The organism is Clostridium sartagoforme AAU1 (genome assembly GCF_000401215.1).
GTDB classification, from domain to species: Bacteria; Bacillota; Clostridia; order Clostridiales; family Clostridiaceae; genus Clostridium; species Clostridium sartagoforme.
In genome coordinates this window covers 1-49081 of the sequence record NZ_ASRV01000225.1, presented here as the reverse complement: position 1 = coordinate 49081, position 49081 = coordinate 1, and the positions used below count along the sequence as shown (strand labels likewise).

Annotated in this window: 50 protein-coding genes, 1 pseudogene and 1 other annotated feature; of the genes and pseudogenes, 35 read left to right on the top strand and 16 right to left on the bottom strand. The window is 27.2% G+C overall.

Annotated elements, in window-relative coordinates:
* Positions 1-1039 (top strand): helicase-related protein (locus A500_RS17845; RefSeq protein ID WP_016208973.1); only part of this gene is annotated, 1039 nt, incomplete at its 5' end.
* Between the two features lie 406 nt (positions 1040-1445).
* Here the strand turns inward: A500_RS17845 and guaC are convergent.
* The 3 genes from guaC to A500_RS17830 form a co-directional block, all read right to left on the bottom strand.
* Positions 1446-2429 (bottom strand): GMP reductase, encoded by a 984-nt coding sequence (gene guaC / locus A500_RS17840; protein ID WP_016208972.1) that lies wholly within the window; start codon positions 2427-2429, stop codon positions 1446-1448.
* A gap of 245 nt (positions 2430-2674) precedes the next feature.
* Positions 2675-3253, bottom strand: a complete 579-nt coding sequence (locus A500_RS17835; protein WP_016208971.1) for a hypothetical protein — start codon at positions 3251-3253, stop codon at positions 2675-2677.
* A 66-nt stretch (positions 3254-3319) separates the two neighbouring features.
* Positions 3320-3871 carry a TetR/AcrR family transcriptional regulator gene (locus tag A500_RS17830; RefSeq protein WP_016208970.1) on the bottom strand — a complete coding sequence of 184 codons (552 nt, stop codon included), beginning with the start codon at positions 3869-3871 and terminating at the stop codon, positions 3320-3322.
* Between the two features lie 211 nt (positions 3872-4082).
* On the opposite strand from A500_RS17830, the gene A500_RS17825 reads away from it, so the two are divergent.
* From A500_RS17825 to A500_RS17785, 9 genes are all read left to right on the top strand, one after another.
* Complete coding sequence (locus A500_RS17825; protein ID WP_016208969.1) at positions 4083-4784, top strand: ABC transporter ATP-binding protein; 702 nt, start codon at positions 4083-4085, stop codon at positions 4782-4784.
* Positions 4785-4793: 9 nt separating this feature from the next.
* Positions 4794-8195: an FtsX-like permease family protein gene (locus A500_RS17820; RefSeq protein WP_016208968.1), complete on the top strand. Its 3402-nt coding sequence runs from the start codon at positions 4794-4796 to the stop codon at positions 8193-8195.
* A gap of 94 nt (positions 8196-8289) precedes the next feature.
* Positions 8290-8850: a hypothetical protein gene (locus A500_RS17815; protein ID WP_040437135.1), complete on the top strand. Its 561-nt coding sequence runs from the start codon at positions 8290-8292 to the stop codon at positions 8848-8850.
* A 170-nt stretch (positions 8851-9020) separates the two neighbouring features.
* Positions 9021-9608, top strand: coding sequence for an ECF transporter S component (locus tag A500_RS17810; RefSeq protein ID WP_016208966.1), 588 nt, complete (start codon positions 9021-9023; stop codon positions 9606-9608).
* 114 nt (positions 9609-9722) lie between these two features.
* Positions 9723-10259, top strand: a complete 537-nt coding sequence (locus A500_RS17805; protein WP_016208965.1) for a UBA domain-containing protein — start codon at positions 9723-9725, stop codon at positions 10257-10259.
* Positions 10260-10672: 413 nt separating this feature from the next.
* Positions 10673-10987: a hypothetical protein gene (locus tag A500_RS17800; RefSeq protein WP_016208964.1), complete on the top strand. Its 315-nt coding sequence runs from the start codon at positions 10673-10675 to the stop codon at positions 10985-10987.
* Between the two features lie 645 nt (positions 10988-11632).
* Positions 11633-12172, top strand: a complete 540-nt coding sequence (locus A500_RS17795; protein WP_016208963.1) for a UBA domain-containing protein — start codon at positions 11633-11635, stop codon at positions 12170-12172.
* Positions 12165-12845, top strand: a complete 681-nt coding sequence (locus tag A500_RS17790; protein ID WP_016208962.1) for a response regulator transcription factor — start codon at positions 12165-12167, stop codon at positions 12843-12845. Before A500_RS17795 ends, A500_RS17790 begins: the two co-directional genes overlap by 8 nt.
* Entirely contained in the window at positions 12838-14091 is a 1254-nt protein-coding gene (locus A500_RS17785) for a sensor histidine kinase (protein ID WP_016208961.1), read from the top strand. Before A500_RS17790 ends, A500_RS17785 begins: the two co-directional genes overlap by 8 nt.
* Before the next feature lie 88 nt (positions 14092-14179).
* Here A500_RS17785 and asnB read toward each other — a convergent pair whose 3' ends face one another.
* Entirely contained in the window at positions 14180-15769 is a 1590-nt protein-coding gene (gene asnB, locus A500_RS17780; RefSeq protein ID WP_016208960.1) for an asparagine synthase B, read from the bottom strand.
* Between the two features lie 53 nt (positions 15770-15822).
* Positions 15823-16081: a binding site (T-box leader), on the bottom strand.
* Between the two features lie 198 nt (positions 16082-16279).
* Between asnB and A500_RS17775 the strand changes: the two genes are divergently transcribed.
* On the top strand, positions 16280-17239 hold the full coding sequence (locus A500_RS17775; protein ID WP_016208959.1) for a tRNA dihydrouridine synthase: 960 nt from the start codon (positions 16280-16282) through the stop codon (positions 17237-17239).
* Between the two features lie 152 nt (positions 17240-17391).
* Here the strand turns inward: A500_RS17775 and spoVAE are convergent, their stop codons facing one another.
* From spoVAE to A500_RS17750, 5 genes and pseudogenes are all read right to left on the bottom strand, one after another.
* Complete coding sequence (gene spoVAE / locus A500_RS17770; protein ID WP_016208958.1) at positions 17392-17745, bottom strand: stage V sporulation protein AE; 354 nt, start codon at positions 17743-17745, stop codon at positions 17392-17394.
* A 21-nt stretch (positions 17746-17766) separates the two neighbouring features.
* Complete coding sequence (gene spoVAD, locus A500_RS17765; protein WP_016208957.1) at positions 17767-18768, bottom strand: stage V sporulation protein AD; 1002 nt, start codon at positions 18766-18768, stop codon at positions 17767-17769.
* A complete protein-coding gene (gene spoVAC, locus A500_RS17760; protein WP_016208956.1) occupies positions 18769-19248 on the bottom strand; it encodes a stage V sporulation protein AC in 480 nt (159 codons plus the stop codon).
* A gap of 12 nt (positions 19249-19260) precedes the next feature.
* Positions 19261-20120 (bottom strand): annotated as a pseudogene (locus tag A500_RS17755) (DUF421 domain-containing protein).
* Between the two features lie 11 nt (positions 20121-20131).
* A complete protein-coding gene (locus tag A500_RS17750; RefSeq protein ID WP_016208954.1) occupies positions 20132-20338 on the bottom strand; it encodes a DUF1657 domain-containing protein in 207 nt (68 codons plus the stop codon).
* Positions 20339-20568: 230 nt separating this feature from the next.
* On the opposite strand from A500_RS17750, the gene A500_RS17745 reads away from it, so the two are divergent.
* Both A500_RS17745 and A500_RS17740 read left to right on the top strand, forming a co-directional pair.
* Positions 20569-20772, top strand: a complete 204-nt coding sequence (locus A500_RS17745) for a DUF1657 domain-containing protein (RefSeq protein WP_016208953.1) — start codon at positions 20569-20571, stop codon at positions 20770-20772.
* Positions 20773-20995: 223 nt separating this feature from the next.
* Positions 20996-21892 (top strand): Cof-type HAD-IIB family hydrolase, encoded by an 897-nt coding sequence (locus tag A500_RS17740; RefSeq protein ID WP_016208952.1) that lies wholly within the window; start codon positions 20996-20998, stop codon positions 21890-21892.
* A gap of 45 nt (positions 21893-21937) precedes the next feature.
* Here A500_RS17740 and A500_RS17735 read toward each other — a convergent pair whose 3' ends face one another.
* Positions 21938-22459 (bottom strand): excisionase family DNA-binding protein, encoded by a 522-nt coding sequence (locus A500_RS17735; RefSeq protein WP_016208951.1) that lies wholly within the window; start codon positions 22457-22459, stop codon positions 21938-21940.
* A gap of 323 nt (positions 22460-22782) precedes the next feature.
* On the opposite strand from A500_RS17735, the gene modA reads away from it, so the two are divergent.
* The 4 genes from modA (at position 22783) to A500_RS17715 (ending at position 27245) form a co-directional block, all read left to right on the top strand.
* Positions 22783-23550, top strand: a complete 768-nt coding sequence (gene modA / locus A500_RS17730; protein WP_016208950.1) for a molybdate ABC transporter substrate-binding protein — start codon at positions 22783-22785, stop codon at positions 23548-23550.
* Between the two features lie 9 nt (positions 23551-23559).
* Positions 23560-24231: a molybdate ABC transporter permease subunit gene (gene modB, locus A500_RS17725; RefSeq protein WP_016208949.1), complete on the top strand. Its 672-nt coding sequence runs from the start codon at positions 23560-23562 to the stop codon at positions 24229-24231.
* An 11-nt stretch (positions 24232-24242) separates the two neighbouring features.
* Positions 24243-25298 carry a sulfate/molybdate ABC transporter ATP-binding protein gene (locus A500_RS17720; RefSeq protein ID WP_016208948.1) on the top strand — a complete coding sequence of 352 codons (1056 nt, stop codon included), beginning with the start codon at positions 24243-24245 and terminating at the stop codon, positions 25296-25298.
* 147 nt (positions 25299-25445) lie between these two features.
* Positions 25446-27245: a WG repeat-containing protein gene (locus tag A500_RS17715; RefSeq protein WP_016208947.1), complete on the top strand. Its 1800-nt coding sequence runs from the start codon at positions 25446-25448 to the stop codon at positions 27243-27245.
* Positions 27246-27290: 45 nt separating this feature from the next.
* Here the strand turns inward: A500_RS17715 and A500_RS17710 are convergent, their stop codons facing one another.
* Positions 27291-28091 carry a CAP domain-containing protein gene (locus A500_RS17710; protein WP_016208946.1) on the bottom strand — a complete coding sequence of 267 codons (801 nt, stop codon included), beginning with the start codon at positions 28089-28091 and terminating at the stop codon, positions 27291-27293.
* A gap of 663 nt (positions 28092-28754) precedes the next feature.
* On the opposite strand from A500_RS17710, the gene A500_RS17705 reads away from it, so the two are divergent.
* Both A500_RS17705 and A500_RS17700 read left to right on the top strand, forming a co-directional pair.
* A complete protein-coding gene (locus tag A500_RS17705; RefSeq protein ID WP_016208945.1) occupies positions 28755-29807 on the top strand; it encodes an inorganic phosphate transporter in 1053 nt (350 codons plus the stop codon).
* 114 nt (positions 29808-29921) lie between these two features.
* Positions 29922-30545 carry a DUF47 domain-containing protein gene (locus A500_RS17700; protein WP_016208944.1) on the top strand — a complete coding sequence of 208 codons (624 nt, stop codon included), beginning with the start codon at positions 29922-29924 and terminating at the stop codon, positions 30543-30545.
* Positions 30546-30683: 138 nt separating this feature from the next.
* Here A500_RS17700 and A500_RS19765 read toward each other — a convergent pair whose 3' ends face one another.
* On the bottom strand, positions 30684-31628 hold the full coding sequence (locus A500_RS19765; RefSeq protein WP_051993196.1) for a hypothetical protein: 945 nt from the start codon (positions 31626-31628) through the stop codon (positions 30684-30686).
* A gap of 234 nt (positions 31629-31862) precedes the next feature.
* Between A500_RS19765 and A500_RS17690 the strand changes: the two genes are divergently transcribed.
* Positions 31863-32066 (top strand): heavy-metal-associated domain-containing protein, encoded by a 204-nt coding sequence (locus A500_RS17690; RefSeq protein ID WP_016208943.1) that lies wholly within the window; start codon positions 31863-31865, stop codon positions 32064-32066.
* 80 nt (positions 32067-32146) lie between these two features.
* Here A500_RS17690 and A500_RS17685 read toward each other — a convergent pair whose 3' ends face one another.
* Positions 32147-33022 (bottom strand): LysR family transcriptional regulator, encoded by an 876-nt coding sequence (locus A500_RS17685; protein WP_016208942.1) that lies wholly within the window; start codon positions 33020-33022, stop codon positions 32147-32149.
* 216 nt (positions 33023-33238) lie between these two features.
* On the opposite strand from A500_RS17685, the gene A500_RS17680 reads away from it, so the two are divergent.
* The 4 genes from A500_RS17680 (at position 33239) to rpsD (ending at position 36722) form a co-directional block, all read left to right on the top strand.
* Positions 33239-34060, top strand: coding sequence for a nitroreductase family protein (locus A500_RS17680; RefSeq protein ID WP_016208941.1), 822 nt, complete (start codon positions 33239-33241; stop codon positions 34058-34060).
* Positions 34061-34116: 56 nt separating this feature from the next.
* Positions 34117-34803 (top strand): DsbA family oxidoreductase, encoded by a 687-nt coding sequence (locus tag A500_RS17675; RefSeq protein ID WP_016208940.1) that lies wholly within the window; start codon positions 34117-34119, stop codon positions 34801-34803.
* 121 nt (positions 34804-34924) lie between these two features.
* Positions 34925-35908 (top strand): hypothetical protein, encoded by a 984-nt coding sequence (locus A500_RS17670; RefSeq protein WP_016208939.1) that lies wholly within the window; start codon positions 34925-34927, stop codon positions 35906-35908.
* 220 nt (positions 35909-36128) lie between these two features.
* Positions 36129-36722 (top strand): 30S ribosomal protein S4, encoded by a 594-nt coding sequence (gene rpsD, locus A500_RS17665; RefSeq protein WP_016208938.1) that lies wholly within the window; start codon positions 36129-36131, stop codon positions 36720-36722.
* A 124-nt stretch (positions 36723-36846) separates the two neighbouring features.
* Here the strand turns inward: rpsD and A500_RS17660 are convergent, their stop codons facing one another.
* Positions 36847-37395 (bottom strand): 50S ribosomal protein L25, encoded by a 549-nt coding sequence (locus A500_RS17660; protein WP_016208937.1) that lies wholly within the window; start codon positions 37393-37395, stop codon positions 36847-36849.
* Between the two features lie 517 nt (positions 37396-37912).
* On the opposite strand from A500_RS17660, the gene A500_RS17655 reads away from it, so the two are divergent.
* The 4 genes from A500_RS17655 (at position 37913) to ltrA (ending at position 41882) form a co-directional block, all read left to right on the top strand.
* Complete coding sequence (locus tag A500_RS17655; RefSeq protein ID WP_016208936.1) at positions 37913-38764, top strand: DegV family protein; 852 nt, start codon at positions 37913-37915, stop codon at positions 38762-38764.
* Between the two features lie 21 nt (positions 38765-38785).
* On the top strand, positions 38786-39322 hold the full coding sequence (locus A500_RS17650; protein ID WP_016208935.1) for a DUF1836 domain-containing protein: 537 nt from the start codon (positions 38786-38788) through the stop codon (positions 39320-39322).
* A gap of 124 nt (positions 39323-39446) precedes the next feature.
* Complete coding sequence (locus tag A500_RS17645; protein WP_016208934.1) at positions 39447-39827, top strand: SHOCT domain-containing protein; 381 nt, start codon at positions 39447-39449, stop codon at positions 39825-39827.
* A gap of 639 nt (positions 39828-40466) precedes the next feature.
* Positions 40467-41882 carry a group II intron reverse transcriptase/maturase gene (ltrA, locus tag A500_RS17640; RefSeq protein ID WP_016208933.1) on the top strand — a complete coding sequence of 472 codons (1416 nt, stop codon included), beginning with the start codon at positions 40467-40469 and terminating at the stop codon, positions 41880-41882.
* Between the two features lie 100 nt (positions 41883-41982).
* On the opposite strand, the gene A500_RS17635 is transcribed toward ltrA, so the two are convergent.
* On the bottom strand, positions 41983-42495 hold the full coding sequence (locus tag A500_RS17635) for a ferritin (protein ID WP_016208932.1): 513 nt from the start codon (positions 42493-42495) through the stop codon (positions 41983-41985).
* A gap of 218 nt (positions 42496-42713) precedes the next feature.
* Here A500_RS17635 and A500_RS17630 point away from each other — a divergent pair, with 218 nt between their 5' ends.
* The 7 genes from A500_RS17630 (at position 42714) to A500_RS17600 (ending at position 48165) form a co-directional block, all read left to right on the top strand.
* Positions 42714-43196, top strand: a complete 483-nt coding sequence (locus A500_RS17630; protein WP_016208931.1) for a DUF6323 family protein — start codon at positions 42714-42716, stop codon at positions 43194-43196.
* A complete protein-coding gene (locus A500_RS17625) occupies positions 43196-44542 on the top strand; it encodes a DUF6179 domain-containing protein (protein WP_016208930.1) in 1347 nt (448 codons plus the stop codon). Before A500_RS17630 ends, A500_RS17625 begins: the two co-directional genes overlap by 1 nt.
* Positions 44543-44704: 162 nt before the next feature.
* Positions 44705-45421, top strand: coding sequence for a gamma-glutamyl-gamma-aminobutyrate hydrolase family protein (locus tag A500_RS17620; RefSeq protein ID WP_016208929.1), 717 nt, complete (start codon positions 44705-44707; stop codon positions 45419-45421).
* A gap of 245 nt (positions 45422-45666) precedes the next feature.
* The gene (locus A500_RS17615) at positions 45667-46173 is read left to right on the top strand and encodes a GNAT family N-acetyltransferase (RefSeq protein ID WP_016208928.1); all 507 of its coding nucleotides are present in this window, start codon (positions 45667-45669) and stop codon (positions 46171-46173) included.
* Between the two features lie 199 nt (positions 46174-46372).
* Positions 46373-46912, top strand: a complete 540-nt coding sequence (locus tag A500_RS17610) for a bifunctional transcriptional activator/DNA repair enzyme AdaA (RefSeq protein ID WP_016208927.1) — start codon at positions 46373-46375, stop codon at positions 46910-46912.
* A 39-nt stretch (positions 46913-46951) separates the two neighbouring features.
* Positions 46952-47425, top strand: a complete 474-nt coding sequence (locus A500_RS17605; protein WP_016208926.1) for a methylated-DNA--[protein]-cysteine S-methyltransferase — start codon at positions 46952-46954, stop codon at positions 47423-47425.
* Between the two features lie 53 nt (positions 47426-47478).
* The gene (locus tag A500_RS17600) at positions 47479-48165 is read left to right on the top strand and encodes a DNA alkylation repair protein (protein ID WP_040437130.1); all 687 of its coding nucleotides are present in this window, start codon (positions 47479-47481) and stop codon (positions 48163-48165) included.
* Between the two features lie 34 nt (positions 48166-48199).
* On the opposite strand, the gene A500_RS17595 is transcribed toward A500_RS17600, so the two are convergent.
* Entirely contained in the window at positions 48200-49000 is an 801-nt protein-coding gene (locus tag A500_RS17595; RefSeq protein WP_016208924.1) for a choline kinase family protein, read from the bottom strand.
* Between the last annotated feature and the right edge of the window lie 81 nt (positions 49001-49081).

The window sequence follows — 49081 nt, the reverse complement described above, 5'->3', positions numbered from 1 at the left end:
GGAAAAATCAGTTTTTACAATTGTTATGACGGGTACTCCTATACCAAACTCATATGTAGATTTACATAATATGCTGCATATTCTATATAACGATGAGTATAAAGAATTTTTTGGATTTACAACTAGAATGTTAAAAAACTTATCAGAAAGTGAACGGAAATTGGTTAATAATAAAATTCAGCCATTTTTTTGTAGAACAACTAAGCAACAATTGTTAGTACCTTCAGTTAACGAAGATGAGTTAATAAAAGTTGAAACAACAGCAGAAGAAGTAGAATTATTTAAAATTATTAAATCAAAATACAGAAGTAATAAACTAGCATTATTTATAAGATTATTACAATTAGAATCTAATCCTAACATGCTTTTGAAATCGGTTGATTTAACAGCCTTTAAAGATATATTAGAAGAGACTGATGATATAGATAATGTAGATTTTGTAGATTATTCAGATGATGTTAAGAATCTAGTAAAAAATATTAAAATAACTACCAAAATGAAATCATGTATTAACTTAATAGAGACTTTAGTTCAAGAAGGTAAAATCATAATAGCATGGTGTATCTTTATTGATTCTATTAAACAAATTGAGCAATTATTGATTGATAAAGGCATTAGAGTAAAATGTATTTATGGTGAAATTGAATTAAGTGAAAGATTAGAGATTATTCAATCATTTAAAAATAAAGAATTTGATGTATTAGTCACTAATCCACATACACTTGCAGAATCAGTATCATTACATTCAGTATGTCATGATGCTGTATACTTTGAATATAGCTACAATTTAGTCCATTTATTACAATCAAAAGATAGAATTCATAGATTAGGACTACCTGATGGTCAGTACACACAATACTATTATTTGCAAAGTAATTACAGTTTTGATGGAAATGAATTTTCTATTGATAAACAAATATATGAAAGACTTATGGAAAAGGAACAGATAATGTTAGATGCCATTGAGAATAATGAACTAGAAGAAGTAACAAGCTCTGAAGAAGATTTAGAATTGATTTTTGATAAATTAATGTACTGAACTAAATTAAATATAAGAATTTTATTATAATTATGCTATGAATTTAGGAAAAGAAAAAGATAGTTATTAAAATTTATTAATGACTATTTTTACTTTAATACATGGAAATATAAGCTATAAATTATTCATGAATATTGATGAATGTGAACTAAATGAAAGAGTATTGGAACAATATATACAAAACCATGACTAATAATAAGCCAACCTACGACCTAGATATAAATATATCTTAGGGAAAAGTAAAGAAACCATAATAATTGATTTGAGATGTGGCTCAGGGAGGAATCTAATAAAAAGTTAGCAGAGGTTTTAGAATCTATGGGTAGAATACCTTTTAAGAGCTAAGAATAAAAAAATAAATCTACTACTAGTTAAATATTAGTAGTAGATTTATTTTAAAATATTTCTAATACACTCTATCACCATTAAAAATTGAATTTTTAACAACTACATAATCAACAGTTCTGATTGCATCTAGTTTTTTGCCTCCAGCATAGGAAATAGATGATTGAAGGTCTTGTTGCATTTCTATTAAAGTATCTTTTAGGGAGCCTTTATAGTCCACAAACATTTTCTTTCCTTCAACATTTTTTCTTTCACCCTTTTGGAATTCAGAAGCAGAACCAAAGTATTCCTTATAAAGCTTTCCATCTCTTTCAATAGTTTCACCTGGAGATTCTTCATGCCCTGCAAACAGTGAGCCTATCATAACCATAGAAGCACCAAATCTAATTGACTTAGCTATATCTCCATGAGTACGGATACCTCCATCTGCAATAATTGGCTTACTTGCAGCCTTTGCACACCAGCGAAGTGCAGCTAATTGCCAACCTCCTGTTCCAAAGCCTGTTTTAATTTTAGTGATACATACCTTTCCAGGACCAATGCCTACCTTTGTTGCATCTGCGCCAGCATTTTCCAACTCTCTTACTGCTTCTGGTGTTCCTACATTTCCTGCAATAACAAAACTTTTAGGTAAATGCTTTTTTATGTGATGAATCATATTTATAACTGCATTAGAATGGCCATGAGCAATATCAATTGTTATGTATTCTGGTGAAAGGTTTTCTGCTTTCAATTGTTCAATAAAGTTATATTCTTCACTTTTAACTCCAACACTTATAGAAGCAAATAATCCTTTTAGTTTCATATCTTTAATAAATTGTATTCTACCCTCTGGGTTGAAACGGTGCATAATATAAAAATATCCATTTTCTGCCAGATAAGCTGCAATTTTTTCATCCATAATAGTCTGCATATTTGCAGGAACTACAGGTAATTTGAAAGTTCTTTCTCCAAAAGTTATAGACGTATCACATTCAGAACGACTGTCTACTATACATTTTGTTGGTATTAATTGTATATCTTCATAATCAAATACATTATCCATTTTTACACCTCTATATACGAATAATTTTTACATATGTCAATTTAAAGTTCGTTTATTAAGTATATTATACATGTACTCTATAGATATGTCAAAACCAAATAAAGTATTTTTAAATACACAAGCTTATTATAGCCAGCACAATTTTCTTTATGTAAAACTATAGACTTCAAAATGCTTAAAGCCCCAAATATCAGGCTATAGGATATTGTAAAACTTATCTGATATTTAGGGCTATTTATTTTAAATTATTTTTCTAGTAAATTTCTAATTTCATCAATTTCTTTAGTTAATTCATTTATACGTGATTCTAATATCTTTATTTTATCAGTATCATCATAATTAGACTTTGAACTAGAATTTGAGCTTTCTTTTTTTTTGCTTGAATTTTTATTATCATTACTAGAAGTACTATTTTGTGAAGTATTTGTTGAGGTTGTAGTACAGAATGGATTATTTATATTATAATTTTCAGGGCTAAAATATCTTCCAGGCCCTATTTGAAAGTATTGTTGTTGAGCATTATATGTTAAAATTGCTTGACCAACTAGTTGAAGCCAGTTACCTAATGCATTTTGAACATTAAAAGGAGTACTTCCAGCTATTATATTTCCAAGTATTTCTCCTATTATTATAAATAACTCAGGATTCAAAGACTGAAATCCATTAGGTATATCATTACATCCTATATTAGAAGAGCTATTTGTATTGTTAGAACTACTATTACTATTAAAGTTATTTTTCGTAGAATCATTATCTTTATTAGAAATTGTATATCCACAAGCTTTAGCTAAGTCTTCAAAATTATTCCATCCATTAAAGTTCAAATTTTCCTCATAATATAATTGATTTTATTTATTATATTATTTTTTCTTTAAAATCGTTACTTTATATTAAGGTCTAAATGAATTAATATCATTTATGATTTGAACTATTTCTTTAGGAGATTCATTTAAATCATGTTCTAACCATGTTTGAATAACTGAAATAATACCACCAACAGAATATCTTATAAAATAGTCTAAAAACACATTATCAATTTTTGAACGGCTAAGTAATTTATCAATCTGAGCTTTATTAGCCACATAGAGAATACGGTCTATAATGTTGCTTTCCATTTGTTTACTAAATAATATCTTGCATAACTCTTTATTTTCACCAATTAATTCAATAACTTTAAGAAGTAAAATATCTTTATAGGCTTCAACTGGAGTTTCTTCAATATATATTAATATTTGATTAAATAATTCATCCTCTATTGATTTAAGTAGATGGTAGGCATCTTTATAATGAGTGTAAAAAGTTCCTCTATTAATATTTGATTTTTTACAAATATCAGTAACAGTAATTTCATGAATTTTTTTATGTTTAAGTAAGTCAATTAAGCTTTCTTTTATTATTTTTTTAGTATATAAAATTCTTCTATTTCCTTTAATTCCTGACAATTAACTCATCCTTTTTACTATTTATTAATCATTTTCAAAAGTAAATGTTATTAAATAAACAAAAATGGACAAAATGTATATTTAATAACACTATGAAAATATGTGATTATTGTAACTTATTTATATATTATTTATACTTAGAATTATAGCATTAACTAAACAAGCTGTCTATTTAATAACATTGAGGTAGATACAAACAAAGGAGAGCGAAATGTCATATATAGAAATAAAAGATGAATATAAAAGATATAAAATTGGAGATAACATTATTGCAGCAAACAACGGAATTAACTTTTCAATAGAAAAAGGAGAGTTTGTTATTATTTTAGGACCAAGTGGTGCTGGAAAAACAACTGTACTAAATATACTTGGAGGAATGGATACTTGTGATGAAGGTAAGGTAATTATTGATAATGTTGATATATCAAAGTTTAATAATAAACAACTTACCAATTACAGAAGGTATGATGTAGGATTTGTATTTCAATTTTATAATTTAGTTCAAAATTTAACGGCAAAAGAAAATGTAGAGCTTGCAACACAAATTTCAAAAAATGCTTTAGATGTTGATGAAACCCTTGAGTTAGTTGGACTTGGTCATAGAAAAGGTAATTTTCCATCCCAACTATCTGGAGGAGAACAACAAAGAGTAGCTATAGCAAGAGCAATAGCTAAAAATCCTAAATTACTATTATGTGATGAACCAACTGGTGCCCTTGATTATAAGACGGGAAAACAGATATTAAAAACACTGCAAGATACATGTAAAAATACAGGAACAACAGTAATTGTAATAACTCATAATTCAGCTCTTGCACCAATTGCAGATAGAGTTATACAAATTAAAGATGCAAAGGTTAGAAGTATTGAAGTAAATGAAAATCCTGTTTCAGTTGATTCTATAGAGTGGTAGAGGATAAAAATGAGAAATATAGCATATAAAAAATCAATAATAAGAGAAATATTATCTTCAAAAGCAAGATTTATTTCTATATTAGCAATAATATTTTTAGGAGTTACTGTTTATTCTGGAATAAAATCAGCTGGCCCAGATTTAAAAGATTCTATAAATGAATTTTTTAGAAAGCAAAACTTAATGGATAGCAAGATAGTGTCTAGTATAGGGCTAAATGATAATGATTTGAAGTTATTACAAAATAATGATAAAATTTTAGATTATTATGCAACTCATAGTATAGATGTAAACTTAACTAATACTAACAATGTGGTTAGGTTTATGGAGTATGATCCTAATGAAGTTATGAATAAAACTATTGTTACAGAAGGTAGATTACCTGAAAATAGTGGAGAAATAGCTTTAGATAAAAATGCTTTAAAGGAAAATGAAAACTTTAAAATAGGAGATGAGTACACAATAGAATCTGATGTAGACTTAGATGAGTATTTCAGTAAGAAAACTTTTAAGATAGTTGGATTTGTACAAAGTCCTATGTATATAGAAAATATATCTAGAGGTACAACGACTGTTGGAAAAGGAAGCATTGATTACTTTGCAATTATGAATAGTAGTGATATATCAATGGATGTATATACTGAAATATATGTACAATTTAAAAATGTAAAGGACATTGGATCATATAGTGATGAGTATAAAGAAAAGATGGAAGAAAATAATAAGTATCTTGAAGATTTATACTCAAATAGAGCTATAGAAAGAATTGAAGAAATAAAATTAGAAGCACAAAAAGAGCTTGATAAAGCTTATAAGGAAATAGAAGATGGAGAAAGAAAGCTTCAAGATGCTCAAAAAGAAATAGATGATGGGAAACTTCAGATTAGTGACGGTAAAAATCAATATGAAGAAGCTGTAGAAAAGTATAATCAAGAAATTAGAGATGGAGAATTAAAACTAATTGAAGGCGAAAAACAATTAATTAATGGACAAAATGAGTTAGATAAGCAAAAAGAACAATTTTTAAATGGAGAAAACCAACTAAAGAATGCTAAAGACGAACTTGATAATGTAAAACAAGAATTTTTAAATCAAGGCATAGACCCTACTCAAGATACAAAAGAGTATGAAAAGCAAATAGATAGTTTAAAGATGTTAATTACAACATATAATACACTTTCTAATGATATAAAAGAAACAGCAAGCAATATAAAAGATGGTGACAAAATTCGAAATGAAAAAATTCAATATTGGAAAGGTGTCATATCTAATCCTGGTTTAGGATTAGATAATCTAAGTAGCTTAGTAAGTAATCTAGAAAAAAATCCAAATGATATTTCTATAGCATTTAGTATTTCAAATGCAATAGATGGCGCCAGTAAAATAGTAGGTGAAAATAAATTCAAATTAGAAACTTTAGTATCTGGAATAACTAAGTATCAGCAAGGGATAACCGCTTATGAAGAGCAAGTTAAAGTTTTTAATGAAGGTAAGATAAAACTTGAAGAAGCCCAAAAGCAATTAAATAAAGGACAAGAAGATATAATAAAAGGAAAAACAGATCTTGAAGAAGGCAAAAAACAAGGGAAGTTAGAACTTGATAAGGCTAAGAATGATCTTTTAGATTCAGAGAAAAAATTACTTGATGGCGAAAAAGAAATTGCAGAAAATAGAGAAAAGTTAATTGATGGGCGAAAAGAATTAGATAAAGAAAAAGAAAAGTTAAATGATTTAGATGATAGTAAATATTATTTCTTTAACAGGGAAGATAATCCCGGCTATACAACTTATAAAGGTTCAATTGATAGCTTAGATAAAATAGCGTTAGTATTTCCTGTATTTTTCTTCTTAGTTGCAGCACTTATATGCTTAACTACAATGACTAGAATGGTAGAAGAAAATAGAGTAGAAATAGGAACATTAAAAGCTTTAGGCTATACAGATTTAGAAATATCAAGGAAATTTGTAGTTTATGCAGCATTGGCTAGTATTTTAGGAAGTATCATTGGTATAGTAATTGGAAGTAGTGTACTTCCATATATAGTTAGTAAAGCATATTCATCTTCATTTACTTTACCAAATGTAAATATATATTTTTATCCGTCATATATAATTCAATCTTTAATAGCTTCAATAGTTTGTACAGTAGGGGCAGCTTTAATTGTATTAAAAGGAGAATTAATGGATAGTCCTTCTAATTTAATGAGAACAAAGGCTCCAAAGGTTGGTAAGAAGATATTATTAGAAAGAATTACACCTTTATGGGAAAGATTAAACTTTAATCAAAAAGTTACATTTAGAAATCTATTTAGATATAAACAAAGAATGTTAATGACAATACTTGGCATATCAGGATGTATGGCTATGCTTGTTGCAGGATTAGCCCTTGAAAAATCTAATTCTTCAATTATGGATATTCAATTTGGCAAATTAATAAAATATGATGCTATGATAATATTTAATGATAAGAATATTGAAAAAGAAGATGAAGATTACAATGAATCTCTAAAGAATTTAAAGGGATATGAAAGCAGCTTAAATATTTATCAAGATTCAGTTACTTTTAGCAAAAAAGGTGTGAGCAAACAAACTGCCACTATGTATGTACCAGAAAATATAAATGAATTAAATAAGTATATATTATTAAATGATAGGGAAAGTGATAATGAGTTTAAACTATCAAATAATGGTGTAATTATAAATGAAAAACTTGCAAAACTTTTAGATGCATCTGTAGGCGATAATATAGTTGTAACAGATTCAGATAATAATAATCATGAAGTTAAAGTAGATAATATAGTAGAAAATTATGCTGGACATTATATATATTTATCACCAGAATATTATAAAGATATATTTAATAATGCTCCAATATATAATGCACAATTACTAAAATTAAATTCAGATAGGGAAGATGATGACAAAGTATCTACTACTCTCATGGATAATGATAAGGTAATAAATGTTACTCTTGCTTCAAAGATGAAGAAATTAAGTGAATCTGCTGATTTAGGATTGGTTATGATAGTAATAATAGTTGCATCAGGAAGTTTGGCATTTGTTGTATTATATAATTTAATAAATATAAATGTATCTGAGCGTATAAGAGAAATATCCACAATAAAGGTATTAGGTTTTTATGATAGTGAAGTAGCAATGTATATATTTAGAGAAAATATAATACTTACTATATTAGGAATACTATTAGGCACATTCCTTGGAAAGATATTATATGTATTTTTAGTAAGTACAGCAGAAATGGATAATATGATGATGATTCCAACTGTAGATATGAGTGGTTATATAATTTCTAGTTTAATTACAATGTTTTTTGCGCTATTAGTTATGATAATGATGCATATAAAACTAAAAAAGGTAAATATGGTAGATGCATTAAAATCTATTGAATAAAATATTTAAAATAACTAAGAATATTTATATATGTTCTTAGTTATTTTTTATTAAAGATTTAGCAAAATGATTTATAAAAGGAGTTGACTTAATGATGGGAAAAAGAATGAGTAAATTGATAGCATTAATAATAATTATAATGCTAACTAGTGCCAATATATCATATGCTCAGACAACTACTAATATATTATATATTCCATCAACTGATCCAATTTCACCATATGGACCTCAAATAGAAGACTTACAAAATAAAGAAGATATTCTTAAAAATTTACAAGATATTAAAAGAATAAGAGGAAACTTAATTGTTATTAATATAAATGAAAATTCAACAACCGAAGAGTTAAAAGAAATTGATAAGGATATAGATTTTTATATACAACAACTTGAAACTATTAAAAAAAATTTAGATAATCATAAGCTTTCATATAAAGATTCTTTTCCAGATTTATTTTTTTCAGAACAAATTTTACTTATAGTTGATAGTTATATTATAAGCCTAAGGCAGCAGCAAAATTTAATAAGGTCATTAGAAACTAATAAGGCGGAAGCAAGAAAGTTATTTTATTCAAGTTATCTAATACCAGTATATTACTATCTTACTTTAGGAGATCAGATGGTAGCCTATATTGACACTTATTTTACATTATCCTAAGAAAACTTGAAATTTTAATAATTATTTATTATTACTATATAAAAATCCACTAAAGCAATTTTGATTTTAGTGGATTTTTATAATTTTACAATGTATGCATACAATTGACAAAAATTAGCTTTGATTAATACAATATATGTAAAGATTTATAATTCAAGGGGGCAATTATTGTGAACAGAGAAATTAAATTTAGAAAATTAGTACAAGCAGCACTATTATCAGCATTATGCTTTGTATCATTTACTTATCTGCAAATTAGGATACCAACTCCAGGTGGAGGATCAACTTCACTTCATATTGGGAATGCATTTTGTGTCTTAGCAGCTTTATTGCTTGGAGGATGGTATGGGGGATTAGCAGGTGCGGTAGGTTTAACAATTGCAGATTTACTTGATCCCGTATATATATTAGTAGCACCTAAAACTTTTATTTTAAAACTATGTATTGGATTAATAACAGGATTAATAGCTCATAGATATGCCAAAATAAGTGCAAGCAATGATAAAAAATATATTTTAAAATGGAGTATCATTGCATCAATTGGGGGTTTAGCTTTTAATGTGATTTTTGATCCTATTGTAGGATTCTTTTATAAACAATATATATTAGGGCAACCACAAGAAGTAGCAGCAACTTTAGCAAAATTAAGTTCAATTGCAACATTTATAAATGCAGTAGTTTCAGTAATATTAGTAGTGCTTATTTATAATGCAGTAAGACCAATTTTAAAGAAAGCAGGGTTACTATTGCCTATTTAATATAAAAAATAAAAATTTTAATCTAATTTTAATCTTTCTTATATTTTAGATTAATCTTCTAAAAGTATTATATAACCATGATAAATGATTAAAAAATACATGGAGGTAAATCAAATGGAAAGAAATGAAATGATTGAAATTATAATTGCAAAGGCTAATATAAATCGTGAAGAAGCAATAGAGGTATTAGAACAGTTTAACTGGGATGTTGTAGATTCAATTATACATTTAGAAAGACAAGGGAAAGTAGAAAATAATGAAACCACTACAATAATTGAAGTTAAGGAAGAATACCAAGAAAAACAAGAAAATAATAAAAAGAGAGAAGAAAGCTATGGAGGAATTGGAACAATCATTGGCAGAATATTTAAAGGAATGGGGAAAGTTATAAAAAAGGCAAATGAGAACTTCTTTGAAATTAGAAAAGATAATGAAAAGCCAATGAGAATATCATTAATAATAGCAATACTTCTATTAATATTCTTATCTGTACCAACTATAATATTATTAGTGCTTGGATTATTCTGTGGATATAGATATTCATTAAGTGGATCTTACATGAAGTATGATGGAGTAAATGATGTGTTTGAAAAAGCATCAGAATCAGCAGATAATATAAAGAGAGATTTTAAAGAAGGCTATGAGAAATAATAAAATAATGAAAAATTAAGGTGAAAAATCCTTAAGGTATTTTAAAATTAAAGAGAGCTACTATGCTAAGAGTTTTGGGGAAACTTACTGTGCGGAGACGAACCAACAACCCTAAGGCATAGTAGTTTTTGCGTATTAAGATTATTCTTTTGTATCTTTACTCTTTCTTATTTCATCGATAATAGCATATGTACAAAGTACCATTGAGAAAACAATTATTGTAGTTACTACAATACCAATTTGATTCTCTTGAAACTTTAGTATTTGAAATAAAATAAGAAATCCAACAACAATAACAATTGATAATAGAAAAGCTTTAATCCTATTACTTTTCTTTATTAAATTTATTGATTTAATATTTTGTATATTTTAAATTTCTGTAGACAAAATAATCTTGAAAGGTGGTTGTTATAATGAAAAAATTTATTTCTACATTTCTAATTTCTCTATGTTTATCATTCTTTATATTTACTCAATCAGTATACGCTATAAATATATTTAATGAAGGAGTTTACCAAGTTTCTGATTTTAATTTATCACCAGGAAATAAATATATAGTGCAAAATATTTCTGAAAATCAAAGTATTTATTTACAAGTCTTTGATGAAAATCAAATAATTCTTCAATCCATTCGCCTTCCTCCTAAATCTGATAAATTCAATTTAACTACTTTGTTACCAGACTATAGAATTGTAATTGTTGGTAAAGGTAATGTTTATATATCTTAAATATTTTGTCAACAATAATACTTATATCATTCACTAATAGTGTTAATGCAAGTACAACATCTAATTACCAATATCCCTATTAAAATCATGATTCTTCATGAGTATATGAATATTCAATCTATTAGCTTAATACTATATAACACTAAATTTTATCTCCGTAACATTGCGCAAAAAAATAATAACAATAATTGGTGACGGAGAAGTAGCACTATCATTTGATAAAATTAGTTAACTTATACTGTAAAATTATTTAAATACTGTATTATATCAGAAATGAATATACAGTGTTTCTTTATTTCTCAATAATTTCAAATTACAAGCAATTTATTAATTCACAGTTATTTTCATTTTAAGTATCTCAATAATTCAAATTTTCTCTTCAAAATTAAATTATATATAATCAATAACCTACTTCTTATCATGTAAAAACCATAAAATTGCATCGTAATTTATTAAAAATGATATACTTATGACAAGTAAAATAGTAAAATTTATATATATTGGGAAGAATCTAAAAAGATGTAGCAAGCACATAAAAGTTTCATTTTAAACTTATAACCTGACACCTGTTACTTTTTACCTTTTACCTGTTCCTTCTTCCCTGATCAGATATGAACTATAAATTATAAATATGGAGGTTTATTTATGGATGAACTTAAATTAATAGATAAACTGCGTAAAAAAGCAAATATAAGTTATGAAGAAGCGAAAATTGCTTTAGAAAGTAATAATTGGGATATATTAGAGGCTTTATTATACTTAGAAGAGAATGGAAGTGTAGAAAAACCTTCTGTTAGTATTTTTTATACTAATGAATTAAGATATAGTGGAGCAATACAAGAAGTTAAAAATAATAAAGAATATAATTATAAAGCATCAAATGGATTTCAAGGAATTTTTGAAGCTATATGCAAATTTATAGATACATGTAATAATATTTTTTTAGAAATAAAAAAGAGAGAGCGTGTGTTTTTAAGAATCCCAATTACAGTAGTAATTTTACTTTCGTTTTTTATGTTTTGGATAATTATACCTTTAATAATTATTGGATTAATATTTGATATAGAATTTTATGTATATGCAAATAATGTTAATGCAGATAAGATTAATAAAGTATTAAATGAAATTTCAAGATATTCAAGGGATATAAAAGAAAAAATTAAAAGGGTGATTAAAAATGGTTAAGATTTTAATAGTAGAGGATGAAGAAAAATTAGCAAGATTTATTGAACTTGAGCTAAAGCATGAAGGCTATGAAATATTAAAAGCAAATAATGGTAGAGCAGGTCTCGAAATTACAGAAAAAGGCGAGGTGGATTTAATTCTTTTAGATATAATGCTTCCAGAAATAAATGGTCTTGAAGTATTAAGAAGAATCAGAAAAACTTCTGATATTCCAATTATAATGCTTACGGCAAGGGATGCAGTTATGGATAAGGTATCAGGTCTTGATGCAGGTGCAGATGATTATATAACTAAGCCATTTGCAATAGAAGAGTTACTTGCAAGAATAAGAACAGCTTTAAAAAAGAGGATAGTTACAATAAAAAAAGATGAAGATATAATAAAATGTGGTTTATTATCATTAGATAAAATGAAGCATAAAGTAATGTATGAGGATAGAGAAATAGAACTTACAAATAGAGAGTTTAATTTATTACAAATATTAATGGAAAACAAGAATATAGTACTAACGAGAAATACTCTTATGGAAAAGGTATGTGGGTATGACTATATTGGAGAAACAAACGTAATAGATGTTTATGTAAGGTATTTAAGAACAAAGATAGATGATGTTTTTAATGTAAAAATAATAACTACAGTTCGTGGTGTGGGGTACGTAATTAAAGATGAGTAAGAAAATTAAGACAAAAAATGTTACATCCATTGCAATAAAATTAAATTCTAGTTTTGTAAGAAACTTATTTTTTAAGTTTATTATTATTGATATATTTATAATTGCTGGATTTATTGGAGTCTGGTGTATTGAAAGTGAAATAAGCTTTTATGGAGAACTTGTAAGAAGCGCTAAAAGGTCATTTAACTTTTATCCTATAGAAACAGCAACTTATAAAGTTATTTGGGATAATGGAAAAGTTTTGATAAAAGAGGCTAGCACTTTTTTAAATCTTTTAATAAAAGTAATTGAAGCTATTGGAATCATAGAAGGAATAATACTATTAGATCAAATGATATTTGGTACTGCAAAAAATAGAAGAATTTTAAAACCACTTAATGATATAGCAGAAGCTGCAAGCAGACTTAGTGATATAGCTTTTGATGAACAAAAATTCCAAAGCCTTGAGGATGCGATATCTAAAATAAGTCCTTATTCATCTGATGAAAGAATTCATATTGGAGATAGTGATCTTCAGGGACTTGAGGAAGCAATTAATAACTTATTAGACAGGATGAGAGAATCTTATAGACAACAAGCAAGATTTGTTTCAGATGCTTCACATGAGCTTAGGACTCCTATTTCTGTGATTCAAGGTTATGCTAATATGCTAGATCGTTGGGGAAAAGACGACGAAGAAGTGCTAGAGGAATCTATATTAGCAATAAAAAGTGAATCAGAGAATATGAAAAATTTAGTTGAGCAGTTATTATTTTTAGCTAGAGGAATTAATGGTAAAACAGAGCTTAAGATTATAGATTTTTCACTTAATGATATGATGAAGGAAGTATTAGAAGAATCTAAAATGATAGATAAAAATCATATATATAGATATATAGAATCGGAAAACATAAATGTATATGGGGATATAGCTTTACTTAAACAAACAGCTAGAATATTAATAGAAAATGCAGTGAAGTACACAGATAATGGGGAAGAAATAATGTTAAAGGTAGGAAAAAATAATGAAAATGAACCTTACTTTTATATTCAAGACAATGGAATAGGAATAGATGAAAAAGATGTATCACATATATTCGAACGGTTTTTTAGAGCTGATACTGCAAGGGTTAGAAAAGATGGTGGTACAGGTCTTGGGCTTTCTATTGCAAAATGGATTATAGATAGTCATAGAGGTTATTTGAGTGTTTTAAGTAGAAAAGAAATAGGTACAAGAATAACAGTTTTTTTACCCAAAGAACAATAAATTATATTAAAAATATTACTGGAAATTTTGTTTCCAGTAATATTTAATAAATAAAAATCTTAATTACACAAAACTGTATGAAGTATTATTATAGTCCGCTAGCGCCATAATTTGATAGTACTCTAGCACTAGGATCATTTACTGCACAGCCTTCCCATTCCTTATTTGGCATCCAAAAGTCAACTATCATTTCTGCTTGATTTGGATAATATTTTTCAAATATTTCTCTATATAATAAAGATTCTTTTGTGAATGGTTTAGCATAATATTTATATTGATCACATAGTTTTTCAAATTCTTCATCACTATAAGACTTTTCTGCAAACTCCTTTAAATAATCAACCATGGAATGTCCTACTGCATCACTAAAGGCTGCCTTTTCGCGATATAAAATACTATTAGGAAGATAATCCCCTTCAAAAGAATGTCTTAAAAGATATTTTCCCATGTTATATTTATTTAACTTTTTTTCAGGATCAATAGCCATAACATACTTTACAAAATCTAAATCACCAAAAGGTACTCTTGCCTCCAAAGAATTTGAGCTTATACAACGGTCTGCACGAAGCACATCATACATAAATAATTCTTTAATCCTTTTTTGGGACTCTTTTTGGAATTCTTCTGCATTTGGAGCAAAATCAGTGTATTTATAGCCAAATAATTCATCAGAAATTTCACCTGTTAAAAGAACTCTTACATCAGAAATTTCATGGATTTTCTTGCAAATTAAATACATTCCAATACTAGCTCTTATAGTAGTAATATCATAGGTTCCAAGAAGTTTTATAACTTCATCAAGTGAATTTATAACTTCTTCTTTTGTCATATAAACAACCGTATGATCACTATTAATATAATCAGCAACTTCCTTAGCATACTTTAAATCAATAGCATCTTCAGTCATACCTATAGCAAAGGTTTTTATTTGTTTTTCAGGATACATCTTTTGAGCAATTGAACATACTAAGGAGCTATCTAATCCACCGCTTAATAAAAATCCTACAGGGGCATCAGCATCCATACGCTTTTCTATGGCAGTTACTAATTTATCATGAATATTACTGCAAATAGTGTCTAAGTCATCTGTGTAGTAATCATCTTTTACTTCTGTAATATCACAATAGCAGGTAAATTTATCATCAGCATAATAATATCCTGGTGGAAATGCCATAATCTTATTTGTAAGACCAACTAAGTTTTTTGCTTCACTAGCAAACATGATTTTACCTGTCTCAGAATATCCGTAAAATAAGGGGCGAATTCCAATAGGATCTCTTGCAGCAATAAAACTATCTTTTTCTCCATCATAAATAACAGTTGCATATTCTGCATCTAATTTAGAAAACATATCTAGTCCATATTCATAGTACATTGGAAGAAGTATTTCACAATCACTATTAGAAATAAATTTATGACCTTTAGCTATTAAATCTTCTTTAATTTTACGGAATCCGTAAATTTCACCATTACATATAGAGGCATCTCTTTTTCTTGTAAATGGCTGCATTCCACTAAAACTTAAATCCATAATAGAAAGTCTTTGAAAACCCAAAATACCAGAAGGTAAAGTTAGAATTTCAGTCATATCTGGACCCCTAGACTCAGTTCTTTGTAATGCCTCAGCAAATTTTTCATGTTTCATATCAGTTCCTGTATAACACATAATTGTACACATCTTAATATTCCTCCCCAATAAAAATATAAAATAAAAAAGCCTTTCATCCTATCAACTAGGACGAAAGACTTATACTTCCGCGGTACCACCTAAATTAGCTTATAAAGCTCTCTTTAATCAGTACGGAATTTTCTTGAATAAATTCGATACTGTCCAATCTATAACGGTTTGGCTCCGTCCAAGACTACTCTTAACAAATTTCGTTTGGAAGCTCCGGGATGTTCTTCATTATCAGCTTCGTATCAGTCTCTCACCAGCACTGACTCGCTTTAACTACTTCATAATAACTACTCTTCCCATCAAGGCTTTTATATTAATTATTTGAAACTTAACTTTAAATTTATTTTATTTTACTTTTTATTTTGTAATACGTCAATAGTTTTTTTAAAATTGCAAAACAATTTTTAGTGAAAAGGTAAATTGGGATTCAGAAGTGTATAAATTTAAGTGGATAAGAGAATAGAAGGCTGATATAATGTTTTTTAGAATGTTTATGTGAGGAGTTATTTTATGAAGTATTATTTAGCACCAATGGAAGGAATTACTGGATTTATATATAGAAATTCGTATAAAAAATTTTTTGATAACATAGATAAATATTTTACGCCATTTATTGTTCCAACTAGTAGTAAAAGTTTTAAGACTAAAGAATTAAGAGATATCTTACCTGAAAATAATAAAGGAATAAATATTGTTCCTCAAATACTTACTAATGATTCAGAAGGATTTATTACAACAGCTAGAAAATTGCAGCAATTAGGTTATAGTGAGATTAATTTAAATTTAGGTTGTCCTTCAGGAACTGTTGTTTCTAAAAATAGAGGATCAGGATTTTTAGCTAAAAGGGAAGAACTTGATATATTTTTAGATGAAATATATAAAATATATGATATGAAAATTTCTATAAAAACTAGAATAGGAAAAGATAGTCCTGAGGAATTTTATGAGTTAATAAAAATTTACAATAAATATCCATTAGAAGAATTAATAATTCATCCTAGAACTAGAGAAGATTTTTATGGAAATAAACCTAATTTAGAAGTATTTAAAGATGGATTATTATTAAGTAGCAATCCAGTATGCTATAACGGTGATGTCTTTACATTAGAAGATCATAATAGGTTGTCAAAGGAATTTTCAGAATTAAATACAATAATGATAGGAAGAGGAATATTAGCTAATCCAGGATTAATTGATGAAATAAAAAATAATATTTTTATAAATAAAAAAGTGTTAAAAGAATTTCATGAGGAAATTTTTAATAATTATAGAGAAATATTTAATGATGATAATATTGCACTTTATAGAATGAAAGAGTTATGGGGATATATGATTTACATATTTTCAGACAATAAAAAATATGCTAAGAAGATAAAAAAAGCACAAAGAGTAGATGATTACATTGAGGCTGTTTTAAGTTTATTTAATGAACAAGAAATTGTAAAAGGCGCAGGGATGTTTAGCAATTAAAATATTTTGCTTGCAAAATAGTGGAAAGGGAAAAGGGAAAAAGTTAAGTGAAAAATCCCAGTTGGATTTTTAATGAAACTATTTAGTAAATGGTTATTAATTTTTTCAATAACTCTTTCACTTTTTCACTCTTCAATCTTTAATTTCTCCCCCTATCCTTTAGGTTTAAATATAATTGCACCAAAGAATCCAAATACTATTGCTGCGGAAACCCCACCACTTACTGTTTTTAAAAGTCCAGTAAATATTCCTACAAAGCCTGTTTGTTCAGCTTCGGTTATCGCTGCAGTTACAAGAGCATTTCCAAAACTACTTATAGGCACAAATGCACCAGCACCAGCTAATTTTACTAAAGGATCATACAAACCAAATCCTCCTAAAATTGCGCCAACTACAACTAGTGTACAAGTTGTATGTGCAGGGGTAACTTTTAAAATATCTGTTATAAGCTGACCAATAACACAAATTATCCCACCCACTATAAAGGCAAATATAAATTTCTCCATATTATAAATCACACCTTCTTTTTACATTTCTATAGATACAGCATGAGCAACACAAGGTATACTTTCTTTTTGTTGAAAGGATATAGGGGACATTAGGGCACCAGTTGCAACAATTAGTATCTTTTTTAATTCTCCTTTGCGCATTCGATTAAGCAAATGACCATAAGTTACAGTAGCAGAACAGCCACAACCACTTCCACCAGAAAAGCTTGGTTGCTCTTTTTTATATATTAAAAGTCCACAGTCTGTAAATATATGTTGGGGCATATTTATACCATGTTTTTCAAATAAAGCATTTGCAAGTTCGTGACCAACTTTTCCTAAATCACCAGTTGCAATAAGGTCATAATGTGAAGCATCAATGTTTAAATCTCTAAAATGAGATTCTATAGTATCTACAGCTGCTGGAGCCATAGCAGCACCAACATTATATGGATCTGAAATACCCATATCTATAACTCTGCCTATAGTAGCAGAAGTTATTTTAGGACCATTTCCATTTTGTGCAATTACTGCAGCTCCAGCTCCAGTTACTGTCCATTGAGCACTAGGAGGTCTTTGCACACCATACTCTGTAGGGTATCTAAATTGTTTTTCAGCAGCAGCGTTATGACTACTTGCAGCAGCTAAGACATAATTAGCAGCTTTGCTATCTATTAAACGAGCTGCTAAAGCTAAGCCTTCCATTGAACTAGAGCATGCACCAAACACTCCTAAAAATGGAATTCCTAAGGTTCTAGCAGCAAAGCTGCTAGAGATGATTTGATTCATTAGATCTCCACTAAAAAAGAAATTAATATCTTCTTTTTGTAAATTTGCTTTTTGTATTGCTCTTTCACAAGCATGTTCAAGTAGAGCTTTTTCTGCTTTTTCATAACTATCTTGACCAACCCATAAATCTTCAGTGATTATATCAAAATCATCAGCTAAAGCACCATTTCCTTCAAAAGGTCCACCAACAGCAGCAGAAGCTAATATTGTAGGTTTAGAATTAAAAATCCAAGATTGATGTCCTTTAAGCATTTACATCGCCCCCAACCATAATATTATCATTTTTATTGTAGCCACTATAAAAGCCGAAAAAACTCCATAAACAATAATTGCACCAGCTAACCTAAACATATTTCCAGCTACCCCAAGAACAAATCCTTCACTTTTATGTTCAATTGAAGAAGAAGCTATGGAATTAGCAAATCCAGTAATAGGTACAGCAGAGCCAGCTCCAGCCCATTGACTAAGGTGATCATAAATTCCTAACCCCGTGAATAAGGCTGACAAAAAGATTAAAAGTATATAAGTAGGAGAAGTTGAAGTCTTTTCATCAAAATTGAAATAATTGATAAAAATCCACTGAAATATCTGAGCAATTAAGCATATTGTACCTCCAACCCAAAATGCATTAAAACAATTTTTAAAAATAGGTCTTTTAGGTTCTATGGTATTTACTAAGGCATCATATTGTTGTTGAGCTGGAGTCATTTTTTTCTTTTTCATATTTGACATATCTTTCACCTTCTAACGTAGTAAATGTGGTTCTAATTTTATTAGAATTTGTTCTAGCTTTTTTGCATCATTTAAGTACATTTCTTTTGCGTCTTTATTGTCGGTGTCTAAAGAAAATGACATAAGATCAGCTTGGGTTTTTTGTAGACTTGCATATAGCATTTCCTTAATTTCAGTTTTAGGAACCTGAATCATATCATCGAAAAGATCTACATACAAATCTCCTGAAGAATCAACTTGGCCTAGAAAAACATTTTCAAGACATACGCCTTTAATTTCTAATTGCGTTGTAAGCCACCCATGGTTTAATCCAGCATTAGTAAGTCCTTCATTTAATATATTTCCATCTAGAATAACTGTTTGAGGTTCAGCTTTAGAACCAACTTTTTTCCCTAAATCATGTGAAGTAATAGGTTTTTTATCAGCCTTTAAGCTAACATTTATATCACCGTTTGTTTCCATAATGGCAAATTCAACATCAGCTAAGTTAAAAGCTTTTTTTGAACGCAATTGTTGAAGAAATTCTTGTCCTGTAATTTTTTCTTTTGATAAATTATCTTCCATTATTTTTCCGTTTTTTATTAAAACTCTTTCTTTGCCATGTACTATATTATAAATAGACTTACTCTTCATTGAAGCATAGTCCAATATAATTGGTAATATGGCCCATATGGCTAATGCAATTAGACCAAAATAATTATTATCAATTAAATTTAGAGAAATTAAAGAAATTATAATAGCTATAACACCGTAAGAAATAAAATCAAATGGAGTGGCTCTAGATAAAGTCTTTTTTTTCATATATCTTGTTATAAGTAATGTCAAAAAAATAGAAATATTGAATTAAATAATACTATTAGCCAAGAATTCATATGCCACCTCCTTAGTTACCTTTATATTGTGGTTCTTCAAACTCCATGAATCCTATTCTTTTTTCTAAATCTTTTTTTATATTATTTATTTCTTTAGATGCTTCGGTATAAATATTTCTAGATTCTTCATCACATTCTTGTAATGAATACATTTCTAAAGTAGATTCAGCCCCTTTTAGTGTAGCTAATGTTTGTTTTACTTTGGAAATAGCAGTCATATAAAAGCCTCCTTTATATATAAGATTCCTACTAATCTACTTTAACCAGTAAAATTGCTTTTCATTCATTTCTTAATACAAATATTTGTTCAAAATATAAAAAAGTATTATTAAATATAAATTAGGTTCAAAAGGAATATATTTCATAACAAAAGAAATATAGAAATAGAATATTTAGATTAGTAATGAACAAAATATAGTTGCAATAAAAAATATAAGGAGGGAATATTATGCCAACAGGAACTAAACTAGAAACAGCATTAGCTAGTGCTAAAGGACTAGCCGCTGATATGAAGACATTTTCGCTAGATACAGATAATCAGGAAGCAAAACAGATGTTTAATCAACTTGCAAGTACAATGGAAAGTGTTGAACAATCACTTCAATCAAGACTTGATTTTGTAAAACAGCAAGAGCCACAATATAATAAATAGTAAAAAGTACTCTTATATTTAGTTAAGTTTAGATATAAGAGTATTTTTATATGCAATACTTTTATATCTAAATTTCTAGAATATATGTAAAAGTAGTTAAATAGTTATTATGAAATTTATAAGTAATTTAAGTTATAGATAATAAGCATAAATTTATGTAAAATTACAAATATATGATATTATATAATGGATGGAAATATAATATGAGAATGGAGGAGTTCTGATGATAAGACTTATAGCATCGGATATGGATGGAACCTTATTAAATAATGATCATGATATAGATAAGGAAACAGTAGAAGCAATTAAAAAAGCAAATGAGGCAGGGATAATATTTGCAATATCAACAGGAAGAGAATATGAAAGCGTTAAAGATATATTAGATAGGCATGATATAAAGTCTCAGTGTGTACTTTCAAATGGAGCAGAATATAGAGATGAAAATGGAAATATATTGGATGTAATAAATATAAAAGAAGAAAGTGCTAGAAAAGTAATAAAAATTTTAGAAGAAAATAAATTATCAGGTCGTATATTTACTTCAGAAGGTGTGTTTACTACATCTACAAGAGAAGAAGCTCTTAAAGAAGTGGTATTTAGAACTATGAGCTTTAATCCATCTTTAACAGAAAATGAAGCTAGAGAAATAGCTGAAAATTTAGGGTTTTTTACATCTTTGCAATATGTCAAGGATATACAAGAATTGTTTGAAAAAGGTTTAGAAATTAGAAAGTTTGTAGCTTTCCATAAGGATATAGAACTTATAGATGAAATGAAAAAGGTTATATCAAAAATTGATGGTTTAGCAATATCTTCATCATTTAGAGATAACATAGAAATAACAGATATAAATGCTCAAAAAGGAATTATACTAGAAAAAGTAGCTAATAAAATGGAAATTCCTAAAGAGGAAGTTATGATACTTGGAGATAGCTTTAATGATTATTCAATGTTTGAAATATTTGAAGAAACAGTGGCAATGAAAAATGCTATACCAGAAGTTAAAGCTATAGCAAAATACATAACAGATAGTAATGATAAATTGGGTGTCGCAAAAGCTATATACAATGTACTTAATAATGAAATGCATAAAATGATTAAATCAGAGCAAAATTCTTAATATTAAAATTAATAAAAAGCCACGATGAATTATCGTGGTTTTTTGTTATTTATAAACTTTTACAGACATTGTTTTAAAAATAGCATAAACTTCAATTCCTTTTTCAATACACATATCATCTAGAGATTTTTTAGTTATTAAGGAGACTAAAGGAATACCAATATCTAACATTACTTTTACACTAGCTCCATCAACTATAATATCAGTAACTATACCTTTATGAACATTTCTTGCACTACTTATAAAAGTTCCTTTACTTAGTATAATATCTTCTGAAGGAATAGAAATTAAGACATTTCCATCTAGTTCTGTATTTACTTGTATTTTAACTGATCTTATATTTGCGAAGATTTCTTCATTATCATAAGTTAAGGTTGCTTCATAAGTATTTTCGTAGCCTTTAGATTTTAAAAGATAAATTTCAAATTGTGAATTAGATATACGAAGGTGTTTACCCATACGATGTGCATCTAAATCTCCACGTTTTATCATTTCGTACACAGTATTTTTAGTTATTTTTAATTTCTTTGCAATTTCATCTGGTGTATACAGTATATCATCATTCATTTTATCTATCTTTTCCTCCTTCAGTTTTCATCTATTATAAGTAATAATTTAACATAATAATGTGAATTTAACAATTAATAAATTTGATAATTAGTAATAGAAAAAATTAAAGATTTGAACTTTTTATAAAATGGTAAATAAATCTAAATATGAAAAATATTTGACACTAGCAAATGTTTACATTATAATACAATCATCTAGTTTTATTATGTTTCGTTATGTTTAGTACTGTTTAATTATGTTTTAGAATTAATTAACTAGATTATAAATTTAATAATAGGGGGAAGTAAAATGAAAAAAGAGTAAGTTTAGTTTTAAGTATCTTGCTTTTTATAGTTTCTTTAGTTGGATGTACAAAAAATAAAGCTAATGAATCACAAAATGATTCTAGCCAAAAAGAGACAATAATTACAGTTGCAGCAGCAGCTAGTTTAAAAAATTGTATGGAAGATAAATTGATTCCAATGTTTCAAGAAAAATATCCTAATATTAAAGTACAAGGAACTTATGACAGTTCAGGAAAATTACAATCTCAAATTCAAGAAGGAGCGGATATAGACGTATTTATGTCAGCAGCAATAAAGCAAATGAAAGAATTAAATGAAAAAGGGTTAATTTCTGAAAATTCTATAGTTGAACTTCTTGAAAATAAAGTTGTTCTTATTACACCAAAAGAAAATGATAAAGGCATAAAGACCTTTGAAGATATAGTAAAATCTGATAAAATTGCTATAGGAGATCCAGCTAGTGTACCAGCAGGACAATATGCAAAGGAGTTATTTGAAAATCTTAAGTTATGGGAAGTAGTTTCTTCAAAAGCGAGCTTAGGAACAAATGTTACTGAAGTTTTAACCTGGGTTGCTGAAGGTAGTGCTGATGCTGGAGTTGTATATTCTACTGATGCAGCTTCAAATAATAAGGTTGAAGTTGTAGCAGAAGCAAAGGAAGGAACTGTAGCTAAAGTAATTTATCCAATAGGAATAATAAAATCTACTAAAAATAATGATTCAGCAAAAGCTTTTACAGATTTTTTACAATCTGATGAAGTAATTAAAGTATTTGAAACTTACGGTTTTACATCAAATAAATAGGAGAATAAAATGGATATATCACCAATATTAATTTCTTTAAAAACTGCACTGGTATCAATGGTCTTAACATTTTTGTTAGGACTTTTTGCAGCAAGATTTATTATAAAAATAAGGTCTGAAAAAATAAAAATGATATTAGAAGGCATATTAACATTGCCATTAGTATTACCACCAACAGTAATGGGATTTTTCCTTTTAATTATATTTGGGGTAAATAGGCCAATCGGGAAGTTTTTATTAGAATTTTTAGGTGTAAAAATTGTTTTTTCTTGGAGTGCTACAGTTATAGCTTCAGTCGTAATATCTTTCCCGCTTATGTATAGATCAGCAAGAGGTGCCTTTGAACAAGTTGATAAAAATTTAATAATGGCTGCAAGAACACTTGGTATGTCTGAGAGAAAAATTTTTTGGCGTGTAATGATGCCGCTGGCATTACCGGGCGTTGTTTCAGGAGGGATTTTAGCTTTTGCAAGAGGGCTTGGAGAGTTTGGAGCTACAGCTATGATTGCCGGGAACATAGCCAATAAGACAAGAACTTTACCTCTAGCAATTTATGCAGAAGTTGCAGCAGGAAATATGGATTCTGCATTAATTTATGTTTTAATAGTTACTTTAATATCGTTTATTATTGTTGTTCTAACCAATTATTTTGCTTCACGAGAAAGAGAAAATTTAAGATAAGGAAGAGTACAATGAGTTTATTTGTAGATATAAAGAAAAAGTTAAAGGGATTTTCTCTTGATGTTTCTTTTGAAACCAATGGAGAATATTTAGGGATACTTGGATCATCTGGTAGTGGAAAAAGTATGACTTTAAAATGTATTGCAGGAATTGAAACTCCAGATGAAGGTCGTATAGTCCTTAATGGAAAAGTATTATTTGATTCGTATAGAAAAATTAACTTAAAACCTCAGGATAGACATATTGGTTACTTATTTCAGAACTATGCTTTATTTCCCAATATGACAGTAGAAGAAAATATAGGAATAGGGCTATTGACTTCAAAAATTGAGAAAGAAAGAAGAGTAAGTGAAATTATAAAAAAATTTCATCTACAGGGGTTAGAGAAGAAATATCCTAATCAGCTTTCAGGTGGACAACAACAAAGAGTTGCTATGGCAAGGTGTATAATATACAAGCCAGATATACTAATGCTTGATGAACCATTTTCTGCCTTAGATTCACATCTGAAAGAAAAGCTTCAAAGTGAAGTTTTGGAATTTTTAAAACTTTATGATGGAGAGGTATTAATGGTAACTCACAGTAGAGATGAAGTTTATAAATTTTGTAACAATATTGTTATTATAGATAAAGGAAATTCAATTTTACTAGGAAATACTAAAGAAGTATTTAGAGATCCAAAACTAATGGAAGCAGCAATGCTTACAGGATGTAAGAATATTTCAAGATGCAAGGTAATTTCTTCAAATAAAGTTTATGCAATTGATTGGGATATTACATTAGAAATAGAAAAAGAAATACCTAAAGAAATTAATTATATTGGCATTAGAGCTCATAGCTTTGAAATTGTTAATACTAATTTTAAAACAGAAAAAAATATTTTAGATTGTCAAATAGATAAAATAGTAGAAAATGTATTTGAATATAGCATACTTTTAAAAAATAAAAATAAAGAAAACAAAAATACAATTTTATATAAAATTAAAAAAGAAGAATGGGATAATAGAAAAGATAAAGAAGAATTATATTTGAAGATACCAGAATCATCAATATTATTTTTAAAATAGAAATTTATTTTAATTTTTAAGTTTTTATTCTTAATTGCCTACTTTAGAATAATTCTATGTTTTTATAAATATTATTAATAATTTAGCCACATTGAGACTATGTTCTTCATATAATAAAAATTAATAGTATTAATAGGGAGAAGTAGGGTGAGTTCTAGAAAAAAGAATAAAAGAAAAGAATTAAAAAGACAGGTAGAAATGATTAATGAAAAGTTATATCCTGCTTTAGAAAATACAGCCAAAGGTAGGCTTTATGGATATATGAATTCTAGAGGAGATTTTTTGATCCAACCAATATATACAAATGCGTATGATTTTAATAATAAAGGATTAGCAGTAGTTCAATATGGAGAAAAGTTTGGAATCATAAATAAAAGAGGTGAGTATGTAGTAAAACCAATTTATGATAATATAAATGACTTTAAAGAAAATAGAGCAATTTTTTCTCTTAACAATAATATGGGAGTTTTTAATGAGAAAGGAAATATAATAAATAATAAAGATTATGATTATATAAGCGATTATAACGAAAAAAGAGCCATTATAGGATCTCAAACTGTTGATGAAGGTTATAGATATGGCTATCTTTATTTTGATGGAACTGAAGAAATACAACCTATATATTTAGATGTGGGTAAATTTAAAAATAGTATAGCTTTGATAAAAGTAAGGAATGGAGAATATAGATTAATTAATCTATATGAGCAAGTTATAAACACTTATAATTATAATTATGTATCACAATATGGTGAAGGCCTTATGGTGTTTGGAAACTCTCAAGATGGTCCGCTAGGATATATAGATATTGGTGGACAAGTGGTAATTCCACCAAAGTTTAAACAGGCAGAAGCTTTCAAAGACGGGGTAGCCGTAGTTAGTGAGGCAGATAGCTTTGGAGGACCATATGGAGTTATTAATAAAAAAGGAGAATATATATATCAACCTATATTTAATGATATTAAGAACATAGGAGAAGATAGACTTGCATTAGGTATGGGTATAGGAGAAGGGGATATAAAACTTAGAAATATATATGCAATAGGTGATACAAGTGGAAAAGTGTTAACAGATTTTATATATAGATATGTAGGTGAATATAAAGATGGACTAGCATATGCATCTGATGAAACAAATACATTTTTTATAGATAATTCAGGTAATAAAGTAACGGATCTTCCATCAGTTAGCGGAAGTGGAGAATTATCAGTAAAGAATGGATTAATATATGCTAATATAGATAATTCACCTTATTATTTAGATAAGTCAGGAAACGTAGTGCATAAACCAAGTGATATTATAAAACTTGATGATAAGTATAGTATATTAATTCAAAAGTATAAGCCAAATATTAATTATTTAATATACTATCCTAAGGTACAGGGATTAGACGATGAAAACGTAGAAGCTGAAATAAATAATAGATTAAGACGATTTTCGTATTTTATTCCTGAGGATGAGAAAGGAAACCAAAAGAATACTCCTATTACAGAAGATGATATATTAGATTATGACTATTATGGAGATTTTAGTATAAAATATTTTGAAAAAAATTTATTAGGTTTAGAAATTGAGGGATATTATTATCCTGTAAAAGCAGCACATGGAATGCCAATAAAGAAAACTCCAATTATTGATTTAAAAACAGGTAAATTTTACACCTTAAGTGATTTATTTATGGGGGGAGTAAACTGGGTTGGAGAACTAAATAATATTATTAAAGATAGGATAGATAATGATAAACAATATGATTATGTTTTTAAAGAGCAATTCAAAGGTATAAATCCAGATCAAGGCTTTTATATTGATGATAATAATTTGTATATATATTTTCAGCCATATGAAATCGGCCCATATTCAGCAGGATTTATAACATTTAAAATACCTTTTTCTGAAATTCAAGGTATGATAAATAAAAATGGAGATTTTTATAAAGCACTAAGAAGTTGAAAAAAGACATTTAGCAGAAAACTGCTAAATGTCTTTTAAATTTAATTATTTATAAAATTCTTGTGTTGCATAGTAAGTGTTTCCTATTTTATAAACTCCAACTCCTATGCTTGAAAAGTTTGAAGAGAGTATATTTGCTCTATGTCCTGATGAGTTCATCCAGTTGTCCATAAATTGAGTTGCTAATTTAGCATTTCCTGATACACCAGAGATATATGCTATATTTTCTCCCCATGCTTTATAAGATACACCATCAGCTTTCATTTGTTCTGTTATTAATTTACCTTCTGGATTAGTGTGATCAAAGTATCCTCTATCGCCCATATCTTTAGACTTTAGTCTAGCATAGTGTTGCATAGTATTGTTATAAGATAGTGCTGGAAGGCCAGCAGCAGCTCTTTCTTGATTCACTCTTGCAAATATAGCTTGTTCTATTTCAGCTATATAACTATCTGAAGCTTCAGCTTGAGTTCCATCAGTAGTAGTTTCAGAAGGGATAACTTCATTATTAGCTGGAGTTTCATTATTTATAGCATCTGGTTTAGTAGTTTCATTTTCTTTTGGTGTTTCAGTTACTTTTTCAGTATCTGTATTACTGTTTTCGGTAGTTGAATCATTTGAAGTATTTTCATTTGAAGCATTTTCTTTTGAATTATCATCTATTTGATTATTTGAATTTTCTTTATTGTCATTTGAATTTTTATTTGATTCATTTAGTTTCGCTTCAACAACCTCTTTGATATTTATTATCTTTGGGTTCTCTGAATTTAGGAAGTAACTTCCTGCACCAACCCCAGTTGTTAAACAACCTGATAATAATATTGCAATTAGTCTTGATTTAATCATATCTAAATTCCTCCTCAGATCGTAAGATTTGTTTGGTTTGATCTGTTGAACATATAGTAACATATGTAGGGGGTGAACCCAATATGAGATGAATAGTAATTTATGAATATTGTAGTACACATAGAAAATATATAAACAAGCAACTTATATTTCCAGATAAAGTTGTTTATAGAATATATATAACATAAATTTAAATTAAAAAGTATATTTTATATGAATGTAATTTAATATTATTTCAAACTCAGAATTATATAATCTTAAAGATATCAATATAAAATGATCTGGATAAGAAGAGAATTAATATGATTGGAGATTTGAATATTGTTAAAAGATAAACTTAAAAGCAAGTTAAAAAAGATGAGAATTTTTAAAAGAATAAAAAGTAAAAAAATATATAAATGCAAAAAAAATAAGCATAATAAATATAGTATTTCAATTTGGTTAAAATAAATTTAACTTGTATTTAACAATAATTTAACAGAGGATTTTGGGAATAAAATGGAAATTCAACTTGTATTTTTAATATAGAATATTATATAATCACATTGTTAATTTGAGAAGATTTTATTACAATTCATATAATATAATTACATATTTATTATATTATAAATAAAAGTTTTCTATATTATAAATAATGGTTAATGTATTGGAAGGAGATATTTAATGACTATTTCTTTTTTTGAATTTTTAAGACAAGTAGTAGAAAATCCGGCATTATTAATAACTGTAATTTTAACTTTAGGAGTTATTTTAGTAAATGGATGGACAGATGCGCCAAATGCTATAGCTACATGTGTATCGACTCGTGCAATAGGACCTCGTTCTGCAATTTTAATGGCAGCTATTTTTAATTTCCTTGGGGTTTTTGTAATGACTATGATAAATGCTAATGTAGCAATGACAATATATAATATGGTAGACTTCGGAGGTGATTCTGGAAACGCCTTAGTTGCTTTATGTGCTTCATTGTTTGCAATTGTAGTATGGGCAACAGCAGCATGGTATTTTGGAATTCCAACAAGTGAAAGTCATGCTTTAATAGCTGGTATATCAGGAGCTGCAATTGCCCTTCAAGGTGGATTTAGCGGTATCAATGGAGGGGAATGGATAAAGGTAGTTTATGGATTAGTACTTTCTACTGGATTAGGATTTGCTATGGGATGGCTTACTGTGAAATTAATAGAAATTATATTCCGTGGAGTTGATCGTAAAAAAACTAGTAGCTTCTTTAAAGGTTCACAAATTGCTGGAGGTGCAGCAATGGCATTTATGCATGGTGCACAGGATGGACAAAAGTTTATGGGAGTATTTATGCTTGGAATATTTTTAGCTAATGGTCAAGGTAGCGTTGAAAATTTTGTTATTCCAATTTGGCTAATGATACTTTGTTCTTTGGTTATGGGATTAGGAACATCTATTGGTGGATATAAGATAATAAAAGCAGTAGGTATGGATATGGTTAAATTAGAGCAATACCAGGGATTTTCAGCTGATTTAGCAGCTGCTGCATGTCTTTTGGTTTCATCAGTAACAGGAATACCTGTAAGTACTACTCATACTAAAACCACTTCTATAATGGGAGTTGGAGCAGCGAAAAGATTAAGCTCAGTAAATTGGGGAGTAGTTAAGGAAATGCTTTGGACGTGGATTCTTACCTTCCCAGGTTGTGGTCTTATTGGATTTTTAATGGCAAAATTATTTATTGGAATTTTTTAGCGTATAAGTTTTAATGGCAATTAATATTATATTATGTTAATTGTTTAAAAGATTGATTAAAACATACATATAAATATAAAAAAAATTTTTACACCTAAAGGAGTAGAGTTAAAAATGGCAAATAAAAAGGGAAATAATTATTTCGAAATGTTAGCAGAATTAGTTGATTATTCTTGTAGCGCAGCTAGTCTGCTTAATGAAACTTTGTCTAATTTTGATATAAATATAATAAAGAACAAAATAGATGAAATGCATGAAATTGAACATACAGCAGATATAAAAAAACATGAAATGATGAATAAATTAGCTAAAGAATTTATTACTCCAATTGAAAGAGGAGATATAATAGAATTAGCTCATGAAATTGATAATGTAACAGATGCTATAGAAGATATATTAGCTAGAATTTATATGTTTAATATAATTAGTTTAAGAGAAGAAGCTTTAGAATTTTCTAATGTAATCATAAAAAATTGTGATGCATTAAAAGGATTAATGAAAGAATTTTATAATTATAAAAAGTCTACGTCAATAAATAAGTTAATAATAAATATTAATGATTTAGAAGAAGAAGGAGATAAATTATATACTAGTTGTATAAGAAATTTATATACTAGTTCAAAGGATCCTATTGAATTAATGACTTGGACTGATACATTTAAGTACTTTGAAAGATGTTGTGATGCTTGTGAAAGTGCGGCGAATCTAGTTGAAAGCGTAATAATGAAAAATTCATAATAAATACATAAGAATATAATATAAGGCTGTTGATTTTCAACAGCCTTATTTATTCCTTCAGTTGGTAAATGCTAATATGTAAGTTTACGTTAACTTTGAGTGAAACCAGAGAATAACAAAACTTACATATAAAATTTTTTACAACTCTAATTCTTCAGCTTCTATTTTATAGTTAAATTCTTTATAAGACTTTTTAATATATGATGCTGAACCTATAAATGTTAAAAGATAACCAATAAATAAGTTTTTCATAAACTCACTTCTAATTGAAGGTTCTGATAGAAAATCTGGGACAGATCTTAATGCATCAAAGAATGTTATTTCGTAAAAACTTTTAAATTCAGAGTATATGTCTATGGCTAGTGAAATATGATTTGCTACATAAACCATTATAATAGTGATTATAGAAGTAATAATAACACCTGTTATATTTAGCTTTCCACCAAGTAATTGATACCCCTTAATGCAACATATGGCAATAGCTAGTCCAGCAATTGCGGCTATATAATTCATTTGATATATTAATATCCAAACTATTGAACCAAGTAGAGCACCTATAAATCCACCAACTATTCCACCGATAATATTGTTACCCTTATTTCGAACGCTATTTTGATTTTCACTAATAGTATTTTTAATTTCAAATTGACAGTTCTTACAACAAGGAATGATATTAGCACCTAGTAAAAATGGTGAAACTTCTATGTTTTCTCCACAAGAGCTACAAGAAGTAACTAAGTTGTTCATAACAGAAAAATCTATGAGTTTATTTAATATAGATAATATTATTTCTGGATTTCTATATTTTTTATAGCCTGGATTATATTGAAGTTGAATGCTGTAAGGTTTATAAGAAGCATAATTAAGCTTTTTAAATTCCTTTTTTAAACCATTAAGAAAAGAATTAATATTATCTACCTCAGATTCATTAGTAAGCTTTATAGGAAAATCAATATAATATATATAATTAATTGAGTTAATTGAAACATTATAATCTCTATATAATCCAAATAAGGCCTCTTTCTTATTGATAGGATTTAACTGTGTTAATTCAGCAAGTCCTAAAAGTAGTTTATCTTTCATATTAAATACCCCTTTCATATAAAATCTTAAAACAATGATGATTATACCAGGAATTGGATTAATTATCAATTAATAAATGTAATATTATAATAAATTGCATTAAAATCATAAAAATATTATACAATTTGAATAATACTAAGTAAGAATAAAAGATTAATTGTTAAGAGCTATAGAATATATATGAATGTATTTTGAACATACTATATTTGTATCAATTTTGAAAGGAGATATAGAATGGAAAGATTACATTGTAAGGTAAATGGAATAGCTAATGAAAATATGAAAACACAGTTAAAAAACTCATTAGAAAAGGTTGAAGGTGTTAATCAAGTTTGTGTTGATATGTCAAGAGGCTCTGTAGAAGTTATTTATAATAAACCAGCTACACAGCAAAGTATAAAAAGCTGTATAGAGAATACAGGTCATACAATTGAATAATTATTAGAAGAAAAAGTAGTATATAATATAATAATGTTATATACTACTTTAGTTATATCTAAAGCCACATATATACTATTTTAAAGAGTTGAAATTACAAATTCCTTAAATATTTTTGCTATAGGTGACATATAAGCATTTTTAAGCCATCCCATATAAATCGTTTTATCTTTAATCTTCTCTTCTATTTTTAATATAGAAACAACGTTTGTGTTTATAATAGGTGTATTAGGAACTATAGATATTCCCGCACCTGCCGCTACTAATCCCTCCAACATACTTGCTTCACTAGGTCTTATTGATATTTTAGGAATATAACCTAAGAACTCAGAGTATGAAATCATCTTATCTTTATTATCTATGCAAAAGGCAACAAAAGATTCATTGGCTAATTCTTTTAAGGATATTTTAGATTTATTTGAAAGATAATGATTTTTGGGAACTATTAATACATATTCTTCTTTTCTTATGGGGATTGATTCAATTTCAGAAGGTATAATGATATTTTCTATACATTCATAAAATCCTAAGTCTATTTTTCTAGATTTTAAATCGCATATTATATTTTGTACTGATTCATGATTAAATTGAAATTTAGTATTAGGATTTTTATTCAAGAAATCACTTATTATAAAAGGCATAAAATATGTTCCTATGCTAGAGGTAGATGAAATAGAAATACTGCCTGTATTAGGATTTGTTATTTCCTTTAATTCTTTTATACCTTTATTTATTTCAAGTAAAGCTGCATTTGTATGAAGTAAAAACATTTTTCCGAATCGTGTAAGCTTAATGTTACGACCATTCTTTTCAAATAAAGGAACTTCTAATTCTTCTTCAAGTTTTGAAATTGCTTTACTTAAGGCAGGTTGACTTACTGATAACAAATTAGATGCAGTTGTAAAGTTTTCGGTTTGTGCTATTGTTTTAAAGTACTCTAATTGTTGTAGATTCATTTTATTCTCCTTAATTAAATAACATAAGCATTTTTCAAGTTATATTGATAGTATAATAACTATAACTATTAGTTATGATTTTATGAAAAATATCAATTAGACATATGTAACTTTTGGATGATATAATCACAATATAAGCTTTTGAATTAAACTAATAATATAAAATAATTATAAAATTAATTTATAGTTATGTCAAAATAAAGTGGGGAATATATTATGATGAAAGTAGATAAAGAAAAATGTATTGGATGTAGTTTATGTGTTAATGATTGTATTGTAAGAGATATAAATCTAGTTAATGGAAAAGCAAATATAAATAATATAACGTGCATTAAATGCGGACACTGTATAGCGGTTTGTCCTAGGAATGCAGTTTCAACAAATGAATATAAAATGGAAGATGTGAAGGAATACAATAAAGAAGAGTTTGAAGTCAATGAAGAAAATTTACTTAATTTCATTAAGTTTAGACGAAGTATAAGAAATTTTAAAGATAAAGATGTAGAAAATGAAAAACTTCAAAAAATAATAGAAGCTGGTAGATTTACTCAAACAGGAAGTAATAGTCAAGATGTTTCTTATGTGGTTATAAAAAATGGAATTGATAAACTAAGAGAAATGATCTTGGAAAGTTTAAGTCAAATGGGACAAGAATTACTAAATAACTTAAATGAAGAAACTATAAAATTTAAAACTTATGCAGAAATGTGGGTAAAAATGTATGAAGATTATAAAGTAAATCCTAAAAAGGGAGACAGAGTATTCTTTAATGCACCAGCAGTAGTACTTGTGATATCTAACTCTCAAGTAAATGGTGCACTTGCATCTTCAAATATGGAACTTATGACTAATGCTTTGGGACTTGGAACGTTCTTTAGTGGATTCTTTATAAGGGCAGCACAAGGGAATAAAAAGATAATGGATTATTTAGGATTAGATGAAAGTAAACAAATCGTAACTTGTATGGTTATTGGATATCCTAATATAAAATATTTAAGAACAACACCAAGAAAAATTGCGGAAATAAGTTGGATGTAATTAATAATAAATTTATTAAAGTAGTAAATTATTTTGCATAGTAAGGAGGAATAAAAATGAAAGTTGAAATTTGGTCAGATATATTTTGTCCATTTTGTTATATAGGAAAACGTAAATTTGAAGCAGCTTTGGAAAGTTTTGATAAAAAGGAAGAGGTAGAAGTTATATATCGTAGTTTTGAACTAAACCCTAATGCATCAAAACATAATGATAAAAATATACATGAACTTATTTCTAGTAAGTATGGAATTACCTATGAAGAAGCTAAGTTAAATAATGATAATATAGTAAGTCAAGCAAAAGAGCTGGGATTAGAATATAATTTTGATACCTTAATACCAACAAATTCTTTTGATGCTCATAGAATGATCCATTTTGCTAAAGAGCATGGAAAAATGGAAGAAATGACAGAAGCTTTATTCAAAGCATATTTTACAGACTCTAGAAATGTAAGTGATTTTAATACTTTAGCTGAAATAGCAAAAAGTATTGGCTTAAATAAAGAAGAAGCTATAAGTATATTAAATACTAATAAATATAGTGATTGCGTAAGAAGTGACGAAGAGTTAGCAGGACGTTATGGAATAAATGCAGTACCATTCTTTATACTTAATGAAAAATTTACAGTATCAGGAGCTCAACCTACTGAATTATTTATAAGAGCTTTAAATAAAGTGATGGAAGATGAGAAAGCTTTTATTGATTTGAACAAGAAAAGTAATGTTGAAAATAAAAGTAATTAGATTAAAAAGCTATGATTACAGTGGTAGTCATAGTTTTTTTCATAGATTAAGTAATTTTAATATATTAATAGAATAAACATAATAATATATTTAGTAAGTATATTAAATGGAGAGTATGTTAATGATAATTTATATTAAGAAGAGAAAAAGTTATTTTTTATTATTTTTATTAGTTTTATTATGTTTTGGGCTTATATTTTATAAATACGTAATACTAAATAATAAAAGGGATTTTATTGTTGGAGCATTTCTCATAAATGAAAAGCTAGAAGAACAACATGAAAAGGAAGTAGTGAATGTATTGGATAATGAAAAATACTTTAGACCATCAAAACTTCCTGTATTAAATAACAACGAAGAAATTAATGAACTTATTAATAATTATTATGATAATAAATTCAATGATATATCAATACCAATGAAATTCATAAATAGTCCAGAGAATACAATTTTAAATTACTTTTCTTTATTAAGAGAAGCAGCTAATCCTGTGAATGGTAAATATATAGGCTGCGGTTCATTAGGGGATGGGGATAAGCCTTATAAAATAGCTTATAACCTTTTTGATGATGAATATAAAGCGAAGATAAGTTTCAAAAAATACAAAGATTCATTTTCTAATATATTTCATATAAGCTTAATAAAATTTAGAGAAGTACCAAGTGATAATGATGATATTAAATACTTTTATGAAATAGAAGCAATACAAGCTTTAGAAAATAATGTTGCCAGTTTTACTTATTATTATGGATTTATAGAGTTGAGTAAAATAAAAAATGAATATAAGATATCTAATATAAACATAACACCCGAAAATTATCTTTGTGCGCCATATCACGGATGGGTATATGATGCAGAATCAAAAGTTCAAATAGAATACGGAGATTGGTGCAAGTTTATTAAAGAGATGAACAAAACAGAAGTGAATGGATATATCAAGAATTTATATTTCCTTGGAAATGATAATAAAAACTATAAAATACAATTTTATACTTTAACTAATGACTATGATGTAGAAGTAGCTCAATATATTCAAGATAGTAATGGAAAATGGAAAAGAGTAAAGTTAAATCCTGAAGATTGTTTAAAAAATAAAAATGATTAAATATAATAAGTTATTAACATGATAGTAGTGATAAAATAAAGATTTAAGGATTACTAAATTAAATGAAATAATTGATAAATATTATCAATTAGTGAGTAAATACAAGAAAAATAAAAATAAATTAATATAATCGTCTTAGAATCAAATGATAATTATTTTCAATTATTAAAGAAGTGTGATATTATTATCCCATAATTTAATTTTAAAGAGGAGGAAAACCATGGCTAGAGAAAGAGGCCCAAGATTTAAACAGTGTAGAAGACTTGGCTTAAATGTTTCAGGACATCCAAAAGCTATGAATAGAGCTGTTAAGGGAACAAGTAGAGCAGATAAAAAATTATCTGAATATGGAGTTAGACTATTAGAAAAGCAAAGATTAAGAGCTTACTATGGGGTTTTAGAAAAACAATTTAGAAAATATGTTGAAGATGCTTTTAAAACTAAAGAAGGCACAACAGGAGAAGCTTTATTAATAAGATTGGAATCAAGACTAGATAATCTTGTATACAGAATGGGTTTTGCTAATTCTATTAGGGCAGCAAGACAAATGGTCAATCATGGACATATCTTAGTTAATGGAAACAAAGTTGATATTCCATCATATAAGGTAGAACCAGGAACAAATATCTCATTAACAGAAAAAGCACGAAAATCTCCAAACTATATTGAAAACATAAAAGCTCATGTAAATACTTTACCTTATATTGAATCTAACTTAGATGAATTTAAGGCTGTTTATACTAGATATCCACAAAGAAATGAATTACCAATAATGATCAATGAAAATCTAATAGTTGAGTTTTATTCTAGATAGTCATTTTGTTAATTATTCTAGCAATATTGTACGGTTCATACTTCTTAAAATTAAAGTATATTTTGCCATGGAAAAAGCTATACAGTGCAGTGTATAGCTTTTTTTTTATAAATAAACTATAGAACTAAACAATTTGGCTACTTACAACAGCCAATAAAGTTTTAGAATCAGTTAAAATTGTTATTTCCTGTGGAATAACAATATCTTCAATAAATACTTTATCATCAGCTTTCATATCAGCAACATTAATTTCGATTGATTCAGGAATTTTTTCAACATTTCCTTGTAAATCTATAAACAAATTATGAGTTTCCAATGTCAATCTCTTAGATTCTAAATTTTCTTGTCCAATAATTTTAATAGGAATTCTCATTTTTATAACTTCATTTGGTTTAATATATTGAAAATCTACATGTAATATTTCATGTAGATTATTTTTCTGAACATCTTTAACCACGCAATTAAATTTTTTATTATCTAATTCAATTTCTATAATAGATCCACTATTATTTTTTCTAAGCATTCTTCTAAGTTCTGCATTACACATTTTTATAGGAATAGTATTATCAAGGAACTCTCCATATATTATCCCTGGAATTTGACCAGTTTTTCTTAATTTACTTTGATTTGTCTTTACATTTCTTTCATATACTTTAAATGCTAAATTTGACATAATAAATACCTCTTTCATTAACTTTATATTTGATAATAATCATTAAGCTCTATAAAGTTAAGGTGATTGTACTTATAAATATGAGATATTTATGCAACCACACCTAGAGCTTAATTTCAAAGCCCCACATATGCATCATCCTCCTTTGGTTTATTACAATGAGTTTACTTAATAAGCAAAATAAAATCAAAATGTGAAAAGTAATGATTTGGTAATAAAATATAGATTTAATATCGAAGTATTAAAGAAAAATATAGAATATTATGACAAATTGATAAAAGGTAGTATTTATTATTAAACTGGGAAAGTTGATACAATTTCTATATTAGCTTAAATAAGTTTTTAATAATTGATTTTATTTTCATCAATTAAATTAAGATAAATAGTATAGTTTAGAAGGAATTATTAAAATGTTTACATAATTATCATTGACATCAATAACTTAGTATGTTAATCTGAAACATATAGTTTTAAAAACTATATATATTAGATTAATATACGAAATTGGAGATAAAATATGATTAAAATTGTATCAGATTCATCAACTCTTTATTCTATCAAAGAAGGACAAGCTAATAAAATCGATATTGCACCACTTACAGTTAGCATTAATAATAAAACATATAGAGAATATGAAGACATTAATACAGAAGACTTTATTGATATAATAAACCAAGGACATATTCCTAAGTCATCTCAACCATCTATTGGAGAAGTTCTAGATATATATAGTAAATATCCAGATGATGAAATAATAAATATTTCTATGGCAGATGGTCTGTCAGGTACATATAATTCAGCATGCATGGCAAAAAATATGGATAACAATCCAGACCGTATAGAGGTTATAAATTCTAAAACTTTATGTGGACCACATAGATATTTGGTAGATTTAGCAGTAAAGCTTTCAGAAGCTAGTTATACAAAAGATGAAATAGTAAAAGAATTAAAAGAAATTATCGAAACATCAAAATCATTTTTAATTCCGCACGATTTTGACTTTTTAGTAAGAGGGGGCAGGATATCATCTATAGTTGGTAAAATTGGTAGTGCAATAAAATTAGTACCGGTTATGACTTTAGCAGAAGATTGTAAATCTCTTATAAAATTTGCTACTAAACGTACATATAAAAAAGCTATGAAAAAGATAAGTGAAGCTTTTTTAGAATGGAATATTGATTCTAGTTATAAAATCTATATTTCTCATGCCTGCAAAGAAGATTTAGCACATGAAGCTAAGGAAATTATATTAGAAGCAATTAAAAATATAGAAATAGAAATTAAGTTGCTAAGTCCTGTATTTACAACACAAGGAGGTCCAGGTTGTGTTGCTATACAAGTAATAAAAAAGCATGATTTATTAAAATAATTGATTCATAGGAGAAGAAATATGAATAAAGGGAAAAGTGAGAATCTAATGAGGAATATTTTAGAATTCCATTGTCCAAGATACAATGAACTCCCTAAAGTTCCACTATATAAGGAGCAAGTTATTGAATATATAGAAAATGTATTAAAAGGAATTAATGTAAGACATAGTGAAAGGCTAATTACTCCGACAATGCTTAATAATTATGTTAAGCAAAAGGTAGTTTCTCCTCCAAAAGATAAAAAATATAATGAAAAGCATCTAGCATATTTAATTATAGTTTGTATATTAAAGCAGGTTTTTACTATACAAGAAATATGTAATTTAATAAGAGGTCAAATAAATACTTGCCCTATAGAAGAAGCGTATGACTTTTTTTGTGTAGAACTAGAAAAGTCTCTAAAGGCTGTTTTTGATACAAGAAATTTTTCTGAACCTAGTTCTGCAAGAAGAGTTACTAGAGAATCGGAAGTTGTTAGATCTACAGTAATGTCTTTTTCTCATAAGATATATATATACGAATATATTTTTGATGAAGTAATAAAAAAAGGTTTCTAATATTAGGGTATTTAATAAATACTTAATATATATGGATAGAGTAGATTTTATATTAAAAGCTTATGATAAAATCCTTTTAAAATGCTATAATGTAATAGAATAATATAAGGGTAAGGTATAAGTTATGAGAAAAAATATTAAAATTAAGCCTAGTAGGCAAGCTTCTATTCCAGGGTTTATAGGTGGAATAATATTTGTTTTAATAGGTATATTTATAGTAATACCTCAATTTGGACTATTCGGATTTTTTTGGACATCCATGGCAGTTGGAATAACTATAACTAATGGTATAAATGTATTTAGTGAAAAAGGAATACCAAGTGAAGAAATTTATATAGAATCAGATGGATACCATGATAGAAATTTTGAAAATAATATAAATCAAGAAAAAGAATTAGACTTTGAAGAGAAATTAAGAAAATTAAAATCGCTAAGAGATGATGGAATTATAAGCGAGATTGAATATGAAGCTAAAAGAATTGAAATATTAAATAAAATAAAGTAGGCTAAGAGAGTAAGTTTATTCATGGTCTGCTTTCACTTCAAGTCAATATAAACTTAATATTGCCACTTGAAAAGTAAAGGTAGGAAAGTATAAAGTGAAACTGTTTTTATACATTGAAATGATAAAGTCGTGGTATAAAGAAATTACCTAAATTTCAAAAACCTTTATACTTTCTTATATTTAAATAGGAGCGTCCTAAAAGGAGCGCTCCTATTTTTTGTGTGCCCAGCATGGGCACGTACTAATCGGTGAAAGTCCGTAATGGGGGCTGATAGTGCCAACCATTAGCCTAAGACAAGGGTGTCCATCGTGAGGTGGAATCTGAAGGAAGTCGGCGGCAAAGCCTTGGTCTGAGGTACACGAATTACATTTGAGGCTTAAAGCTATGGGTAAACTTGCAAAACAAAGTAAAGCCCTATAACTATCCGAAATAGTTTAAGTAAATGTAGCAGATGGATGAGGTGAAAGTGCGTGTTCTTACCTGGGGAGATCTGATAGATAAGTATCATAAGAATTAAATTTCTAGGATACAACCTATATAGTGATATATAGCTGAACTAGCAGAAGTCAGCAGAAGTCATAGTAACTCCGCTAATCGCGATAGCGGATGAAGGACTGAACGTTAGGAGGTTTACAACTTTGGATAAATCAAAGAAATTACATAGAAAGCAGAAAACTCAATATAGAGGCCAAGTGATGGAAGTAGAAGTGGAACTTCAAGGTAAATCAAAGGTGCCGAGCAATTCTATGGTTTTACCAAATAGGGAAAGCGTAAACGATGGAGCATTTGATACTAGTAGATTACTTGAAGAAGTTCTAGAAAGAAATAATATGCTCTTAGCACTTAAAAGAGTAGTTAGTAATAAAGGGAGTCACGGTGTTGATGGAATGAAGACCGATAAACTTCGTGAGCATATCAAGAAACACTGGGAAACCATTAAAGCCAAAATACTAGAAAATAAATATAATCCGTCACCTGTAAGGAGAAAAGAAATATCCAAACCAGATGGTGGAATTAGACTATTAGGGATACCAACTGTACAAGATAGATTGATTCAACAGGCAATTGCTCAGGTATTATCTAAAATATATGAACCTTTATTTTCTGAAAATAGTTTTGGATTCCGTCCTCGCAGAGGAGCAAAGGACGCCATAACGAAATCAAAACAATATATAAACCAAGGAAATAGATGGGTCGTAGATATGGATTTAGAGAAATTCTTTGATAAAGTCAATCATGATATTCTCATGAATAAACTTGAAAAGAAGATACAAGACAAAAGGTTATTATCATTAATAAGAAAATACCTTAAAAGCGGAATTCTTATTAATGGGGTTTCGGTAGCAAGTGAAGAAGGGACACCACAAGGTGGTCCGTTAAGTCCATTATTAGCAAATATAATGTTAGATGAATTGGATAAAGAACTTGAAAGACGAGGTCACAAGTTTTGCAGATATGCAGATGATAATAACGTATATGTCAAAAGCAAAAGAGCAGGGCTTAGAGTAATGAAATCTATGACCAATATAATTGAAAATAATTTAAAACTCAAAGTAAATAAGGTTAAAAGTGCAGTAGACTTTGTATCTAAACGAAAGTTTTTAGGATTTTCGTTTTACTTTTCGAAAAGCGGAGCAGAAATAAGAATCCATGAGAAATCCATAAAGAGATTTAAGGAAAAGGTTAAATTCTATACTAACAGAAATAAAGGAATTAGCATGGAATACAGGTTATTAAAATTAAATCAAAGTACAAGAGGATGGATTAATTACTATGGAATTGCTAACGCACGCGGAAAGCTAGTGGAACTAGATAAATGGATTAGAAGAAGACTAAGAGCTTGCATATGGAAACAATGGAAGAAGATTAGCACTAAACAAAGAAATCTAGTTAAACTAGGAATTAATAAATACAAAGCATGGGAATATGCAAATACAAGAAAAGGCTATTGGAGAATTTCCAACAGCCCGATTTTAAGCAAGTCTTTAACGAATAAATACCTAGAAACACTAGGATTTATTAGTCTAACACAAACATATCAAATGATGCGTTAAATTCTAATGAACCGCCGTATACCGAACGGTACGTACGGTGGTGTGAGAGGTCGGAAAACAAAATAATTGTTTTCCTCCTACTCGATTTATAGATATTTTATTAAATAGTAGTTGTTGGTTGTGTGTAGACTCTTTTAGAAAGCTCTTCATCAATCATATATATAGCAGCAGGATTATCTTCAGCTCTTCTTAGCTTTTTTAATAAAGTATTAAAATTATTTTCTTCTTCGACTTGCTCATCAATAAACCATTTAAGTAGACTAATAGTTGCGTGTTCCTTTTCTTCAAAAGCCATATCAGCTAATTCATAAATTTTGCTAGTTACTAATTGCTCATGTTTATATCCTCTTTCAAATAAATCAATTAAACTATTAAAATCTGATTGAGGTTTAATAATTTCTTTTAATTTAACAACACCATTTTTTTGAAATATGTAATCATAAATTTTCATTGCATGATCTAATTCTTCTTTTGCTTGAATTCTAAAGAAATTTGCAAATCCACTTAGATCTATAGATTCAGCATAAGATGCCATAGCTAAATAAGTATAAGATGAATAAAATTCAAAATTAACTTGTTCATTAAGACTGTTTAAAATCGTATTACTTAACATTTGTACCCTCCTTTATATAAAAGTAAAAAACATACATATAAATGATATAAGATTAGAAAAGTTAACTATAGAAATTAAAAAAAAGTATATAAAAAATATCATTGACTATTTTGAAAGACAATGATAAAATTAGGTATTATAAAAATGTGTATTAATTTAATCATACCACATTTAAAGAAATAAGTCAAGGGAAAAATAAAATTTTTGGAGGTTAATTTATGGAAAATAATATTGTGTCTATTTCAGATTTATTTGTAAGTAAAGAAACTTTTTTAGAAGTTCAAAAATGTAATGAAAAAACTTTAGAATATGGTTTGAAGCTTTCAGCAGAAGATATAAATATAATTTTACAGACAAGAAAAGAATCACTTATAAAAACAGGCCGAATAGAATTAGGCGGAGAGCTAATTCAAAAGATTATATTAACCTTTTGTGATTCACCTTATATTTCTCAATATAACTATATTGAGACTATAGATGATATAATAGAAACTTTTTATTATTATAAAAACGAAACAATGGATGAAATAGGTGATGAGGATTTAATAAATTTAATGAAAAATTATTTTGATAATGAGTGCCAAGGTTCCTTAGATCTTCTTAAGTATAAATATCTAGATAATATTGTCCATAATATAAAATATGGAGTTAAAAACTATTTAAGTATGAATGAATATGAAGATGAAGAGGATGATAAATAGTGAAGAATTTTATTATAAAGAATACAGATAAAGTAGAAGGATCATTAAGTCAAGAATATTATTTTCAGTCTTTATTACAATATGCTTATTCAAATGATTTATTAAGTAAAGAACAATTTGAAAATATACAAATTCAAATTATAGGCATTTTAAAAGAATTAGTTGGTTATTATACAATGGGAGAAAGCACTTCAGTTAGAGTAGAAGTAGCAGAAAGTTTACTTTTATCTATATATTATACAATAAGTTTATTCTTGAAAAACAACTTTAAAGCTATTGAGAGTATAGATTTAATTAAAAAGAATAATATCAAAGAGATATTTAATAAAGGGCAAAAGCTTTTAAAAGTTAAACTTAATGAATGCACTACTTTGCTAGAATATATAACAAAGACTAAAATACTAATAAAAAATTATGCTTATATAGATACTATGGAATACGGAATTCCCTTGTTTTTTAAGGAATATAATTTTAGATATGAAAGTCATGAAGTTCCCGGATCTATAGATTATCCGTTAGCTAATTATGAAATAAATTTAGCTGGAGTAGAATATATTGAGAGATATTTGAAAAATTTATATCTAGAAAATTTATTCTGTTCTAATTTTAATTTCAAAGATATAGATGAATTACTAAATGGATATGATAAAAAATCGTATCACCTATTAATAAATGTTTTTAAAATTGTATTAACAAACTCTATAGGATCTATTTTATTAAATAGAAGTGCTAAGAACTTATTAATAACCTCTTCTGATAAAATATATATTGAGTATAAACTTAAAGATTTATCAGAAGCTCAACTTAAAGATAATATATTAATGGCTATAGAAAAAATTTGTAGCGAGTTTTCTATAGATAATCAAGAATTAATAAATTATTTAAATAATATTTCTGTAGAAATTAGTCATGAAATTAATATAAATAAAATAGACAAAATATTTATTACTCCAAATAATGAAAAAGAAAATATTATAAAATATAAAGACAGAAAAAGTATTAAAAATAATTTATTTAGATATGTAACTGAAGAAATTAGAACTTGTAATACTGTAGAAGATAAAATAAAAATAATTAAAGAAGATATTCATAGCTTAAGGGATTTAGTAGATGTATTAGGAGCAGATTGTATTTTTGAACATGAATTTTATAAAGTTTTTAATTCATTAGAGGATATTGAAATAGCGTTATTAATAAAATATTTACCAAGTAATAAGGATTTAGATAGCGATTATGGGACTGAAAGTGAAAAAGAATGGCATGAAAAGCTAAAAGAATATTTAGATTACATTGATGATTATAGAAAAAAGAATATTATGTCATTATCAAATAAAATTGAGATATAAAAAGTATCTAGATGAATTGAATACTTATGGAATTTAGTGTAAAGATAACTGAATTTAGTGAAGAAGCTAATGCAAGGAATTTATTGGCAGTGTTTCATTTATCAATTGAAAGACATATAATATAAACAATAAAGTAACGTATGATAGAAAGGAGAGGATACTATGACTAAACCTATTATTGGAGTTACAGCACTTTTTGATGATGATAGAGACAGTATTTGGATGTTACCCTCTTATTTAAATGTGATTACAGATTTAGGTGGAATTCCTGTTATATTGCCAATTATAGATAATGAAAATGACATTAGAAGAATAGTTAGTAAATTTGATGGATTTGTAATAACTGGAGGACAAGATGTAAATCCTGCTATATATAATGAAAAAAGAGCAGAGTATTGTGGAAATATAAATAATGGCAGAGACACTACTGAGCAGATATTAATAGATGAAGTCCTAAACCTTGATAAACCATTACTTGCCATATGTAGGGGCTTCCAACTTTTAAATGTATATTTAGGGGGAACGTTATATCAAGATATAAAAATAGAAAAAAATAATAATATTGAAAGTGTTCATAAACAAGATAAACCTTATTATGTACCAAGCCATAAAGTAAAAATAAAGGAAAACTCATTATTATTTAATATTACAGGTAAAGAAGAAATATTAGTAAACAGTATGCATCATCAAGCTATAAAGAATTTATCAACACATTTAAAAGTAGCAGCAATAAGTGAAGATGAAATAATAGAGAGTGCTTATATGGATAATAAAAAATTTGTTCTAGGTGTACAATGGCATCCAGAATTATTATATAAAAATTATGAAGAACAAAAAATATTTTTAAAAAATTTATGCAAAACACTTTATAAAGCATAATGATATTACCAAAAAATACTTTTAATAACTTTAAATGGAATTTAAATACTATTTATGGAAAAAATAAACATTGTGGCAAAGTGATAGAAAAGTGAGAAAAGAATAAGAAAGCCAAGTTAAACTTGAGCAACAGAGAATACTGCTTTTTACTTATATTAATAATAATAGTAAGATATGATTGTTACTAGTAATTATTAATTCATAAAGTTTGCAAACTATATAATAGAGCTAAGGAGTTGTACTTTGTGGAAGTAAACAGTATTAATCTTAGTCAAGAAGTGTATAGATCTGATGCAGAGAAAATATGCAATTGGCTTAGTGATGAGGAAATAATAAGTTATTTAAATGAAGATACTAATGTAAAAAGAAATTTAATCAACGTTATAAATAGGGTAAACATGCCGATATTAACTCATCTTTTTAATAATAATTGTAGATTTTTTACTATAAAAAATATATATGGAACAATAGGCTTCTTAAGATTAGTTCCTAAAAGTGAATTCGTAGAAGTCGTTATCGCAGTAGGTGAAAAAGATCTATGGGGCAAAGGGATAGGACATAATGCAGTGCTAGAAGCTTTAAAAGTAGCTTTTTTTGATATGAGAGCTGAGTATGTCGTAGCCAAAATTAAAAAGAGTAATAAAAGATCTCAGAATCTTTTTAAAGGGGTAGGTTTTAAACAAGCTAAAGAACTTGAAAAAGAGATTGAATACCATATAAATATGAAATCTTTTATTAAAGTAGCTGCATAGATTTATTTGACTTAACTAATATAAAATAGTAATTATCGTTAAAGTTAAATATTGAGTATAGACACTTAAAATATATTGAATAATTCTGCTTAAAGTATTGATTTTTGTTAATCAATACTTTTTTATGTTAAAATTAGAAGATAAAAATCCGTAAGAAGTTTTTAAAACAATATATTAAATTATTGTTGGAGGTAGATATATGAAAAAGGAGGAAAAATGGAAGGCTGTTATAGAGTATGATTCAACATATGATGGAAAGTTTTTTTATGGAGTAAAAACTACGAAAATATTTTGCCGACCATCTTGTAAATCAAAGAATCCAGTTAAGGAAAATGTAATATTCTTCTCTACAGCACAAGGAGCAATTGAAGGTGGATTTAGACCTTGTAAGAGGTGCCGACCTGATTTAATAGAATATAATCCTAGTATTAATATTGCTAATAATATTAAGGATATTTATGATAAATATTACTATGATGAAGAATTAATTAATTCTAAGATAGAAGAATTACATATAGCAAAAAGTCATTTACTAAGAATTTTTAATAAAGTTTTTAATTTAACACCTAGAGTATATATCTCAAAACTTAGGGTAAAAAAAGCAAAAGAACTTTTAAAAACTACTAATAAATCAATTATTGAAATTTCTTATGAATGTGGTTTTAAAAGTTTATCAACATTTTATGATAATTTTAAGAAAGTTGAAGGTATAAATCCTAGAAGTTATCGTATAAAATGATTAATAGTTTATTTGTGAAATAAACTTGAAAGGAGTTATATGAAAAGTATTTTTTACTATAAAACTATAATTGGAGAAATTGGGATTGCTGAAAATGGAAGGGGTATTACAAATATTTATACAAAAGAAAAGCTAAAACTTGAAGATGATGTAGAGATAAGAGAAACTAAACTAATCAAAGAGGCATTAAATCAACTTAATGAGTATTTATCTGGAAGTAGAATGAATTTTAGTATTCCATTAGAGTTAGAAGGAACAGAATTTCAAAGTAAGGTGTGGAATGAACTTATTAATATACCTTATGGGCAAAAGGTAACTTATAAAGAAATAGCAGAAAAAATAGGAAATCCAAAGGCAGCTCGAGCTGTAGGGATGGCTAATAATAAAAATCCAATATTAATAATAATACCATGCCATAGAGTTATAGGGAAAAGCGGGAAATTAGTTGGATATGCAGGAGGTTTAAAAATGAAAGAAAAATTGTTAGAGATAGAAGGTAAAAATCATTTATAGAATTAATATATGTCATAGGAGGGGATAGTTTGGAGGTTAATCTTAGTGAAGAGATTAATTTAAAGATTAGGCAAGAGCTAGTAAATTTATCTGAAGAGAATTATAGAGAGTTTTCTTCGAAGCTTTTACCAGGAGTTAAAAATATTCTTGGAGTTAGACTGCCAAATTTAAGAAGGATCGCAAAAGAAATAGCAAAGGATGATTGGAGAAGCTACTTAAATAGTCCAAGAGATTATTACTTTGAAGAGATTATGCTACAAGGTATGGTAGTTGGATACATTAAGGATGTGGATATAGACGAAATTTTAGAAGTTATAAGAAAATATGTAGCAAAGATTAATAACTGGTCTGTTTGCGATAGTTTTTGTAATGGATTAAAATTCACTAATAATAACAAAGAAAAAGTGTGGGAATTTATACAAAAATATATTTTGTCTAAAAATGAATTTGAAGTAAGATTTGCAATCGTTATGTTACTTAATTATTACATAGAAGAAGATTATATTAAATTAGTTTTAAGTAAATTAGATAAGATTAAACATGAGGGATATTATGTTAAAATGGCTGTTGCTTGGGCAATATCAGTTTGCTATGTGAAATATGATGAATTAACAATAAAATATTTAAGGAAAAATAGTTTAGATAATTTTACATATAATAAAACATTACAAAAGATTTGTGAGTCATTAAAGGTCTCTAAAGAAAATAAGGTTATTATCAAAAGTATGAAAAGAAAATAAATAATTATATATAGATAAAGATAGTTAGACGATTTTATAAGGCTATTATTAAATCGTCTAATATCATATTACCCCCAAGTTTATAGTCATAGTGAGAATTATTATTCATGGATTTTATAAAACTCCATGTTGCATTCCAAAACTTAACTACAAAAAGGTAGTTTTCTAATTTTTCTTTTAGATATGAAGAGTAGTTTCCAAAATAATTTTTAATCAATTCATTTCTCATTTCATCATTTAAAAACCAAGATAAAGTAGCTAAGTCAAAAAAAATATCTCCCATTCCAGAAAATTCAAAGTCAATAAGATATACAGAATCCTTACTATATAAAATATTAGATATATTTAAATCATTATGACATAATCCGTAATGGATGTTTTGTGTTAAAGTATATTCTAATAAGTTTAGCTTTTTCATTAATATATTTATGTCATGATTAAAGTTAAAATTTGAATTAAGTAAAAAATTAATATTTTCATTAATTATCTTAAAAGGATTAAAGTAATTAGTACATTTTAAGCCATGTAGTTTTTTTAATATAGAAATCAAGTCATTAATGAAAATAGGTGAATTATAAAATTCTAGATTGATTTTAATAGACTTCTTAAATTCACTTAATAAGACTCCAGTATCTTTATTGTGGTAAAGAATATCAGGAGAAATGTTAAGTGGATTAACTATATTTAAAATATCATGTTCATCTGAAAAATTATTAGTATTATTTTTACTTGGAATTCTTAAGACATATTTTGAATTTTGTATTTCCAATAGATAATTTGAATTATTTAGACCACCCAGTTTTTTTAGTAAAATATTTTTAGTTAATGTATTCATAAAATCTCCTAAAAGGCTAGTTTATAGATATATTTTAACATATATTTTTTAGTATTTTAATGAATTTATAAAAATTTGAAA

Excerpts from the sequence above, each read along its gene's own strand:
- guaC (WP_016208972.1), bottom strand. The coding sequence starts at position 2,429 with ATGGATAATGTATTTGATTATGAAGATATACAATTAATACCAACAAAA.
- A500_RS17825 (WP_016208969.1), top strand. The coding sequence starts at position 4,083 with ATGTCATATATAGAAATAAAAGATGAATATAAAAGATATAAAATTGGA.
- A500_RS17820 (WP_016208968.1), top strand. The coding sequence starts at position 4,794 with ATGAGAAATATAGCATATAAAAAATCAATAATAAGAGAAATATTATCT.
- A500_RS17815 (WP_040437135.1), top strand. The coding sequence starts at position 8,290 with ATGGGAAAAAGAATGAGTAAATTGATAGCATTAATAATAATTATAATG.
- A500_RS17805 (WP_016208965.1), top strand. The coding sequence starts at position 9,723 with ATGGAAAGAAATGAAATGATTGAAATTATAATTGCAAAGGCTAATATA.
- A500_RS17800 (WP_016208964.1), top strand. The coding sequence starts at position 10,673 with ATGAAAAAATTTATTTCTACATTTCTAATTTCTCTATGTTTATCATTC.
- A500_RS17795 (WP_016208963.1), top strand. The coding sequence starts at position 11,633 with ATGGATGAACTTAAATTAATAGATAAACTGCGTAAAAAAGCAAATATA.
- A500_RS17790 (WP_016208962.1), top strand. The coding sequence starts at position 12,165 with ATGGTTAAGATTTTAATAGTAGAGGATGAAGAAAAATTAGCAAGATTT.
- A500_RS17785 (WP_016208961.1), top strand. The coding sequence starts at position 12,838 with ATGAGTAAGAAAATTAAGACAAAAAATGTTACATCCATTGCAATAAAA.
- asnB (WP_016208960.1), bottom strand. The coding sequence starts at position 15,769 with ATGTGTACAATTATGTGTTATACAGGAACTGATATGAAACATGAAAAA.
- A500_RS17775 (WP_016208959.1), top strand. The coding sequence starts at position 16,280 with ATGAAGTATTATTTAGCACCAATGGAAGGAATTACTGGATTTATATAT.
- spoVAE (WP_016208958.1), bottom strand. The coding sequence starts at position 17,745 with ATGGAGAAATTTATATTTGCCTTTATAGTGGGTGGGATAATTTGTGTT.
- spoVAD (WP_016208957.1), bottom strand. The coding sequence starts at position 18,768 with ATGCTTAAAGGACATCAATCTTGGATTTTTAATTCTAAACCTACAATA.
- spoVAC (WP_016208956.1), bottom strand. The coding sequence starts at position 19,248 with ATGTCAAATATGAAAAAGAAAAAAATGACTCCAGCTCAACAACAATAT.
- A500_RS17750 (WP_016208954.1), bottom strand. The coding sequence starts at position 20,338 with ATGACTGCTATTTCCAAAGTAAAACAAACATTAGCTACACTAAAAGGG.
- A500_RS17745 (WP_016208953.1), top strand. The coding sequence starts at position 20,569 with ATGCCAACAGGAACTAAACTAGAAACAGCATTAGCTAGTGCTAAAGGA.
- A500_RS17740 (WP_016208952.1), top strand. The coding sequence starts at position 20,996 with ATGATAAGACTTATAGCATCGGATATGGATGGAACCTTATTAAATAAT.
- A500_RS17735 (WP_016208951.1), bottom strand. The coding sequence starts at position 22,459 with ATGAATGATGATATACTGTATACACCAGATGAAATTGCAAAGAAATTA.
- modB (WP_016208949.1), top strand. The coding sequence starts at position 23,560 with ATGGATATATCACCAATATTAATTTCTTTAAAAACTGCACTGGTATCA.
- A500_RS17720 (WP_016208948.1), top strand. The coding sequence starts at position 24,243 with ATGAGTTTATTTGTAGATATAAAGAAAAAGTTAAAGGGATTTTCTCTT.
- A500_RS17710 (WP_016208946.1), bottom strand. The coding sequence starts at position 28,091 with ATGATTAAATCAAGACTAATTGCAATATTATTATCAGGTTGTTTAACA.
- A500_RS17705 (WP_016208945.1), top strand. The coding sequence starts at position 28,755 with ATGACTATTTCTTTTTTTGAATTTTTAAGACAAGTAGTAGAAAATCCG.
- A500_RS17700 (WP_016208944.1), top strand. The coding sequence starts at position 29,922 with ATGGCAAATAAAAAGGGAAATAATTATTTCGAAATGTTAGCAGAATTA.
- A500_RS19765 (WP_051993196.1), bottom strand. The coding sequence starts at position 31,628 with ATGAAAGATAAACTACTTTTAGGACTTGCTGAATTAACACAGTTAAAT.
- A500_RS17690 (WP_016208943.1), top strand. The coding sequence starts at position 31,863 with ATGGAAAGATTACATTGTAAGGTAAATGGAATAGCTAATGAAAATATG.
- A500_RS17685 (WP_016208942.1), bottom strand. The coding sequence starts at position 33,022 with ATGAATCTACAACAATTAGAGTACTTTAAAACAATAGCACAAACCGAA.
- A500_RS17680 (WP_016208941.1), top strand. The coding sequence starts at position 33,239 with ATGATGAAAGTAGATAAAGAAAAATGTATTGGATGTAGTTTATGTGTT.
- A500_RS17675 (WP_016208940.1), top strand. The coding sequence starts at position 34,117 with ATGAAAGTTGAAATTTGGTCAGATATATTTTGTCCATTTTGTTATATA.
- A500_RS17670 (WP_016208939.1), top strand. The coding sequence starts at position 34,925 with ATGATAATTTATATTAAGAAGAGAAAAAGTTATTTTTTATTATTTTTA.
- rpsD (WP_016208938.1), top strand. The coding sequence starts at position 36,129 with ATGGCTAGAGAAAGAGGCCCAAGATTTAAACAGTGTAGAAGACTTGGC.
- A500_RS17660 (WP_016208937.1), bottom strand. The coding sequence starts at position 37,395 with ATGTCAAATTTAGCATTTAAAGTATATGAAAGAAATGTAAAGACAAAT.
- A500_RS17655 (WP_016208936.1), top strand. The coding sequence starts at position 37,913 with ATGATTAAAATTGTATCAGATTCATCAACTCTTTATTCTATCAAAGAA.
- A500_RS17650 (WP_016208935.1), top strand. The coding sequence starts at position 38,786 with ATGAATAAAGGGAAAAGTGAGAATCTAATGAGGAATATTTTAGAATTC.
- A500_RS17645 (WP_016208934.1), top strand. The coding sequence starts at position 39,447 with ATGAGAAAAAATATTAAAATTAAGCCTAGTAGGCAAGCTTCTATTCCA.
- A500_RS17635 (WP_016208932.1), bottom strand. The coding sequence starts at position 42,495 with ATGTTAAGTAATACGATTTTAAACAGTCTTAATGAACAAGTTAATTTT.
- A500_RS17630 (WP_016208931.1), top strand. The coding sequence starts at position 42,714 with ATGGAAAATAATATTGTGTCTATTTCAGATTTATTTGTAAGTAAAGAA.
- A500_RS17620 (WP_016208929.1), top strand. The coding sequence starts at position 44,705 with ATGACTAAACCTATTATTGGAGTTACAGCACTTTTTGATGATGATAGA.
- A500_RS17610 (WP_016208927.1), top strand. The coding sequence starts at position 46,373 with ATGAAAAAGGAGGAAAAATGGAAGGCTGTTATAGAGTATGATTCAACA.
- A500_RS17605 (WP_016208926.1), top strand. The coding sequence starts at position 46,952 with ATGAAAAGTATTTTTTACTATAAAACTATAATTGGAGAAATTGGGATT.
- A500_RS17595 (WP_016208924.1), bottom strand. The coding sequence starts at position 49,000 with ATGAATACATTAACTAAAAATATTTTACTAAAAAAACTGGGTGGTCTA.